Annotated in this window: 46 protein-coding genes (1 of these 46 running past the window's edge); 28 read left to right on the top strand and 18 right to left on the bottom strand. The window is 73.7% G+C overall.

Annotated elements, in window-relative coordinates:
* Positions 1-418, bottom strand: the beginning of a protein-coding gene (locus QYM41_RS08880) for a spore photoproduct lyase family protein (protein ID WP_368799386.1). The gene continues 650 nt to the left of window position 1, outside the view; 418 of the gene's 1,068 nt are visible here — the first part of the coding sequence; the start codon lies at positions 416-418; the stop codon falls past the left edge of the window.
* A 152-nt stretch (positions 419-570) separates the two neighbouring features.
* Between QYM41_RS08880 and QYM41_RS08875 the strand changes: the two genes are divergently transcribed.
* Complete coding sequence (locus tag QYM41_RS08875; RefSeq protein WP_368799385.1) at positions 571-2,070, top strand: FAD-dependent oxidoreductase; 1,500 nt, start codon at positions 571-573, stop codon at positions 2,068-2,070.
* Positions 2,071-2,143: 73 nt separating this feature from the next.
* Here the strand turns inward: QYM41_RS08875 and QYM41_RS08870 are convergent, their stop codons facing one another.
* A complete protein-coding gene (locus QYM41_RS08870) occupies positions 2,144-2,371 on the bottom strand; it encodes a hypothetical protein (protein ID WP_368799384.1) in 228 nt (75 codons plus the stop codon).
* A gap of 384 nt (positions 2,372-2,755) precedes the next feature.
* Between QYM41_RS08870 and QYM41_RS08865 the strand changes: the two genes are divergently transcribed.
* Positions 2,756-3,664 (top strand): PIG-L deacetylase family protein, encoded by a 909-nt coding sequence (locus QYM41_RS08865; protein ID WP_368799383.1) that lies wholly within the window; start codon positions 2,756-2,758, stop codon positions 3,662-3,664.
* 245 nt (positions 3,665-3,909) lie between these two features.
* Here QYM41_RS08865 and QYM41_RS08860 read toward each other — a convergent pair whose 3' ends face one another.
* A complete protein-coding gene (locus QYM41_RS08860) occupies positions 3,910-5,265 on the bottom strand; it encodes a glucose-6-phosphate dehydrogenase (protein WP_368799382.1) in 1,356 nt (451 codons plus the stop codon).
* A gap of 90 nt (positions 5,266-5,355) precedes the next feature.
* Here QYM41_RS08860 and QYM41_RS08855 point away from each other — a divergent pair, with 90 nt between their 5' ends.
* Positions 5,356-7,428, top strand: coding sequence for a glycoside hydrolase family 15 protein (locus QYM41_RS08855; protein WP_368799381.1), 2,073 nt, complete (start codon positions 5,356-5,358; stop codon positions 7,426-7,428).
* 10 nt (positions 7,429-7,438) lie between these two features.
* Complete coding sequence (locus tag QYM41_RS08850; protein ID WP_368799380.1) at positions 7,439-8,332, top strand: fructosamine kinase family protein; 894 nt, start codon at positions 7,439-7,441, stop codon at positions 8,330-8,332.
* Between the two features lie 103 nt (positions 8,333-8,435).
* Here QYM41_RS08850 and QYM41_RS08845 read toward each other — a convergent pair whose 3' ends face one another.
* Positions 8,436-9,281 (bottom strand): TspO-related membrane protein, encoded by an 846-nt coding sequence (locus tag QYM41_RS08845; RefSeq protein WP_368799379.1) that lies wholly within the window; start codon positions 9,279-9,281, stop codon positions 8,436-8,438.
* A gap of 325 nt (positions 9,282-9,606) precedes the next feature.
* Between QYM41_RS08845 and QYM41_RS08840 the strand changes: the two genes are divergently transcribed.
* The gene (locus tag QYM41_RS08840) at positions 9,607-10,890 is read left to right on the top strand and encodes a saccharopine dehydrogenase NADP-binding domain-containing protein (RefSeq protein ID WP_368799378.1); all 1,284 of its coding nucleotides are present in this window, start codon (positions 9,607-9,609) and stop codon (positions 10,888-10,890) included.
* Between the two features lie 198 nt (positions 10,891-11,088).
* On the opposite strand, the gene QYM41_RS08835 is transcribed toward QYM41_RS08840, so the two are convergent.
* Positions 11,089-12,264: a zinc-dependent alcohol dehydrogenase gene (locus tag QYM41_RS08835; protein WP_368799377.1), complete on the bottom strand. Its 1,176-nt coding sequence runs from the start codon at positions 12,262-12,264 to the stop codon at positions 11,089-11,091.
* A 69-nt stretch (positions 12,265-12,333) separates the two neighbouring features.
* Positions 12,334-13,197 (bottom strand): hypothetical protein, encoded by an 864-nt coding sequence (locus QYM41_RS08830; protein WP_368799376.1) that lies wholly within the window; start codon positions 13,195-13,197, stop codon positions 12,334-12,336.
* A gap of 204 nt (positions 13,198-13,401) precedes the next feature.
* Here QYM41_RS08830 and QYM41_RS08825 point away from each other — a divergent pair, with 204 nt between their 5' ends.
* The 6 genes from QYM41_RS08825 (at position 13,402) to QYM41_RS08800 (ending at position 22,434) form a co-directional block, all read left to right on the top strand.
* Positions 13,402-15,498, top strand: coding sequence for a primary-amine oxidase (locus QYM41_RS08825; protein ID WP_368799375.1), 2,097 nt, complete (start codon positions 13,402-13,404; stop codon positions 15,496-15,498).
* Between the two features lie 3 nt (positions 15,499-15,501).
* Positions 15,502-17,127, top strand: a complete 1,626-nt coding sequence (locus tag QYM41_RS08820) for an APC family permease (protein ID WP_368799374.1) — start codon at positions 15,502-15,504, stop codon at positions 17,125-17,127.
* 218 nt (positions 17,128-17,345) lie between these two features.
* The gene (locus QYM41_RS08815; protein ID WP_368799373.1) at positions 17,346-17,753 is read left to right on the top strand and encodes a hypothetical protein; all 408 of its coding nucleotides are present in this window, start codon (positions 17,346-17,348) and stop codon (positions 17,751-17,753) included.
* 79 nt (positions 17,754-17,832) lie between these two features.
* Entirely contained in the window at positions 17,833-18,813 is a 981-nt protein-coding gene (locus tag QYM41_RS08810; protein WP_368799372.1) for an AraC-like ligand-binding domain-containing protein, read from the top strand.
* A 237-nt stretch (positions 18,814-19,050) separates the two neighbouring features.
* Positions 19,051-19,713 carry a TetR/AcrR family transcriptional regulator gene (locus tag QYM41_RS08805; protein WP_368799371.1) on the top strand — a complete coding sequence of 221 codons (663 nt, stop codon included), beginning with the start codon at positions 19,051-19,053 and terminating at the stop codon, positions 19,711-19,713.
* A 162-nt stretch (positions 19,714-19,875) separates the two neighbouring features.
* On the top strand, positions 19,876-22,434 hold the full coding sequence (locus QYM41_RS08800; protein ID WP_368799370.1) for an MMPL family transporter: 2,559 nt from the start codon (positions 19,876-19,878) through the stop codon (positions 22,432-22,434).
* A gap of 103 nt (positions 22,435-22,537) precedes the next feature.
* Here the strand turns inward: QYM41_RS08800 and QYM41_RS08795 are convergent, their stop codons facing one another.
* The gene (locus QYM41_RS08795) at positions 22,538-24,322 is read right to left on the bottom strand and encodes an N-acetylglutaminylglutamine amidotransferase (RefSeq protein ID WP_368799369.1); all 1,785 of its coding nucleotides are present in this window, start codon (positions 24,320-24,322) and stop codon (positions 22,538-22,540) included.
* A gap of 100 nt (positions 24,323-24,422) precedes the next feature.
* Positions 24,423-25,088 carry a TetR/AcrR family transcriptional regulator gene (locus QYM41_RS08790; protein ID WP_368799368.1) on the bottom strand — a complete coding sequence of 222 codons (666 nt, stop codon included), beginning with the start codon at positions 25,086-25,088 and terminating at the stop codon, positions 24,423-24,425.
* Positions 25,089-25,231: 143 nt separating this feature from the next.
* On the opposite strand from QYM41_RS08790, the gene QYM41_RS08785 reads away from it, so the two are divergent.
* The 5 genes from QYM41_RS08785 to QYM41_RS08765 are packed head-to-tail and all read left to right on the top strand — an operon-like array spanning position 25,232 to position 32,389.
* On the top strand, positions 25,232-26,083 hold the full coding sequence (locus QYM41_RS08785) for an urea amidolyase associated protein UAAP1 (protein WP_368799367.1): 852 nt from the start codon (positions 25,232-25,234) through the stop codon (positions 26,081-26,083).
* 43 nt (positions 26,084-26,126) lie between these two features.
* Positions 26,127-26,816, top strand: coding sequence for an urea amidolyase associated protein UAAP2 (locus QYM41_RS08780; protein WP_368799366.1), 690 nt, complete (start codon positions 26,127-26,129; stop codon positions 26,814-26,816).
* 2 nt (positions 26,817-26,818) lie between these two features.
* Positions 26,819-30,568 carry an urea carboxylase gene (gene uca, locus QYM41_RS08775; RefSeq protein WP_368799365.1) on the top strand — a complete coding sequence of 1,250 codons (3,750 nt, stop codon included), beginning with the start codon at positions 26,819-26,821 and terminating at the stop codon, positions 30,566-30,568.
* 38 nt (positions 30,569-30,606) lie between these two features.
* Complete coding sequence (locus tag QYM41_RS08770) at positions 30,607-31,959, top strand: allophanate hydrolase (protein WP_368799364.1); 1,353 nt, start codon at positions 30,607-30,609, stop codon at positions 31,957-31,959.
* Positions 31,949-32,389: an allophanate hydrolase-related protein gene (locus QYM41_RS08765; protein ID WP_368799363.1), complete on the top strand. Its 441-nt coding sequence runs from the start codon at positions 31,949-31,951 to the stop codon at positions 32,387-32,389. Before QYM41_RS08770 ends, QYM41_RS08765 begins: the two co-directional genes overlap by 11 nt.
* A 350-nt stretch (positions 32,390-32,739) precedes the next feature.
* Here the strand turns inward: QYM41_RS08765 and QYM41_RS08760 are convergent, their stop codons facing one another.
* The 6 genes from QYM41_RS08760 to QYM41_RS08735 form a co-directional block, all read right to left on the bottom strand.
* Complete coding sequence (locus QYM41_RS08760) at positions 32,740-33,360, bottom strand: methylated-DNA--[protein]-cysteine S-methyltransferase (RefSeq protein WP_368799362.1); 621 nt, start codon at positions 33,358-33,360, stop codon at positions 32,740-32,742.
* A complete protein-coding gene (locus QYM41_RS08755) occupies positions 33,357-33,947 on the bottom strand; it encodes an RNA polymerase sigma factor (RefSeq protein ID WP_368799511.1) in 591 nt (196 codons plus the stop codon). The genes QYM41_RS08760 and QYM41_RS08755 overlap by 4 nt, the downstream gene beginning before the upstream one ends.
* 248 nt (positions 33,948-34,195) lie before the next feature.
* Complete coding sequence (locus QYM41_RS08750; RefSeq protein ID WP_368799361.1) at positions 34,196-35,758, bottom strand: high affinity choline transporter 1; 1,563 nt, start codon at positions 35,756-35,758, stop codon at positions 34,196-34,198.
* Positions 35,759-35,930: 172 nt separating this feature from the next.
* On the bottom strand, positions 35,931-37,436 hold the full coding sequence (locus QYM41_RS08745; RefSeq protein ID WP_368799360.1) for a tripartite tricarboxylate transporter permease: 1,506 nt from the start codon (positions 37,434-37,436) through the stop codon (positions 35,931-35,933).
* Position 37,437: 1 nt separating this feature from the next.
* Positions 37,438-38,010, bottom strand: coding sequence for a tripartite tricarboxylate transporter TctB family protein (locus QYM41_RS08740; protein WP_368799359.1), 573 nt, complete (start codon positions 38,008-38,010; stop codon positions 37,438-37,440).
* The gene (locus QYM41_RS08735; RefSeq protein WP_368799510.1) at positions 38,010-38,966 is read right to left on the bottom strand and encodes a tripartite tricarboxylate transporter substrate binding protein; all 957 of its coding nucleotides are present in this window, start codon (positions 38,964-38,966) and stop codon (positions 38,010-38,012) included. Before QYM41_RS08735 ends, QYM41_RS08740 begins: the two co-directional genes overlap by 1 nt.
* A gap of 307 nt (positions 38,967-39,273) precedes the next feature.
* Here QYM41_RS08735 and QYM41_RS08730 point away from each other — a divergent pair, with 307 nt between their 5' ends.
* The 3 genes from QYM41_RS08730 (at position 39,274) to QYM41_RS08720 (ending at position 42,292) form a co-directional block, all read left to right on the top strand.
* Positions 39,274-39,633, top strand: a complete 360-nt coding sequence (locus tag QYM41_RS08730; protein WP_368799358.1) for a universal stress protein — start codon at positions 39,274-39,276, stop codon at positions 39,631-39,633.
* 3 nt (positions 39,634-39,636) lie between these two features.
* Entirely contained in the window at positions 39,637-40,899 is a 1,263-nt protein-coding gene (locus QYM41_RS08725; protein ID WP_368799357.1) for an MFS transporter, read from the top strand.
* A 154-nt stretch (positions 40,900-41,053) separates the two neighbouring features.
* Entirely contained in the window at positions 41,054-42,292 is a 1,239-nt protein-coding gene (locus tag QYM41_RS08720; protein WP_368799356.1) for a heparan-alpha-glucosaminide N-acetyltransferase domain-containing protein, read from the top strand.
* A 187-nt stretch (positions 42,293-42,479) separates the two neighbouring features.
* On the opposite strand, the gene QYM41_RS08715 is transcribed toward QYM41_RS08720, so the two are convergent.
* The gene (locus QYM41_RS08715; RefSeq protein ID WP_368799355.1) at positions 42,480-44,036 is read right to left on the bottom strand and encodes a sensor histidine kinase; all 1,557 of its coding nucleotides are present in this window, start codon (positions 44,034-44,036) and stop codon (positions 42,480-42,482) included.
* Positions 44,036-44,785 (bottom strand): response regulator transcription factor, encoded by a 750-nt coding sequence (locus QYM41_RS08710; protein ID WP_368799354.1) that lies wholly within the window; start codon positions 44,783-44,785, stop codon positions 44,036-44,038. Before QYM41_RS08710 ends, QYM41_RS08715 begins: the two co-directional genes overlap by 1 nt.
* 230 nt (positions 44,786-45,015) lie before the next feature.
* Here QYM41_RS08710 and QYM41_RS08705 point away from each other — a divergent pair, with 230 nt between their 5' ends.
* Positions 45,016-45,447, top strand: a complete 432-nt coding sequence (locus tag QYM41_RS08705; protein ID WP_368799353.1) for a hypothetical protein — start codon at positions 45,016-45,018, stop codon at positions 45,445-45,447.
* A gap of 121 nt (positions 45,448-45,568) precedes the next feature.
* Here QYM41_RS08705 and QYM41_RS08700 read toward each other — a convergent pair whose 3' ends face one another.
* On the bottom strand, positions 45,569-46,786 hold the full coding sequence (locus QYM41_RS08700) for an MFS transporter (RefSeq protein ID WP_368799352.1): 1,218 nt from the start codon (positions 46,784-46,786) through the stop codon (positions 45,569-45,571).
* A 250-nt stretch (positions 46,787-47,036) separates the two neighbouring features.
* Positions 47,037-48,215: an acyl-CoA dehydrogenase family protein gene (locus QYM41_RS08695; RefSeq protein ID WP_368799351.1), complete on the bottom strand. Its 1,179-nt coding sequence runs from the start codon at positions 48,213-48,215 to the stop codon at positions 47,037-47,039.
* 211 nt (positions 48,216-48,426) lie between these two features.
* Between QYM41_RS08695 and QYM41_RS08690 the strand changes: the two genes are divergently transcribed.
* The 8 genes from QYM41_RS08690 (at position 48,427) to QYM41_RS08655 (ending at position 57,541) form a co-directional block, all read left to right on the top strand.
* Positions 48,427-49,230: an enoyl-CoA hydratase/isomerase family protein gene (locus tag QYM41_RS08690; protein ID WP_368799350.1), complete on the top strand. Its 804-nt coding sequence runs from the start codon at positions 48,427-48,429 to the stop codon at positions 49,228-49,230.
* Positions 49,231-49,259: 29 nt separating this feature from the next.
* On the top strand, positions 49,260-50,426 hold the full coding sequence (locus QYM41_RS08685; RefSeq protein ID WP_368799349.1) for a TAXI family TRAP transporter solute-binding subunit: 1,167 nt from the start codon (positions 49,260-49,262) through the stop codon (positions 50,424-50,426).
* Positions 50,416-52,434: a TRAP transporter permease gene (locus QYM41_RS08680; RefSeq protein WP_368799348.1), complete on the top strand. Its 2,019-nt coding sequence runs from the start codon at positions 50,416-50,418 to the stop codon at positions 52,432-52,434. Before QYM41_RS08685 ends, QYM41_RS08680 begins: the two co-directional genes overlap by 11 nt.
* A gap of 15 nt (positions 52,435-52,449) precedes the next feature.
* Positions 52,450-53,280, top strand: a complete 831-nt coding sequence (locus tag QYM41_RS08675) for an enoyl-CoA hydratase/isomerase family protein (RefSeq protein WP_368799347.1) — start codon at positions 52,450-52,452, stop codon at positions 53,278-53,280.
* Between the two features lie 189 nt (positions 53,281-53,469).
* Positions 53,470-54,351 (top strand): 3-hydroxyacyl-CoA dehydrogenase family protein, encoded by an 882-nt coding sequence (locus QYM41_RS08670; RefSeq protein ID WP_438612575.1) that lies wholly within the window; start codon positions 53,470-53,472, stop codon positions 54,349-54,351.
* A 48-nt stretch (positions 54,352-54,399) separates the two neighbouring features.
* Positions 54,400-55,614, top strand: a complete 1,215-nt coding sequence (locus tag QYM41_RS08665; RefSeq protein WP_368799345.1) for a CaiB/BaiF CoA transferase family protein — start codon at positions 54,400-54,402, stop codon at positions 55,612-55,614.
* Positions 55,611-56,087 carry an acyl-CoA thioesterase gene (locus QYM41_RS08660; protein WP_368799344.1) on the top strand — a complete coding sequence of 159 codons (477 nt, stop codon included), beginning with the start codon at positions 55,611-55,613 and terminating at the stop codon, positions 56,085-56,087. The genes QYM41_RS08665 and QYM41_RS08660 overlap by 4 nt, the downstream gene beginning before the upstream one ends.
* A complete protein-coding gene (locus QYM41_RS08655) occupies positions 56,084-57,541 on the top strand; it encodes an MFS transporter (protein WP_368799343.1) in 1,458 nt (485 codons plus the stop codon). Before QYM41_RS08660 ends, QYM41_RS08655 begins: the two co-directional genes overlap by 4 nt.
* Positions 57,542-57,671: the final 130 nt, after the last annotated feature.

Genomic DNA, 57,671 nt, shown 5'->3' with positions numbered 1-57,671 from the left:
GCTCCGGCTTGGTGCCCTGCCGGCGGATGTGCCGGTCCAGGTAGCCGGTGATCTGCTCGATGTTGGCGAAGACCGTCACCGGATTGCTGTAGCCCTTCCGGCGGGGCACATAGCAGTAGGCGCACGCCATGGCGCACCCGTTCGCCGTGGACGGCGCGATGAAGTCCGCCGACCGTCCGTTGGGCCGCGCCGCCAGCGACTTCTTCACCCCCAGGACCAGGGCCTCGCGCTTGATCCGCACCCACCGCCGCGCATTGGTCTCGTCCCCGTGCAGCTCCGGGATCTGCCAGTGGCTCGGAACCTCCACCAGGGTGGCGTCCGGCCACCGCTCGAGGACCTCGCGCCCGCGGGGCAGCTCGGCGGCGGCCGCCTCGTAGTAGATGCGGGTGATGTCGACCATGGACGGTTCGGGGGGCATGACGCCGAGTCTAGGAACCGCCTCCGACAGCCGGTTCGCAGGGTTCTCACCACCGATGGACAGTGGACTTCCCACCTGGGGGCCGCGAGGATGGCACCACGGCCCGATCCGGACGACCACTGCGGCAGCAGCGACCACGAGGGAGTTCATCCATGAGATCCGTATGGCTCGACACGTACGAGGTGCCGTCCACCGCGACGGACCGGTTCGACGCCGGGGCGCACTACGACACCGTGGTCGCGGGCGCCGGTCTGACCGGTCTGACCACCGCGGTGCTGCTCGCGCGCGCCGGCCAGCGGGTCGCCGTGCTCGAGGCCCGCTCCGTGGGCGCCGTGACCACCGGCAACACGACGGCGAAGCTGTCCCTGCTGCAGGGCAGCACGCTGTCCCAGATCCACCGGCACCAGTCGGACAAGGTGCTGCGCGCCTACGTGGACGGCAACCGTGCCGGCATGGACTGGCTGGTCCGCTTCCTCGAGGAGCGCGGCGTCCCGTTCCAGCGGCGCGCCGCGTACACCTACGCCACCACGTCCCAGGGCGCCACCACCCTGCGCAAGGAGCTCGAGGCCGCCCGCATCGCCGACCTGCACCTGAACTGGACCCGTGACACCGGGCTCCCGTACAGGGTCTCCGGCGCCATCACCCTGCCGGACCAGGTCCAGTTCCACCCCATGGAGGTGCTCGGCGCCCTCGCCGCAGAGCTGCGCGAGCTCGGAGGGACGCTCGTGGAGGGCGTCCGGATCACCGGCGCCGGCGTCCGCTCGCCCCTCACCGTGCGCACCTCCCACGGACCGGTGCGGGCGGACCGGCTCGTGCTCGCCACGGGCACCCCCGTCCTGGACCGCGGCGGCTACTTCGCGAAGCTGTCCCCGAACCGCTCCTACGCCCTGACCTACCGGGTCCCCGGGGCGCCGGGGACCATCCCCGAGGGCATGTACATCAGCGCGGACAGCCCCACCCGGACACTGCGCACCGTGCCGGTTGAGGGGGAGGAGCTGCTGCTCGTGGGCGGCAACGACCACGTGGTGGGGCGCTCGGCCTCCCCGCAGGCCGCCGTCGACGATCTCGAGGCATGGACGCAGCAGTGGTTCCCCGGCGCCGAGCGCACCCACGCGTGGGCGGCCCAGGACTACGAGTCGGTCAACCTCATCCCCTTCATCGGCACCCTCCCTCGCGGCGGTGGGAATATCTTCCTCGCCACCGGCTACAACAAGTGGGGGATGAGCAACGCCGTGGCCGCCGCCATCGCGCTGGAGGCCGAGATCACCGGCGGCAGCGTGCCGTGGGCCGAGACGCTGGGACGGCGCGTGACCACGCCGTCGGACGTCCTCACCGCCCTGCGCGTCAACGCCGGTGTGGGGTTCAACGCGCCCAAGGACTGGCTCAAGGCCGAGCTCCGCGAGCTGCCGGCCGGGACCCCCGCAGAGGGACAGGGCGTCGTCGGCCGCGAGCACGGCCGTCCGGTGGCCGTGTCCACGGTCGAGGGCACCACCTGCAAGGTCTCCGGCATGTGCACGCACCTCGGGGGCGTGCTGCGCTGGAACGACGCCGAGCGCTCGTGGGACTGCCCGCTGCACGGCTCCCGTTTCGCCGCGGACGGCTCCCTGCTCGAGGGCCCCGCCGTGCGGGATCTGCCGCGAGCCGGGCACTGACCGTTCCCTGACACGACGGCGGTCCGCCTCCCCGATGGAGGCGGACCGCCGTCGTGCTGAAGGGGTGCGGCGACTACTTCTTCTTGCCGCCGGTGGTCTCCTCGAGCTTCAGGGCGACGCCGAGGGCGAAGAAGGTCGGGGCCCACTCGCCCACGAACAGACCCCAGCGGTCGGCCTGGGCCTTGTCCTTCGTCTTGCCGAAGTCGACGGCCCAGGAGGCGAAGGACAGACCGATGGACACGAAGCCCGCCGCGTAGGCGTGCTCGCTGCGGATGCCGAACTCCTGGAGGGTGCTGAGCATGGGATACCTCTTTCGGGTCGTTGATGCGTCTGCGGTGCTGGGAGTCCCAGTCTCACACGAACCCATGAAACAGAAAAGCAGGCTGATCAAAAAACCAGGGAGTTCGCAGACGGGACTCCGCGGACGGGGGCGCGGAGTCCCCAGCGGGGGACGCCTGCCGGCGCCGGCAGGCGCTGCGCGCCCGGATGTGGGCGGATGTGGGGTCGTCCGAACCGCCATTAGCGGATGCAAAAAGCTGTTTCCTCATGCAAACTGATCCATACCCGTTCCGTCGGTGGACACCACCGCGGACGGGAGGACGTCGAACCGGTCGGGGGGCCGGTGGCGTCCTCGACCCGGGGCGAAGGAGCCTCCGGGCCGGGCCGATCATCTCTGGGGGGAAACATGCTGCCATCCGTCGTGGGTGCTCTGCTGAGCACCGTCGTCCTCGTCTACGTCCTGTCGAACGCCGCCTACACGCGCCACAAGCGGTTCATCGTCGGCGCCAGGACGCTGCGCCGGGCCATCGTCGTCGTCTACTCGGTCCTGCTGGTGCTGAACCTCTGGTGCGCCACCATCATGCCCGTGACCCTGGTCTGCGACGCGATCGCGGTGGCCACCCTGCTCGCCACCGGCGTCTTCGGCTTCGTCATCGCCGAGCGGCGGATCCCCGCCACCACCGTGGTCGAGCGCCGGAGGGTGCTGGCCGTGGGGGCCCACCCGGACGACCTCGAGCTCGCCTGCGGGGCGACGCTGGCCAAGCTCGTGGACACCGGCCACGAGGTCCGCGGCCTGGTGATGAGCTCCGGGGAGGTCGGCGGCAACGCGGGTCTGCGCCCGGCCGAGGCCCAGCGCGGCGCCTCGTTCCTGGGGCTGACGGGCCTGCGGGTGCACGACTTCCCGGACACGAAGCTCGAGACCGTCAGCAACGACATGGTCCGGGCCATCGAGGCCGCGATCCGGGAGTTCGACCCGGACGTGATCTTCACCCACTCCGCCCACGACCAGCACCAGGACCACTACGCGGTGCACCAGGCCACCCTGCGCGCGGCCAGGGCCCACCACTCGATCCTGTGCTTCGAGTCCCCGTCGGTGACCCGCGACTTCGACCCGTCCGTGTTCGTGGACATCGACGGCTACGTGGACGTCAAGGTCGAGGCCGTGCTCTCCCACCGGGACCAGGCCGGCAAGCCCTACATGACCCCGGGACGGGTCCGCGGCATGGCCGCCTTCCGCGGGGCGCAGGCCAAGAACACCAACGCGGAGGCCTTCGAACCGGTCCGCCTGCTCGGCTCCGCGATCGGCGACCTCTAGCCCCGGGTCGCCGGGCCTCCCCGGCGACCCGGGACGGAGACCTCGACGGGAACGACGACGACGGCGCGGGGGCGCCGGTCCCGGTCCGGCCGGTGTCCCCGCTCGGTGTCCCTGCTCGGAGACCCCGCTCGGTGTCCCTGCTCAGGGAACCTGCCCGGTGTCCCTGCTCAGCGGGCCCATCCGGTGTCCCCGCTCGGTGTCCCTGCCCAGCGGGCCCGTCCGGAGTCCCCGCCCGGTGTCCCCGCTCAGACGGGGCCGGAGCTGCCGGCCGGGTACTCGAGGAGCGGGACCCGGCCGTCCTCGAAGGCGGCCAGGACCTCGGTGACGATGCGCCACCCCTGCTCCGCCGCGTCCCCGCGGACGCCGAAGGTGTGGTCGCCCTCGAGGATGCCCCGCAGCACGCTGCCGTAGGCCGTCAGCCCGGGCCGGGCCATCCCGGACGAGAGCGTCACCCGGGTCATCCCACGGGAGTCGAAGGGTCCGCCCACGTTCAGCTCGAGGCTCAGCTGCTCCTCCTCGAGGCCCATGCGCAGGACGTCCGGCGCCACGTCCCCCGACCGGGGCAGCTGCTCGTAGTCGTGGGGCGGCCGGCGGAACGTGATGGCGATCTCCTGGCGGGGGTTGCCCACCGCCTTGCCCGAGCGCAGGGTGACCGGCACCCCGTTCCAGCGCCACGTGTCGACCTCGAGGACCACCTGCGCGAACGTCTCCGTCCCGCGCTCCGGGTCCACCCCCTCCTCGGCCGCGTAGTCGGGGAGCTCCCGGCCGTCCACGCTGCCCGCGGTGTAGCGGCCCCGGGTCGCGGCCCCCGCCACGTCGCCCTGCCAGAGCTTCGCCGCCCGCAGCACGTGGCTGGTCAGCGTGGGGATCTCCACCTGGTCGAACGAGGAGGGCGGTTCCATCATGACCAGAGCCATGACCTGCAGCAGGTGGGACTGGATCATGTCCCGCAGCGCCCCCGTGGCGTCGTAGAACCCCGCACGGCCCTCCAGGCCCAGGGTCTCGTCGAAGACGATCTCCACGGACTCCACGTGCTCCCGGCTCATGAGCGGCTCCAGCAGCCGGTTGGCGAAGCGCAGCCCCACGAAGTTGAGCACCGCCGGCATGCCCAGGAAGTGGTCCACCCGGAAGGTCCGCTCCTCCGGGACGAGCCGGCCCACGAGCCGGTTCAGCTCCCGGGCGGTCTCCGAGTCGGAGCCGATCGGCTTCTCCAGGGCCAGCACCAGGTCCTCCGGCAGCTCCAGGCCGGCCATGACCTCGCACGCCTGCGCGGTCACCGCCGGGGGCAGGGCGAAGTACAGGCAGGCGGGGCCCTCCACGTCGTCGAGCAGGCGCTCCAGGTCCCCGGCGTCGGTGACGTCGCACTGAACGTAGCGGGCGCTCTCCCGCGCGTGCGCGGCGGCCGGTCCGGCCGCGTCGACCGCGTCGAAGGCCTCCGCCACGACGCGCTCCCAGCCCTCCGCGGGCTCCTGCGAGACGCCGACCACGTCGATCCGCAGCTCCGGCTCGGTGCTCAGGAGCGTGCCCAGCCCCGGCAGGAGCAGACGGGACGTGAGGTCGCCGGTGGCGCCGAGGATGATCAGGGTCCTGATGCTCGTCATGTCAGCACGGTACCCCGGCACCGGAGCGCCGTGCCTCCCCCGCCCCGGGCCCGGAGCCCCCTCGGCGGCCGCGGCTGGTTCAATGGGTGGATGAACGACGACGCGACCCGGCACCCGTCCACCCCCCTGGAGGACTACGCGCTGCTGTCCGACCTGCACACCGGGCCCCTCGTGTCCCGGGACGGCAGCGTGGACTGGCTGTGCTTCCCCCGGTTCGACTCGCCGTCCGTCTTCGCGGCGCTGCTGGGCACGCCCGAGGACGGGCGCTGGAAGCTGTCCGCCGTCGACGGTGAGGTCGTCTCCCGCCGCTACCTGCCCCGCACCTTCGTGCTCGAGACCACGTGGCGCACTCCCACCGGCACGGTCGTGGTGACCGACTTCCTGCCCCCGGTGGCCGCCCGGGACGACCACCCCGACCATGCGGACCTCGTCCGGCGGGTCGAGTGCGTCTCGGGCACGGTCGAGGTGGAGCACGACCTGCGGATCCGCTTCGACTACGGGCGCGCCCTGCCCTGGACGCGGCGGGTCGACATCGACGGCGAGGGCACCTGCGGGCACCTCTCGATCGCGGGTCCGGACGCGCTGCTCCTCACGGGTCCGATGCTGCACCCCGAGGACTTCCCCCGGGTCGGCCCGCTCGAGGAGAGCGGTCCGGAGGAGCAGCGGGACACCGAGGAGCAGCCGGACACCGAGGAGGAGGGCGCCGTGGCCGGCCGGCTCGGCGGCCGCTTCCCCCTCTCGGCGGGGGAGTCCCACGACTGGGTGCTGACCTGGCACGAGTCCCACCACCCGCTGCCCACCCCCGTGGACCCCGCCGCCGCCCTGGACCGGGCCGTGTCCTTCTGGACCGAGTGGTCCTCCCACGTGAGCACGCACAAGCGCCACGAGCAGGCGGTCCTGCGCTCGCTGCTGGTGCTCCGGGCCCTCACCCACCGCGGCACCGGAGGGATCGTCGCGGCCCCCACCACCTCGCTGCCCGAGGAGTTCGGAGGCAGCCGCAACTGGGACTACCGCTACACCTGGCTCCGGGACGCCGCCCTGACCATCGAGGTGCTCGTCGCCCACGACTTCACCGACGGCGCCCTGCTCTGGCGCAACTGGCTGCTGCGGGCCGTGGCCGGGGACCCCGACCAGATCCAGATCATGTACGGCCTGGCCGGGGAGCGCCGGCTGCCCGAGACCGAGCTGGAGCACCTCGGCGGATACGAGGACTCGACCCCCGTGCGCATCGGCAACGGCGCCGTGGGCCAGTACCAGGCGGATGTCGTGGGAGAGGTCATGCTCGCGCTCGCCGCCCTCCGGGACGCCGGAGTGGAGGAGGACCGCTGGTCCTGGGGGCTGCAGAAGAACCTGCTGCGCTTCTGCGAGCGCAACTTCGACCTGGCCGGCCACGGGATCTGGGAGATGCGCGGGCCCTCCGCGTTCTTCGTGCACGGGCGCGCCATGATGTGGGCCGCCTTCGACCAGGGCGTGCGCGCCGTGGAGGAGCACGGGCTCTCCGGGCCGGTGGAGCGCTGGCGGGCGCTGCGGGACCGGCTGTGCGCCGAGATCCTGGAGCACGGCTTCGACACGGAGCTGAACACGTTCACGCAGACCTACGACAACACCGAGGTGGACGCCTCGCTCCTGCAGCTGCCGCACACGGGGTTCGTGGCCTACGACGACCCGCGGATGCTCGGCACGGTGGCGCGGATCGAGCGCGACCTGCGGGGCTCCCACGGGCTGGTGCACCGCTACCGGACCGCCTCCGGCCTGGACGGCCTCGAGGGCGACGAGTACCCGTTCCTCATCTGCACGTTCTGGCTCGTGGAGCAGTACGCCCGCAGCGGCCGGGCGGACGACGCCGGCGAGCTCCTGGAGCAGCTCGTCGGCTACGCCAACGACCTCGGCCTCTACGCGGAGGAGTACGACCCCGTCAGCGGGCGGCTCGCCGGGAACTTCCCGCAGGCCTTCAGCCACCTGGGGTTCATCCGCGCGGTGGACGCCGTGGTGCGGGCACGGGCCCGGACCGAGGCCCAGCCCCAGACTCAGACTCAGACTCAGGCCCAGGCCCAGGCCCAGGCCCGGACTCAGACCCAGGCCCAGGCCCGGACTCAGACCCAGGCTCGGACCGAGGCCGACGCCGGGGCCGCGGCCGGCGACGCCGCGGGTGCCGGGGAGTAGGGCCGGCGGCATGGGCACCGGTCACCGGGCGGCGCAGCCGCCGCACGCTCTCCCGCACGAGCTCACCGACGGCCTCGGGGTGGCGCGGGCCACCCCGCTCGGCGGCGGCGACACCGCCTCGGCCTACCGCCTGGAGACGGCGCGGGGGCCGCTGTTCCTGAAGACGATGGCGGACCCGCCCCCCGGGATGATGGCGGCGGAGGTCGCCGGCCTGCACGCCCTGCGCGAGCACGCCCCGAAGGTCCTCGGGGTGCCGGAGGTCGTGCGCTGGACGGAGGACGGCATCGTCCTCGAGTGGATCGACGAGGCCCCGGGCGGGCGTCCGCCCGGGACCGAGGAGGAGTGCGGGCGCGGGCTCGCGGCACTGCACCGTGCGCAGGGCGACGCGTTCGGCGGCCTGGACCCGGCGCTGCCCGGCAGGATCGGGTCCTTCGCGGTCGATCTGTCCCCCACCGGGGACTGGGCCGCGTTCCTGCTCGAGCGGCGGATCCGCCCGCTCCTGCGGGAGGCGGTCGGGGCCGGCCGGATCGACCCCCGCGCAGCGGACCTGCTCAAGGAGCTGGCCCCGCGGGCACAGGAGCTCGCCGGGCCGCCGGAGCCGCCCACCCTGGTGCACGGCGACCTGTGGGCCGGGAACCGGCTCGTGGACGCGGACGGGCGGAACTGGCTGATCGACCCGTCGGCGTATTGGGGCCACCGCGAGGTCGACATCGGCATGATGCTGCTGTTCGGCGGCTTCGGGGAGGAGTGCCTGACCGCCTACGACGCCGAGCACCCGCTCGCGCCCGGCTGGCAGGCACGGGTGCCGTGGTACCAGCTGCCGCCGCTGCTGGTGCACGCGGTGCGCTTCGGCGGCGGCTACGGGGACGCGGCCGTGCGGGCGCTCCGGCAGCTGCGCGGCTGATCCGCCGTACTGTCCTGCTGCGTCGTCCGGCGTGCCGTCCCGCCGCGCCGACCTGCCGCACTGTACCGCCGGGGTGGGCGGCGGCGGGGGAGGGCAGGGACCCTCAGTGCCGCTCGTCCACCAGCGGGACGGCGCGCCGGCGGAAGTGCGCCGTGGCCAGCACCACGAGGATCGCGGCCGCGGCCGCCCCCCAGGCCACGAGCATGGACCGCGGCTCGTCGGTGGCCCGGCCGATCGCGATCCAGGACAGCCCCCATGCGGACGCCGCGGCCACGGCCCAGCGGCCTCCGACCCGCCGCTGGATCGCGGCCACGACCACGGCGAGCACGAGCACGACGGCGACGCCGATCCACTCGGCACCCCGGCCCTCCTGCGGCACGCCGGAGGACACGAGGGCGGCCGCGATATTGGCCGCCGTCGCCACGGACACCCAGCCCAGGTAGAGGCCGAAGGTGCCGTCCACCACCACCAGGTCGAGCAGGCCGCGCCGGCCCTGGACCCGCGTCAGGCGGTCCACCAGCAGGCCCAGGACCAGGACCAGCGCGACGATGACCCCCACGCTGGCCCAGATCCAGCCCTGCTGCGTGACCAGCAGCCAGCCGGCGTTGAGGAGCATGGAGGCCGCCGCGAGCCAGCCCGTGGCCCGCGCGCGGCGGTCCGTGGCCCGGGAGGGCAGCCACTGCCAGACGGTGTAGGCGAACAGCCCCAGGTAGATCACCGACCAGATCGAGAACGCCGGACCGGCCGGTGCGAGCAGGGTGGCGTCCGCGGAGAGGCTGCCCCCGGCGGACTCCTCCACCCGGGTGCCGAAGACGCCGATCCCCACGAGGGTGCCCAGCAGGCACGCGATCTCGCTGACGGTGACCGCGACCTGCCGGACGCGGTCCGCCCGGGTGGGCCGCGGGTCGGTGCGGCGGACGCCTGCGGGGGAGGCCGGGGAGGCGGTCACGGCGGAGCCTTTCTCGAGGGATGCGGATTCCCGGTGCCGGCTGGGCGCGTGCGGCAGGTCGGGGCGTGTCGTCGGCGCGGAACGGACGGTGCGGGTCGGCGGTGCGGGACGGACGGTGCGGGACGTCGGCGCGGCCCGAATGGTGCAGGTCGGCGGTGCGGGACGGATGGTGCAGGTCGGCGGTGCGGGTCGTCGGAGTGGTCGGGGAACGCGGTTCCCCGACCACCACGGTAGGCCCCGCAGCTGAACGCCACCAGGGACGAAGCACCGACCGGGCCCCCCTTGCGCCCGGCCGGCGGCCGGGCCGTTCCCCTAGAGTGGCCGGATGGAACCCCAGCAGAACTCCCGGCCCGTCGTGGGCCTGCTCGGCGCCACCGGCATCACCGGGCGGGTGGCGCTCGCCCATCTCCTGGCGCGGGCACCCGAGGCGGGGGCGGACGTCGTCGTCGGTGCCCGGGACCCCGAGCGCGTGCGTGCCCTGTGCGCCGAACGGGGGCTCCCCGTCCCCGAGATCCTGCACGCGGACATCGCCGACCCCGCCTCCCTGCGCGCGTTCGTCCGCCGCCTCGACGTCCTGGTCGACCTCGCGGGCCCCTACACGCGGCTGGCTCCCCCGGTGCTCACCGCGTGCGTCACGGAGGGCACCCACTACGTCGACGTGACGGGCGAGTCCCAGCTCGTGCACCGCACCGACCGTGACCTGCACGGGGCGGCGCGGGACGCCGGGATCGCGCTCGTGCACACGGCGGGCTTCGAGGCCCTGCCCGCCGACGTCCTCGTCGACGCCGCCCGCCGGCACGCCGCTGCCCGGGGCGAGACCCTGCGCACCGCGGACCTGGTGACCTCCGTGCGCACCCCGCCGGGGACCGGCTTCTCGGAGTCGGTCTCGGGCGGGACCGTGCAGAGCCTCGTCGAGGTGCTGCGGGACCCCGATCCCGCCCGCACCGGTGACGTCGCCGCCCGACTGCCGGACCCCGCGCCGGGCTGCGGGACCGCCGCGGACCCCGACGCCGTCCGGGCTGCCAGCCCCCTGCGCCTGCGTGCCCGGACCGCCGACGGCCAGGTGCTCGCGGCCATGAGCCCGCTCGCGGCGATCAACCCGCCGGTGGTGCACCGCACCCAGGCCCTCAGCCCCGTGCCGGGGGCCGCCACCCACCCCCTGGCCTTCCGCGAGGCCATGGCCGTGGGCCGCTCGGGCGGGCTGCGCGGCGCCGGCCGCTTCGCCGCCGCGGAGGCGGTGGCCGTTGTCCAGGCGCTCGCCGGTCTCGCCACCGGTCTGCCGCACCCGGTGCGCACGCGCCTCGCCGAGGCCCTGGCGCGCGTCCTGCCGCAGGCCGGGACGGGGCCGGTCGGCGACGTGCACACCGGCTGGTCGTGGACGACCCGCGGCGCGTTCACCACGCACCAGGGGAGCGCCTTCCCCGCCGTGCTGGAGGCGGAGGGCAACCCCGGCTACGGCACCACCCCGTGGCTGACCTCGGAGCTCGCCCTGCGCATGGCGGTGCACGGCGTCCCGGACGCCGCCCTCGGCTCGTCCACCCCCGCCCTCGCCCTGGACGGCGATCTCGCCGCCCTGCTCCCGGCGCGGGTGCGGATCACGGTCGGCTGAGCGCGGCGGGCGGAGCGCACCGGGCGGAGCCCGGGGGAGGAGCCCGGGGGAGGAGGCTGGCGGACGGCGCCCGGCGGGTCCAGCGCGGCACACGCAGTGCGGTGGACCGGCCGGGACCTGCCGCGGCGGGACCGGGCGTGCGCCGGCCCCCGGTCCGCACGAGGACCGGGGGCCGGCGCACGCCCGCTGCGGGCGGCGCTACGGCTTGAGCACCACCTTGATGCAGCCGTCCTCCTTCTTCTGGAACTTCTCGTACATCTCCGGCGCCTGCGCGAGCGGCACCTGGTGGGTCGCGAGGTCGAGCACGCCCAGCGGGTCGGAGGGGTCGTCGACGAGCGGCAGCAGGTCGTCGATCCAGCGCTTGACGTTGCACTGGCCCATGCGCAGCTGGATCTGCTTGTCGAACATCGTCAGCAGCGGCAGCGGGCTCTTGGTGCCGCCGTACACGCCGCTGAGCGAGATCGTGCCGCCGCGGCGGACGGCGTCGATGGCGGTGTAGACGGCGTCGAGCCGGTCGGTGCCGACCGTCTCCATGGCCTTGCGGGCCAGCGGGGACGGCAGCAGCCCGACCGCCTGGTGGGCCATGCCCGCCACCGGGGAGCCGTGCGCCTCCATCCCCACCGCGTCCACCACCGCGTCGGGGCCGCGGCCGTCCGTGAGGTCCTTCAGCCGCTCGGCCACCTCGCCCGCGGAGTCCAGCGTCTCGATGCCGTGGCGCTCGGCCATGGCCCGGCGCTCGGCCACGGGGTCCACCGCGAGCACGCGGTAGCCCAGGTGCCGGCCGATCCGGGCCGACATCTGGCCGATCGGGCCCAGCCCCAGCACGGCCAGCGAGCCGCCCTCCGGGGGAGCGGCGTACTGCACGGCCTGCCACGCGGTGGGCACCACGTCGGAGAGGTACAGGTACCGCTCGTCCTCACCGGTCTCGGGGACCTTGATGGGCCCGTAGTCGGCGTGCGGCACCCGCAGGTACTCCGCCTGACCGCCCGGCACCGAACCGTACATGCGGGAGTAGCCGTAGATGGCGCACCCGCTGTTGTACTCGCGCACCTGAGTGGTCTCGCACTGCGACTGCAGCCCCTGGTTGCACAGGAAGCAGTGCCCGCAGGAGATGTTGAAGGGGATGACCACCCGGTCCCCGGCCTTGATGTGGGTGACGGCCGAGCCGACCTCCTCGACGATGCCCATCGGCTCGTGCCCCACGACGTCGCCCTTGTCCATGAACGGGCCCAGCACCTCGTACAGGTGCAGATCCGAGCCGCAGATGCCGCTCGAGGTGATCCGGACGATCGCGTCCGTGGGCTCCTGGATCTGCGGATCCGGGACCTCCTCGACGCTCACCGAGCGCTTTCCCTGCCATGTCAGAGCCTTCATCGATCCTCCTCCTCGGGCCGCCCTCCGAACCGGATGGACAGCCTGCTGATTTGTTCGGTCGGGCCCAGCCTACTCGGCGCCCTCCCGGCCCGCATAGGGGCCGGTCCCGGAGCCGGCCGCCGGCCCGTTCCCGAGCTCGGCCGCAGGTCCGGGCCCGGGTCCGCCGGCGGGTCCGTCCACGGGCCGGGGGTCGGGCCGGGGGTCGGGCCGGTCCGCAGGTCCGTCCGCCGGCGCGGAGCCGGCCGCTGCCTCGCCCCGCAGGAAGAACGCCCCCACCGAGCCGGCCAGGGTGGCGAAGACGGCCACCGAGTAGAGCGCCAGCACCACCTCCAGCACGCGGGGGAAGCCGCCCTGCGCCCCGAGCTCCCGGCCCGTGACGGTGGACATCGCCGCGTCGGAGAGCGCCGGACCGTACTCCTCGTAGTGCCCGAGGACGTAGAGCAGCTGGCTCGAGACCAGCACGACGACGCCGGTGACCGCCGCGAGCCAGCCGATCCGGCTGGACAGCAGCTTCCCCGCCGAGCGCGAGCCGCGGACCCCGGCCGAGAGCACGCTCCCCGCCCGCGTCAGCCGGGCGATCCGGAGCAGCCGGGCGGCCTGCAGCGCGCGGACGAAGCGCAGGAAGGGCAGCAGCAGGAACAGCACCTGCCACCAGTTGCGCCTCCAGAACCGGGCGGAGAACCGGGCGATGTACGCCCGGAGCAGGAACTCGCCGACGAACACGGCCCAGAACAGCCAGCCGGCCACGTTGAGCAGGGCCACCAGCCCGGGGTCCTCGGCGAGCAGCTGGCCCAGCACCACGAACAGGAACAGGACGCCCAGCACGCCCATCGGCCGGTCGAGCCGGCGTGCGAGCCCCTCCGCCAGGCCGAGCTGCTCCTCGTCGTCGACCGGGCGCCGGTCCGCGTGCCGGGCGCTGTCCTCCCGCTCCACTGCTGTCCTCTCCGTCGTGCCGGCCGTTCCCAGGGCCCACGGTAGGCCACGCCGCCCGGAGCCCCGTTCCCTTGACCGCCTGCGCACGCCCGTTGACGGCGCGTGCAGTCAACGTCCGGAGCCCGCCCCCAGGACTGTGCCCGCGCTCACACTGATCGTGTTCCCACCCGGGGTCGCACCCGTTCCCGCCGAAGGAGTACCACCGTGCAGCAGACCGCTCTCACCACCTCGCCCTCCGAGCTCGGGGTCACCCACCCGCTCGACATGCTGACCGCCGCCGAGATCTCCGCCGCCCGCGCGGTGCTGGAGCAGGCCGGCCTCCTGCGCCCGTCCACCCGGTTCCCCCGGGTGATGCCCGTGGAGCCCCCGAAGTCCGTCGTCCTGGCGCACACGGACGGCGACGACTTCGACCGGTCGCTCGACATCACGCTGCTGGACACCGACACCGCCGAGACGCGGCGGGTGCTCGTCTCCGTGACCGCCGGTGCGGTCCTCTCGGTCGAGACCCTGCGGACGGGAGAGCACCCCTACGGGCAGGCGCAGTACATGTTCGAGGAGTACGACCGTGCCGCCGAGATCGTCATGGCCGACCCGCGCTGGCAGGAGGCCATGGCCCGCCGGGGGATCGAGGACACCACGCACACCTTCGTGGCCCCGCTGGCGCCCGGCTTCTTCCCGCGGGAGGACGAGACGGGCAAGCGGGTCATGCGCTCCCTGACCTTCCACCGCCGGTTCGAGGGCGACAACCCCTGGGGCCACCCCGTCGAGGGGCTCATCGCGCACATCGACCTCACGGCCGGGGAGGTCGTCCGGATCGAGGACGAGGGCGACGTCCCCGTGCCCATGGCGGACGCCAACTACACCCCCGAGCACGTGGGCCCGGCCCGGACCACCCTCAAGCCCCTCGACATCGTCCAGCCGGAGGGCCCGTCCTTCCAGGTCGACGGCACCCACGTCACCTGGGAGAACTGGAAGCTGCGCATCGGCTTCAACGCCCAGGAGGGCCTGGTGCTCAACCAGGTCACCTTCCGCGACGACACCGGGGAGCAGCCCGAGGACCGCTCGGTGCTCTACCGCGGTTCCGTGCCGGAGATGGTCGTGCCCTACGGGGACACCACGAACACCCGTTTCTGGATCAGCTACTTCGACGCCGGGGAGTACCTGCTGGGCAAGAACGCCAACTCCCTGAAACTGGGCTGCGACTGCCTGGGGGTCATCAAGTACTTCGACGCGTTCGTGGCCGACGACGAGGGCCACCCGATGGAGATCCCGCACGCGGTGTGCGTGCACGAGGAGGACTACGGCGTGCTCTGGAAGCACACCGAGTTCGGGGAGGCCCCGCAAGTGCGCCGCTCCCGCCGGCTGGTGATCAGCTACTTCGCGACCATCGGCAACTACGAGTACGGCTTCTTCTGGTACTTCTACCTCGACGGCTCCATCCAGGTGGAGGCCAAGGCCACCGGCATCGTCTTCGCCGGCGCGTGCGAGCCGGGGCAGCCGAACCGGCACTCCCACGAGATCGCCCCGGGGATCCAGGCGCCGGTGCACCAGCACATCTTCTGCGCCCGTCTCGACGTCGCCGTCGACGGCATGGAGAACTCCGTGCAGGAGGAGAACCTGGTGCGCATCCCCATGGGCGAGGACAACCCGTACGGCAACGCCTTCACGTGGTCCCGCACCGACGTGACCCGCGAGTCCGAGGGCGTCCGGGACGCGAACACCGAGACCGGGCGCAAGTGGTTCGTCACCAACCCCAACCGCCGCAACCACGTGGGCGAGCCCACCGCCTACCACTTGATCCCCATGCCGGGCCCGCGCCTGCTGGCCGCCGAGGGCTCCTCGGTGTGGCACCGGGCCCAGTTCGCCACCCACCACCTGTGGGTGACCCCCTTCGACGAGGACGAGCGCTTCCCGGCGGGCGTGTACCCCAATCAGCACGCGGGCGGGGGCCTCGGCGAGTGGGTGCAGCAGGACCGCCCGCTGGAGAACACCGACGTGGTGCTGTGGCACACCTTCGGGCCCACCCACATCCCGCGCACCGAGGACTGGCCGGTGATGCCCGTGGACTACTACGGCTTCTGGCTCAAGCCCTACGGCTTCCTGGACCGCAACCCGGCGCTGGACCTGCCGGACTGGTCCACCGCCGGCGGCACGTGCTGCGGCACCGAGGTGGGCCACGCCGATCCGGTGCCCGCCACGGAGGGCGCCCACGCCATCACGGGCCACGACCACGGCGGCGTCCACCCGGGCCGGGACCACGGCAGCGCCCGCCCCGCCCACGACTGCGGCTGCGAGGGCTGAACCGTGAGCACCGATGTGAACCGCAGCGACCGGGCCGCCGAGCACGGCCACCTCACCGAGAGCACGGGCCTGGAGCGCCGGACGCTGACCGTCCCGTCGCTGGTCTTCCTCATCATCGCGGCCTCCGCGCCGCTCACCGTCCTCGCCGGCGGCGTCCCGTCCACCTTCGCCGTGACCGGCCTGCTCGGGGTGCCCCTCGGCTTCCTCGTCCTCGGGGTGATCCTCGCCCTGTTCGCCGTGGGCTACGGGGCGATGTCCTCGCGGATCACCAACGCCGGCGCCTTCTACGCCTACGTGGCCGACGGGCTCGGCGCCCGGCAGGGCATCGGGGCCTCCTGGCTCGCCCTCATCAGCTACAACGCGATGCAGATCGGGCTCTACGGGATCTTCGGCTTCGTCCTGTCCTCCTTCCTGGAGGCGCGCCTCGGCCTCGCGGTGCCGTGGTGGGCGGCGGCCCTCGCCGGGCTCGTCCTCGTGGGGCTGCTGGGGGTCAGCCGGGTGGACCTCTCCGCGAAGGTCATCGCGGTCCTGGTCACCCTCGAGTTCCTCGTGGTGATCGTGGTCGACGTGGTCTCCCTGGGGGTGGCGCCGGAGGGCATCACCGCCCAGCCCCTGATGCCCTCCGAGTTCTTCACCTACGGGATCGGCGCCGTGCTGTCCTTCGGCATCGCCGCGTTCATGGGCTTCGAGTCCGCCGCGATCTACAGCGAGGAGGCCAAGGACCCCGCGCGCGCCGTCCCGCGGGCCACGTTCACCGCGGTGGCGATCATCTCGGTGTTCTACGCCGTCTCCGCGTGGGCCCTGGCCGTGGGCGTCGGCCCGGGCGGGATCGTGGCCGCCTCCCAGCAGTACGGTCCGGACCTCGTGTTCGTGTTCCTGGGCGAGCACGGCGGGGTGCTGCTCGCCGACATCGCCCAGGTCCTGTTCATCACCAGCCTGCTGGCCGCGCTCATCGCCTTCCACAACGCGGTGGCCCGGTACTTCTTCTCGCTGGGCCGCGAGAGCGTGCTCCCGCGGTGGCTGGGCGCCGTCGGGCGGCGCAACCACGCCCCGGTGGCCGGCTCGCTCACGCAGAGCGCGCTCGCCGTGGTGCTCGTGACGGTCTTCGCGATCGCCGGGCAGGGCTCCGAGCTCGGCCCGCTCTTCCCCGTGCTGACCCTGTTCACGTGGCTGGTCAACGCGGGGGCGTTCGGGCTGATCTTCCTGCTGGCCATCACCTCGCTGGCGGTCATCGGGCACTTCCGGCGGGACCCGGGCGGGCAGTCCGCCTGGGTGCGCTGGATCGCCCCCGGGCTGTCCGCGGTGGGGCTGGGGGCGGTCTTCCTCCTGGTCCTGGTGAACTTCGACGTGCTCATCGGCGCCGAGGGGCCCAGCCTCCTGGCCGTGGTCATGCCGGCGATCATCCTGGGCGCCGGGCTCGCCGGCCTGCTCTGGGGCGAGTACCTCCGCCGCCGCCGGCCCGAGGTCTTCGCCGGGGTCGGCTCGGGCCGCGCCGTGGAGGGCGGCGGGTCCGTGGCGCCGCCGGCCGCTCCGGGGGAGCGTGGGGCGCCCGCGTCGTCCGAAGGGGCCGGGGCGCGCGAAGCGTCCGGGGCGTCCGAGGCGGCCGGCGTGGCCGGGGACGCACGGTGACCGTCCTGGAGCCGGCGGGCGGGATGCCGGACACGATCGGGGAGGTGCGCCGGTCGCTCCGTCCGCCGCGGCCGCCGGCCCGGCCCGGGGACACCGCGACACCCCGGCCCGGGGGCACCGCGACACCCCGTCGCGGGCAGTCCGGTGGCCTCCGCGGGGCCTCGGCCCGACCGGACGGAGCGCCCGGGCAGGCGCGCCCCGGCGTCGACCCCCTCCGGGTGCTGCTCGTGCTGGGCGTGACCGCCTCCGTCGCCCTGCACGCGCAGATGGCCCTCACCGGCGCCCACGGCCCCGGCTGGTCGCTGCTCATGGGGGTCATGGCGCTGCTGTGCCTGTCCTGCCTGGCCGGGCTCGTCCGGGCCGGCGATCCCGCCGGCCCGGTGCGGATGACCATGGGCATGGCCCTCGCGATGGCGCTCGGCCACGTGCTGCTCCTCCCGCTGCTGGCCGGAGCGCCCGGGGCGCACGGCGCCCACGCCGCCCACGGGGGAGAGGCCACGGTGGCCGCCGCCGGGGCGGGCCACGGCGGCATGCTCCTCGTGGTGGGGGTCGAGCTCATCGTGGCGACCCTCGCCGTCGGCTGGGTGCGACGACACAAACAGCGAATTACCTACCAGGCGGTCTAATATGGCGATCCAGACGTGATGTCGGTCACGGTGCGGACCCCTGCGGTCCGCACCGTGCAGGACAGGGAGGGATCGAGCGATGGCGCTGACGCCGGCCGGGCCGGGACGGACCGCCACGAGCCCTGAGCTCGTGGAGTCCATCCGGGACTGGTCGCGCCTGACCTCCCGCTCCTTCGTGCCGCTGAACTGCACCACCGCGGCCGCCCGGACCTTCCGGGCGGGGCTCGTGGGCCGGGAGGCGGGGAACCTGCACGTCTCGCACCTGCGGTTCTCGCCGCACGCGGTCGAGCGCGTCCCGTCCGGGCCCGGGGACACCGGCGGCGGGCGCTTCAAGGTGAACCTGCAGCTGGAGGGGCGCTGCGTGGTCGAACAGGACGGCCGGCGCAGCGTCCTGGGCCCCGGGGACCTCACCCTCTACGACACCTCCGAGCCCTACCGCCTGGAGTTCCCCGAGGACTCCCGGCTGCTGGTGCTGATGTTCGACCACCGCGTCCTGGACCTCCCGCCGGCCGCCGTCGCGCAGCTCCGGGCCTGCCGGCTCGGCCCCGAGGGCGCCGTGCACAACATGGTGGCGTCCTTCCTCGCCTCGATGGCCGAGCACATGGATGCCCTGACCGGCATGAACGGCCAGCGGCTGGGCAACTCCGCCCTCGACCTGCTCACCACCTCCTTCAACCTCGAGCTCGACGACCAGGTGGCGGCCTCCGCCCACGAGAAGGACCGGCTGCGGGCCCGGGTGCACGACTGGGTCGAGGCCAATCTCGGCCGGCCGGACCTCGACCCCACCACGATCGCCCGGGCGCACTACATCTCCGTGCGGCGGCTGCACCAGATCTTCCAGGACGAGGGCACCACCGTCTCGACCTGGGTCCGCACGCGCCGGCTCGAGCGGTGCCGGCGCGCCCTCGAGGACCCCATGAGCGCCGGGGTCCCCGTGGCGCGGATCGCCGCCCGGTGGGGCTTCCCCGACGCCGCCCACTTCTCCCGCGTGTTCAAGGCCGCCTATGGCGTCTCGCCGTCCGCGGCCCGCGCACGGGCGCTGGCGAACCCGCCCGGCTGAGCTGCGCGACCCGACCGCGCTGCCCGCCGCGCCCGGCCCGCCGCGCCCGTCCACGGCACCCCTCCGCGCCCGGCCCGCCGCGCCCGTCCACGGCATCCCTCCGCCTCGCCTCCCGCCTCGCCCGCCTGACCTGGGCGCAGGACGCCCCTGCTGCTGACCGGGGCGCGCTCTGAGGTAACCGACTGCACGGTGTGCAATGTTGCACTTAGTGCACTGTTGCACCTAGTGTCACGGGATGTGACGACTCTGCCCGCCGAACCGCATCAGGACCGCCCCCCGGAGGACCGGCGGGAGGCCGTGAAGTACCACAACCGCCGCGCCATCATCGACGCCGCCGCGGCCCTCGCCGCGGAGCGGGGAGTGGGCCGCTTCACCGTCAACGACCTCGCCGAACGGGCCGGGGTCTCCCGGCGTACGATCTTCAACCACTTCGCCTCCGCGGACGACGCCGTCTACGCGCGCTTCACCGAGCTGCTCGGGGTGTTCGTCGACAACTTCGCGCGCGTGGTGGAGGCCACCCCGCCGCCCGTGCACCCGAGTCCCGGGGCCGTCCTCGAGCAGCTGGCCGACGTCATCGAGCGCACCGAGCTCGTGCCCGCCATGTGCCACATCGCCCATCTCATGGGCGCCAGCGAGGGCAGTCCCACCACCGCGGTGTGGGCGCACGAGGTGTTCCAGACCCTCACCGCCCGGCTGGTGTCCGAGATCACCCACCGTGTCCCGGGCGCGTCCCCCTTCACGGTGGACCTGCTCGCGAGCCTGCTGCTGCACGGCCTGGCCGTGGCCTTCGAGCGGTGGGCCGAGGAGACCGGCGCGGTCGACACCCCCGACAGCCGGATGACCTGGCACCGGCTGCTGCGCACCGCCGTGGACCGCCTGCGCCACGGGTTCGCCGACTGACCCGCACGCGCGGCCCGCGCTCCCGGCACGGCGGCCCGCGCTCGACCCACCCCCGGCAACGACGCGCCCAGCACGACGCTCCTGACGCGGCGTTCCGGACACGACCCGCCCGGCACGACGCTCCTGACGCGGCGTCCCGGGCACGAACGACAGAGAAGAGACATGGCACATCTGCTGTACCGACTCGGGCGCTTCGCCGCCCGCCGCGCCTGGACCGTGGTCGCGGCCTGGGCGGCGGTCCTGCTCCTCGCCGGCGGCGCCTTCGCGGCCTTCGGCGGTCAGCTGACCAACGCGATCACCGTTCCCGGCACCGAGACCCAGCGGCTCGCCGACCAGCTCCGGGACGAGCTGCCCGACGCCGGCCACGGCACCGGCCGGATCGTGTTCCGGACCGAGAGCGGCGAGCCGTTCACGGCCGACCAGCGCGAGCGGATCGGCGAGGCGCTCGCCGCCGCGGAGGCCTCCCCGGGCGTCGACGCCGTCCTGGACCCCTTCGCCGCGCAGGACGAGCGCGAGGAGCAGGAGCAGCAGCTCGCGGATGCCCGCGAGCAGGCGGCCGACGGCCGCGACCGGCTCGCCGTCGCCGAGGAGACGCTCGACGAGAACCAGCAGAGGCTCGACGACGCCCGGGAGCAGGCCGAGCGGGCCGACGCCCCCGACCGGGTCCTGGACGAGCTCGACGCCCGCCAGGAGGCCCTCGACGACGGCCGCGCCGAGCTCGAGCGCAACCGCGAGCAGCTGGCCGCCGGGCTGCCCGAGCTCGAGCGCGGCGAGCGCATGCTCGCCCTGGCCGCGGAGACCCGCACGGTCTCCGCGGACGGGACCACGGCCATGGCCGTGGTGACCTTCACCGCCGAGCAGGAGGCCGTCAGCGCCGAGGAGAAGGAGGCCCTGCAGGCCGCCGTGGACGGCACGCCGATCGAGGGCGTGCAGACCGAGTACTCCCTGGAGATCGCCCAGGACATCTCCCAGGTCATCGGTCCCGCCGAGGTCATCGGCGTGGTCGTCGCCGGCATCGTGCTGCTGGTCATGCTCGGCACCCTCGTGGCCGCCGGGCTGCCCCTGCTGATGGCGCTCACCGGGGTGTCCGTCGGCGCCCTGGGCGTGCTGTCCTTCTCCGGGGTGCTGGACATGATGTCGGTGACCCCGATGCTGGGCGTCATGCTCGGCCTGGCCGTGGGCATCGACTACTCGCTGTTCCTCCTCCACCGCCATCGCCAGCAGCTGCTGGCCGGCACGGAGCTGCACGAGTCCATCGGCCTGGCCACCGGGACCTCCGGCAACGCCGTGGTCTTCGCGGGGCTGACCGTCATCATCGCCCTGGCCGCGCTCAACGTCACCGGCATCCCCTTCCTGGGCGTCATGGGCACCGCGGCGGCGGTCTGCGTGGCCGTGGCCGTGCTGATCGCCGTGACCCTCACCCCGGCGCTGCTCTCCCTGCTGGGCGAACGGCTGCTCCCCGCCCGTGCCCGGACCCGGGCGGCCCGCCGGCCGGCCCACCTCGGGGAGCCCCGGCCCGGCGTGGCCACCCGTCACCCGGTGCTGACCCTCGTGATCGGCGTGCTCGCGCTCGTCGTCGTCGCCCTGCCCGCCGCCTCGATGCGCCTGGGCCTGCCCGACGCCTCGTCCGAGCCCGAGGACTCCACCCAGTACCGCACCTACCAGCTGCTCGACGAGAAGTTCGGCGCCGGCGCCAACGGCCCCCTGCTCGTGGTCGCCGACCTGCCGGAGGGCACGGACGCCTCCGAGGCCGCCGAGCTGCAGCTCACCGTGGGCGAGGAGCTCATGGCGCACGACGACGTCGTCTCCGTGGTCCCGGCCGGGCTCTCGGAGGACCGCCGGACCGCCGCGTTCCAGGTGGTGCCCGTGGACGGACCCGCCGCCGAGTCCACCGAGCAGCTCGTCGACGACCTGCGCGCCCTGTCCCCGGCCCTGGAGGACGAGTACGGGGTGGGTATCGGCGTCACCGGCCAGACCGGCGGCAACATCGACGTGTCCCAGCTGCTGGCGGACGCCCTGCCGCTGTACCTCACCGTGGTGATCGGGCTGTCCCTGGTGCTGCTGGTGCTCGTCTTCCGCTCCGTCCTCGTGCCGGTCGTGGCGACCGCCGGGTTCATGCTCTCCCTCTTCGCCGCCCTGGGCGCCGTGGTGGCGATCTACCAGTGGGGCTGGCTGGGGGGACTCCTGGGCGTGCACGCGCCCGGCCCGGTGCTCAGCTTCCTGCCCACGCTCCTCGTGGGCGTGCTGTTCGGCCTGGCCATGGACTACCAGCTGTTCCTGGTCTCGGGGATGCGCGAGGCCTATGTGCACGGTCGCTCCGCGCGGGCCGCCGTGCAGGAGGGCCTCCGGGCCGGCCGGGCCGTGGTCACCGCCGCGGCGATCATCATGATCTCCGTGTTCGCCGGGTTCGTCTTCTCCCACATGGCGATGATCCGGCCCCTGGGCTTCGGCCTCGCCTTCGGCGTGCTCGTCGACGCCTTCGTGGTGCGCATGATGCTCATCCCCGCCGTCATGCACCTGCTCGGGGACAGGGCCTGGTGGCTGCCCCGCGGGCTGGACCGGATCCTGCCGAACGTGGACGTGGAGGGCGAATCCCTGCGCCGCGAGCGCACGCCCGCGCCGGCCGACCCGGCCGCCGCGGCCGGTCCGAGCGGCTGGGGGGACGCCGCGCCGGACCCGGAGGCCGAGCACGAGCTGGTCGGCGCCGGCCGGCGCGACTGACCCGGCGCGGCTGACCCGGCGCCGGGACACCCCGGTGACAGCGGCGCGCCCCTCCCCGCAACGGGGAGGGGCGCGCCGTCGTCGTGGTGCCGGCGTGGTGGCCTCAGGAGATGCCGTTCTCCTGCAGCCACATCTCCAGCAGGCCCAGCTGCCACAGCACGTTGGAGCGCAGCGGCGTGTGGTGCCGGTTCGGGTCCGCCAGCAGGGTCTCCACGACCTCCGAGTTGTAGAGCCCGCGCTGCACCGCCGCCGGGTCGGTCAGGGCCGCCTCGACCCGGTCCAGGGTCCCGCCCTCGAGGGTGCGGATCGCCGGGACGGGGAAGTAGCCCTTCTTCCGGTCGATCACCTCGTCCGGGACGATGCCGCGGGCCGCGCGCTTGAGCACGCCCTTGCCGCCGTCGGCGAGCTTGAGCTCCGGCGGGATGCGCCCGGCGAACTCGACGAGCTCGTGGTCGAGGAACGGCACCCGGGCCTCCAGGCCCCAGGCCATGGTCATGTTGTCGACGCGCTTCACGGGGTCGTCCACGAGCATGACCGTGGAGTCGGTGCGCAGGGCGGCGTCCACGGCGGTCTCCGCGCCGGGGCGGCCGAAGTGGCGCTCGATGAACGCCGTGGGCGCGTCGTGGGTGGCCATCCAGTCGGGGGAGAGGACCTTCGCGAGCCGGGACCACGGGCGGTCGAAGAAGGACTCGGAGTACGTCTGCCGGGCGTCGTCGCGCGCGACGTCGGCCAGCGGCGGGTACCAGTGGTAGCCGCCGAGCACCTCGTCGGCGCCCTGACCGGACTGCACCACCTTGACGTGCTTCGAGACCTCCTCGCTGAGCAGGTAGAACGCCACGCAGTCGTGGCTGATCATGGGCTCGCTCATCGCGGCGACGGTCCGGTCGATCGCCGGGACCAGGCGGGCGTCGTCGATCGCGATCTGGTGGTGCTCGGTGCCGAAGCGGCGGGCCACGAGGGACGAGAACTCGAACTCGTCCCCGGACTCCTCGCCCCGGGACTCGAAGCCGATGCTGAAGGTCTGCAGGTCCTCCTGCCCGCTCTCCGCGAGCAGGGCGACGACGAGGCTCGAGTCGATCCCGCCGGACAGCAGCACGCCCACCGGCACGTCCGCCACCATGCGCCGCTTCACGGCGGTGCGCAGCTTCTCCACGAGCCCGTCCTGCCAGTCCTGCTCGGACCATCCCGAACGGTCCTCGTCGCGGGTGAACTGCGGGTTCCAGTACTCGTGGTCCGAGGCCGAGCCGTCGGGCTCGACCGTGCGCACGGTGGCCGGCGGCAGCTTCCGCACGCCCTTGAGGATCGTGCGCGGTGCCGGGACCACCGAGTGGAAGGTGAGGTAGTAGGACAGGGCGGTGCGGTCGATCGAGGTGTCGACGTCCCCGGCCGCCAGCAGCGACTGCACCGTGGACGCGAACCGCAGCCGCGCGCCGGTGTGGTCCACGTAGAGCGGCTTGATGCCCAGCCGGTCCCGGGCCAGGACCGTTCGCCCGCTCGTGTGCTCGGTGATCGCGAACGCGAACATCCCGTGGAAGTGGTAGACGCACTCCCGGCCCCAGCGGTGGTAGGCCTTCAGGGCCACCTCGGTGTCCGAGGTGGAGAAGAACTCGTAGCCCATCCCGCGCAGCTCCTCGCGCAGCTGCCGGTAGTTGTAGATCATGCCGTTGAACACGATCGACAGCCCCAGCCGGGAGTCGACCATCGGCTGACCGCCGGACGGGCTCAGGTCCACGATCTTCAGCCGGCAGTGGCCCATGGCCACCGGGCCCTGGGCCCAGGCGCCGGATCCGTCCGGGCCTCGCCCGGCCTGGGCGCACGTCATGCGGTGGATCGTGCCCGGGTCCGCGGCGGCGCCGTCGAACCGGACCTCACCGGCGATGCCGCACATCAGCGCTCACCTCCGCTCCGGGGCGCAGGGCTGGTCGGGACCGGAGATCCGTGGCGCGAGAGCATCCTCCCATGCTACGGGTTCGGTCCCCGGCGGCCGGTCACTCCGGCGGGGCGAGGTGCTCCAGCAGCTCCAGGGCCAGGGTGCGGGTCCGCTCCGTCACCCGGTCGCCCGCTCCCGCCAGCCGCAGCGCCGCGTCCGCGATTCGGGCCGGCGCGTCCTCGGGCAGCCGGGGCTCCGCCCGCTGCCGCTGGAGGATGACGTTCTCCACGAGGCCCATCACCACGGCGGCCTCGAAGGCCGTGGCGGGGTGGCCGCTCGCGCGTTCCAGCAGCGTCCCGTAGATCCGCTCGAGCGCGTCCCGGTTCTCGTGGAACTCCTCGAAGCCCGTCCCGCGCAGCTCCGGCGAGAAGTACAGCGCCCCGAGGTTCTGGGGGTCCTCGACGAGCAGGCGGGTGTCCGCGAAGCACAGGGCCCAGAGCGTCACGTGGCCCGGGGCGTCCGCCTCGAGCAGCCGCTCGGCGAGCCGGCGGGAGGGCAGCACGGTGCCGAGCACCAGGCGCAGCAGGACGTCCTCCTTGGAACGGAACCAGTGGTAGACGCTGGCCTGCTGCAGGCCGGCGGCCTCGGCGACGGCCCGGGTGCTCGTGCGGGCGAAGCCGTGGCGCACGAACAGGTCCCCGGCGGCGTGGAGGATGTCCTGCTCGGCGCCGCGCCCCGTGGGGGAGGTGGTGCTCTTGCGGGGGCGTCCTCGGCTCTTCGTCACGGCTCCGAACCTACCAAGCCCGGGGAGCGCTGCCGCGGGGCGGAGTTACACAGCCGAAACGGACGCCGAACCCGCGCGAAATCCGGGCCTGATTGCATATCTGTCAAGCGACAGAAAAGACTTTCGTCCCGAAGGAGCCGGCCATGACCGACACCCAGACCACGTCCTCGACGGGGACCACCGCCGGAGCCCGCGCCCACGCCCGGGCCCAGGAGGGCACCGCGGTCGAGTGCGCGCCCACCGTCCCGGCCACGACCAGCACCGCGGCCCCGGCGCGGGTGGCCCCGCAGGACCTCGTGTGGGCCGAGCGCGTGGCCGGCGGCAACTACACGCACAAGGTCCTGGACCGCGGGACCGCCGTCCGTCTCACCGATGTGCGGGGTGACGCTTGCGCGTCGGTGCTGCTCTACAACGCCTTCGAGACCTTCGAGCGGCTCAACGTGGCCGACACCATGAAGATCCAGTGGCAGGTCCGCACCGGCGCGGGCCAGGTCCTGCTCTCCGACCAGGGCCGGGCGATGGCCACGGTGGTCGAGGACGGCTCGGGCCGCCACGACGCCCTCTACGGCGCCAGCTCCCGGGCGCGCAACGAGGAGCGCTACGGGGACGGTCAGCCGCAGGGACCCAGCCCCGCCGGGCGCGAGCTGCTGGTCCTCGCCGGCGCCAAGCACGGTCTTTCCCGCCGGGACGTCCCGCCCTGCGTCTCCTTCTTCCAGGGCGTCGAGATCACCCCCTCCGGGCACCCGGTCTTCACGGGCTCCGCCGGGGCGGGCGCCGCCCTGACGCTCGTCACCGAGATGCCGTGCGTGCTGCTGATCGCCAACGCCGCCCACCCGCTGGACCCGCGCGAGGAGTACGTCAGCACACCGCTCGACGTGGTCGCCTGGCGCGCCCGGCCCACCACGCCCGAGGCCCCCGCCTGGAACTCCGCCCCCGAGCGCCGCCGCGCCTACCAGAACACCGCCGAGTACCTCCGCGCCCGCGGCCTGGCCTGAGCCCCGCGCGACGAGAACAGCGACGAGAACGAGGAACCCCGCCATGACTGCTCCCACCACCACCACCGCCCCGGCCACCGGAACCCCCACGTCCCGGTTCGGCCCCGAGCTGCGCCGCGAGACCGTGGCCCCGCTCGCCCCCTGGTCCGCCGTCCTGAGGGCCGGCCAGGTGCTGACCATCGTGGACGTGGACGGCAACCAGGCCGTCGACTTCCTGGTCTACGACGCCGTGGACACCGCCCGGGCCTACAGTGCCCAGGCCACCCTGCAGGGCCAGGACAGCGTCTACCTGAGCGCCGGGTCGGTGCTGCGCAGCAGCGAGCACGACCCGCTCATGACCGTCGTCGGCACGGACGTGGAGCGCCACGACACCCTCGGCGGCGCCTGCTCCAAGGAGTCCAACACCCTGCGCTACGGCCACCACACCTGGTCCCAGCACGGGTGCGCCGACAACTTCCTGGCCGAGCTCTCCCGGTACGGCATGGGCAAGCGGGACCAGGTCTCCAACGTCAACTGGTTTATGAACGTCCCGGTGGACCCCGACGGTGCGCTCGGGATCGTGGACGGGATCTCCGCCCCGGGGCTGTCGGTGAGCCTGCGAGCGGAGCGGGACGTGCTCGTGGTCGTCTCGAACTGCCCGCAGATCAACAACCCGTGCAACGGCTTCGACCCCTCCCGCGCCGAGATGATCGTCTCCGCCGGCACGGCGGCCGCGGCCGGGCAGGAGGCGTGAGCATGAGCGCCTTCGACACCGTCCTCGTGGCCAACCGCGGCGAGATCGCCGTGCGCATCATCCGCTCCGTCCAGGCCCTCGGGCTGCGGGCCGTGGCCGTGTACTCCGACGCCGACCGCGGCGCCCTCCACGTCGCGGCCGCCGACGAGGCCGTGCACCTCGGGGCCTCGCCCGCCGCGCAGAGCTACCTGGACATCGGCAGGATCATCACCGCGGCCCGGCGCACCGGGGCCGGGGCGATCCACCCCGGCTACGGCTTCCTCTCCGAGAACACCGACTTCGCCGAGGCCTGCGAGGCGGCCGGCATCGCCTTCGTGGGCCCCACCGGTGAGCAGCTGCGGATCTTCGGGTCCAAGCACACCGCGCGCGAGGCCGCCGTGGCCGCCGAGGTGCCCCTGCTCGCCGGCACGGGGCTGCTCGACTCGCTCGAGGACGCCCTCGCGCAGGCCGAGCGGATCGGCTGGCCGGTGATGCTCAAGGCCACCGCCGGCGGCGGCGGGATCGGCATGCAGGAGTGCCGCGACGCCGGGGAGCTGCGCGGGGCGTGGGAGTCCGTCCGGCGCGTGGCCGGGGCGAACTTCTCCTCCGCCGGGGTCTTCCTGGAACGCCTCGTGGACCGGGCCCGGCACGTCGAGGTGCAGGTCTTCGGCGACGGCCGCGGCGACGTCCTCGTGGTCGGTGACCGCGACTGCACCCTCCAGCGCCGCCACCAGAAGGTGGTCGAGGAGGCCCCGGCCCCCGACCTGTCCCCCTCCGTGCGCGCCACGATCCACGACGCCGCCCGGCGGCTCTGCGCGTCCGTGGCCTACCGCTCCGCCGGGACCGTCGAGTTCATCTACGACCCCGTGCGCCAGGAGGCCGCCTTCCTGGAGGTCAACACCCGCCTGCAGGTCGAGCACCCGGTCACCGAGGCCGTCTACGGCGTCGACCTCGTGGCGTGGATGCTGCGCCTGGCCGGCGGCGACGACACCATGATGGGCACCGGGCTCACCGCCCGCGGCGCCGCCGTGGAGGCCCGGGTGTACGCGGAGAACACCGACCTGGACAACCTGCCCAGCGCGGGCACCGTCACCGGGCTGGTGGTCCCCGACGGGATCCGGGTGGACTCCTGGATCGAGGTCGGCACCGAGGTCAGCGCCTTCTACGACCCCCTGCTGAGCAAGTTCGTCGCCCACGGCGCGGACCGGGAGCAGGCGTGGGAGCGGCTGGGAGCCGCGCTCGAGCAGGCCCGCGTGCACGGCGTGGCCACCAACCTGGGCGTGCTGCGGGCGATCCCGCAGCTGCCCGCGGTGCGGGAGGTGCGGCACTCCACCGCCACGCTGGAGGGCGTGCGCAGCGCCCAGCCGCGCCTCGAGGTGCTTCGGTCCGGGCTGCTCACCACCGTCCAGGACCGGCCGGGACGGATCGGGTACTGGCCGGTGGGCATCCCGCCGTCGGGCCCCATGGACGAGCTGTCCTTCCGGCTGGGCAACGAGGCGCTGGGCAACCCCGAGCGCGCCGCGGGCCTCGAGGTCACGGCGGCCGGGCCGACCCTGCGCTTCCACACGCCCGCCCGGGTCATGGTCACCGGCGCCCCCGTCGAGGTCCTGGTGAACCGGGAGCCCGTGGCGCAGTGGGCCGTGCTCGAGCTGGCCGCCGGGGACGTCCTGGCGATCGGCCGCGCCGAGCAGGGCATGCGCGCCTACCTGCTCGTGGAGGGCGGGCTGGACGTCCCGCTGGTGCTGGGCTCCGCCGCGACCTTCGTGCAGGGCGAGATCGGCGGCGCCGCCGGCCGTGCCCTCGCCCCCGGCGACGTCCTGGGGATCAACACCCCGGCCGTGCCGCACGAGGTCGCCGACGTCCCGCCGGCCGAGCGACCGCACGTCGGCACCTTCTGGGAGGTGGGCGTCCTGGAGGGCCCGCACGCCGCCCCCGAATTCTTCACCGTGGCCGACATGGAGGATTTCTACGCCGCCGACTGGGAGGTGCACTTCAACTCCGACCGCACCGGCGTGCGCCTGGTGGGCCCCAAGCCCCGCTGGGCCCGCCGTGACGGCGGCGAGGCCGGGCTGCACCCCTCCAACATCCACGACACCCCCTACGCCGTGGGCGCGGTGGACTACACCGGCGACATGCCCATCCTGCTGGGCCCGGACGGGCCCAGCCTGGGCGGGTTCACGTGCCCGGCCACGGTGGCCGAGGGACAGAAGTGGAAGCTGGGCCAACTGCGCGCCGGGGACCGGGTGCGCTTCGTGCCCATCACCCAGGCCCAGGCCGCGGAGCTCCGCCGTGACCCGCGGGCCCGGGTGGCCCCGGGCCGGGACGCCGTGGTCGACGGCGGCGTGGTGACCTCCGTGCCCGCGACCCCGGACCGGCCCGCCCTGACCGTGCGGCGCAGCGGCGACTCCAACGTGCTGGTCGAGTACGGCGAGATGACGCTGGACATCGCCTCCCGGATGCGGATCGAGGCGCTGCGCCGGGCCCTGCAGCAGCAGGTCGACGACGGGGCGCTGAGCGGCGTCCTGGAGCTGACCCCGGGCATCCGGTCCCTGCAGGTCCACCTCGACCCGGACCGGCTCGGTCTGGACGAGGTGCTCGAGCGCGTGCTCGTCCTCGACGCCGGGCTGCCGCCCACGCACGACCTGCGGCTGCCCAGCCGCACCGTGCACCTGCCGCTGTCCTGGGACGACCCCGCCACCCGGGAGGCCATCCGGCGCTACGAGAAGGGCGTGCGCGACGACGCCCCGTGGTGCCCCTGGAACATCGAGTTCATCCGCCGGATCAACGGCCTGGACTCCGTCGAGGACGTCCGCTCCGTGCTCTTCGAAGCGGAGTACCTGGTCCTGGGGCTGGGCGACGTCTACCTGGGCGCCCCGGTGGCCACCCCGGTGGACCCCCGGCACCGGCTGGTCACCACCAAGTACAACCCGGCCCGGACCTGGACCCCGCAGAACGCCGTGGGCATCGGCGGGGCGTACCTGTGCGTCTACGGCATGGAGGGCCCCGGCGGCTACCAGTTCGTGGGCCGGACCACCCAGGTGTGGTCCACCCACCGGCAGCGCGGTCCCTACGAGGAGGGCACCCCGTGGCTGCTCCGGTTCTTCGACCGGATCAAGTGGTACCCGGTGTCCTCCGAGGAGCTCGCGGAGATGCGCGCGGACATGGCCGCGGGCCGGCTCCCCCTGCGGATCGAGGAGGGCGAGTTCTCCATGGCCGAGTACCAGGCCTTCCTCGCCGAGCACCGGGAGGACATCGACGCCTTCGAGGCCCGCCGCACGGCGGCCTTCGACGACGAGCGCCGGGCGTGGGAGGAGGCGGGCGAGTTCGAGCGGGTCGCCGCCCTCGCGGAGGTGACCCCGGAGGCCGACGTCGCCGTGGAGATCCCCGACGGCTGCGAGGGCGTCGAGGCGCAGTTCGCCGCCAACGTCTTCCGCGTGGACGTCCGGGTGGGCGAGGCCGTCCGGGAGGGCCAGACCCTGATGGCGGTCGAGGCCATGAAGATGGAGGCCCCCGTGACGGCCCCCGCGGACGGGGTGGTGCACTGCGTCGTGGTCGAACCCGGGGCGCACGTGGGTCCCGGCGCCGTCCTGGCCGTCATCCGCACGGCCGCCGCTGCACCGGACGCCCCTGCACCGGGCACCGCTGCACAGACCGCCGCGGCACTTGCCGGCACCGCACACACCGACACGGCGTCCGCCGGCACCGCACGCACCGACACGGCACCTGCCGGCACCGCACCCACCGTGCCGGTGCCGGCCGCCGAGACCGTCTGAGCGGCGTCCCGGATCCCACCAGCACGAGGAGAGCACGCATGACCACGACAGCAGAGACCGCAGCCCCGCCGGCCCCGGCGGGGTGCCCGGACCCGGGCGCGCCCGAGAGCGCCGCCCACGAGCTCGTGGCGCGGCGCTACCGCCTGATCGAGGAGGCGGACCGGCCGGAGGTCTGGATCGGCCTGCGCCCCCAGCGGGACGTGGCCGAGGACGTCGCCCGGGCACTCGCCGCCCGGGCCGCCGGCGCGCACCTGCCGCTGGCCGGGACCCTGTTCGCGGTGAAGAACAACATCGACGTGGCCGGTCTGCCGACCACCGCGGCGTGCCCCGCCTTCGGCCACGAGCCGGAGCGCGACGCCGTCGTCGTCCGCCGGCTCAAGGAGGCGGGCGCGGTGGTGCTGGGCAGCACCAACCTCGACCAGTTCGCCACCGGCCTGGTCGGCACCCGCAGCCCGTACGGCGCGGTCCGGCACGCGGAGGACCCCGCCCGGATCTCCGGCGGGTCCTCCAGCGGCTCGGGGGTGGCCGTGGCCCTCGGCGTCGCGGACTTCGCCCTGGGCACCGACACCGCCGGGTCCGGACGGGTGCCGGCCGCCCTGCACGGTCTGTACGGGGTCAAGCCCACCAAGGGCACCGTGCCCTCCACCGGGGTGGTGCCCGCGTGCCGGAGCCAGGACGTGGTGACCACCATGGCCCGCGATCTGTGCCTCGCCCGGCTCGCGGCGGACGTCATGGCCGGGACCGACGAGGGCGACCCCCGCTCCCGCCCGGCCGCCGCGACCCGTCCGGCCCGGCTGGACCGCGTCGTCGGGTTCGCCGCGCCGGAGCAGCTCGGGGAGCTCGCCCCCGGCTGGGCCGAGGCCTACGCCGCCGCCGTCCGGCAGCTCGCGGAGCGGGGCTTCCGGACCGTGCCGGTGGACATCGAACCATTCCTGGCGGCCGCGGCCCTGCTCTACGACGGCGCGTTCGTCGCCGAGCGCTGGACGGCCGTGGGCGCGTTCGTGGACGCCCACCCGCAGGACGTGGACCCCACGGTGGGGCGGATCGTCCGCGCCGCGGCGCGGATCCCCGCCCACCGGGTCTTCGCCGACCAGGACCTCCTCGACCGCTGCGCCCGGCGAGCCCGGGAGGTGTTCGGCTCGCTCGACGCCCTGGTGCTGCCCACCACCACGTTCCACCCCACCCTCGCGGAGGTCGCGGCCGATCCCGTGGGCACCAACAGTCGCATGGGCCGCTTCACCAACTTCGTGAACCTGCTCGACCTCTGCGCGCTCGCCGTCCCGGCCGGACGGGTGGACGGCCTCCCCTTCGGCGTGCAGCTGGTGGGGGACACCTTCCAGGACGACCGGCTCGTGGACGTGGCCCGGGAGGGAGGCTTCGATGAGCGCTGAGCCCTGCACCCCGCCGTCCACCCCGGGCGCGGCTGCCGGCGCCGCGGAGGTCCTGCTCGTGGTCGCCGGGGCGCACCTGCGCGGACAGCCGCTGAACCCGCAGCTGCTCGCGCTGGACGCCCGTTTCGTGGAGGCCACCCGCACGGCCGCCGCCTACCGGATGGTCGCCCTGGACACCGTGCCCGCCAAGCCGGGGGTGGTGCGCGTCCCGGACCGCGGCGCGGCCCTCGCCGTGGAGGTCTGGGCGCTGGACGCCGCTGCGTTCGGCACGTTCGTCGCCGGGCTGCCCGCGCCCATGGCCATCGGGCGGGTCGAGCTCGCCGACGGGCGGGAGCTGCCCGGTTTCCTGGTGGAGCCCTTCGCCCTGGAGGGCGCCGAGGACATCACCGGCCACGGCGGCTGGGCCGCCTACCGGGAGGCCGTGTCCTGACCGTGCGGAACCCGGTCCGCCTGGGTCGTCCCGCCCGTCCCGGCGTGCGGGGTCCTGCCCGGCGGGGCATCGCACCGACCGCCGGCAGCTCCTGGAGGCCGCCTGCGCGCGCACCCGCCTGCACGGGGTGGTGCGCACGTTCTCCGACCGGTGGGACGTGCTGCTGACGCCCACGTCCCAGGTGCTGCCGCTGCCGTGCGAGAACCGCTGATCCCGCCCCCTCGCGGATATGCCGATGCTGACATATGTCGAGTAGATGTGCTCGGTGAGCCGGGTCGGTCACCGGGCACCCGGCCCTCTCGGTCACCGGGTGTCCGGCCGTGCTGGTGCGCCGTCCCGCCCGGCTGCCCTCAGGCGGCCGCCTCCAGATCGAGCAGCGCCGTCTTGGCCTCCAGGCCGCCGACGTACCCGCCCAGTCCGCCGTCGCTGCGCAGCACGCGATGGCACGGGACGACCACCGGCAACGGGTTCGTGGCACAGGCCGTGCCCACAGCCCGGACGGCCTGCGGTCGCCCGACCGATCGGGCCACCGCACCGTAGCTCTGCGTGGTGCCGTAGCCGATCCCGGGCAGGTGCTCCTGGACCAGCCTCCGGAAACCGTGCGAGAGCGAGCGGTCCAGGGGCAGGTCGAACCGGGTGCGGGCCCCGGCGAAGTACTCCTCGAGCTGCTGCACGGCCGGTGCCAGACGGTCCGGGGCCTGCAGCACCCGGGGGCTGACCCGGCGGGCCAGGTCCGCGAGGACCTGCTCGTGGTCCTCGCGGGCGTAGGCCACCCGGACCAGGCCCTGCTCCGTGGCCGCCAGCAGCAGCACACCCACCGGGGTGCCGACCGTGGTGTACGCGACGTCGAGGATTCCGGCGCCCGCGGCTTCGACCTCCAGGCGACGGTGCAGACGCCGCAGCACCGTCTCCGGCACCGGGACGCCGGCGCGGAGGCTGCTCAGGGGCGAGTGGTGCGGTGTCGTGGTCATCGGTCCTCTCCTGTCCGGTCGTGCCCCGGGCGGACCCCGGAGGTGGGCTCGGCGTGGGAATCTGCGTGGATCTGCGGGCGGGGCCCGGTGCTCCAGCGGGTCCCGTCGGGGTGCTCCGCGAGGGTCCTGCGGAGCGCGGCCAGGCCGTCGGCGGCGGCGCGGCGGGCGGCCTCCGGGGTGCCGCCCAGCAGGTCGGCGATCTGCCGGTAGGGCAGCCCGCCGAGATGGCGGTAGGCGAGCACACGGCGTTGCTTGGGCGGCAGCGCCGCCACGGCCGCCCACAGCGGGGAGTCGTGCTCGTGCGGGGCGTCCTGGTGCGCGGGCGGTTCCGGCACCGACGCCACGGGCACCGCCGCCCGGGACCGGGCCCGGACCACGTCGACCGCCTTGCGGTGGGCGATCGTGACCAGCCACGCCTGGACGTTCGCGGTGGCCGGCAGCTCCGGATACGCCCGCAGGGCGGCCAGGAACGTCTCCGACCACGCGTCCTCGGCGTCCGCGGAGGAGCTCAGCACGGCCCGGCAGACCCGCCACACCACGGGGCCGTGCCGGGTCACCAGCGTCTCGAAAGGCTCTTTCGTCTCCATCACCCCGTAGACGGCGGCGCCGGTGGGAACGTGAGGTCGGTGCGGGGACATGATTCCCATCCTGGGGCACGGGGCACGGGGCCGCAGGACCACGGGGCACAGGGCACAGGGTGCAGGGAACGGAGCGCAGGACCGCGGGACACAGGGAGCCGGACACAGGGACCGGGGCGCAGGCAGGAACAGCGGCACGGCGGGGCCGGGGGTGCGGTCCTCGCACCCCCGGCCCCGCCGTGCCGCCGTTCCGGGTCTCAGACCCCAGCCGGGACCTGCGGGTCGGCCGGCTGGGCAGCGGCCGGAGCCGTGCGCACGCGGGGTGTGAACCCGGAGGGGGTCTGCTCGCGGTAGAGGCGGTACAGCTCGAGCCGCTGCGTGTCCGTCTCGGTCTGCGGGCGCGCCGTCGTCAGGCCGACCAGGACGTAGGTGAGCCAGCCCAGGGCGCCGGCCAGGAGCGTGGCCCAGCCGTCGAAGGCGCTGGTGACCACGGTGTTCTCGATGTGGAGGAGATCGTTGGGGGCGCCGTAGATCGTGGGCGTCAGCACGAGGAGCACCAGCCGGCTGGTCAGGCCGACCACCGCCGCGGCCAGGGCGGCCCGGGCGCCGGGGCGCCGCCAGAAGGTGCCGAGGATGAACGAGGCCGACAGGCTCGCGAGCATGAGGTCGAAGGCCAGTGTCAGCAGGATCCCGGTCTGGCTGACCCGCACGGCCAGCAGGATCCCGATGAGCACCACCGGCAGCATGGCCAGGCGCGTCCAGCGCAGGAGGGGGTCGTGGGCTCCGGTGATCTCGGTGCGGCGGACGTTGAAGACGTTGCGCACGGTCACCGCGGAGGTGGCCAGGATGGCTCCCGAGGCCGTGGAGAAGGATGCGGCCACGATCCCGGACAGCACCAGGACCGCCAGCAGCGGGGGAGCGTACTCGCCCAGCAGCGTGTAGAGGATCGGCCCGTTCTCCGCCGAGAGCCCCAGGACGGAGGACGCGGTCAGCGCCACGAGGGCGAAGACCGTGCCGATGACCGCGGTGGTGCCGGCGGCCACGAAGCACGAGCGCTGGGCCACGGCGGGGCTCTTCGCCCCGAAGATCCGCTGCATGAAGTCGATCGCCACGAGGTCGCCGATGCCGAGGGCCACCAAGGTGGCCCAGTTGATCGGCGCCCCGGCCTCCGCCGAGGTCAGCTGCTCGAGGTCGAACGGGCCCATCCCCTCCGGGATCACGATGCCGTAGGTCAGTCCGACCCACACGATGAGCGCCACGGCCGCGACCACGGTGATCACGGTCTGCAGCACCGCCGTGTAGGCGTCCGAGAACAGCCCGCCGGCCAGGGTGTAGCTGAGCACCAGGGCGCTGGCCACGACCACGCCGATCGAGTACGGGACGTTCGCGAAGTACTCCAGCAGGAAGCCGCACGCCACCAGATTGCCGGCCAGCAGGAAGGTGAAGGCGAAGATCATGATCACCGAGGCGAGCGTCTCGGTGGTGCGCCCGTAGCGGATCCGGAAGAAGTCGCCGAGGGTGAACAGGCGCATCCGGTTCATGGGCTTGGCGAGGAACAGCCCGGCGAGCAGGAGGCACACGGCCAGGCCGATGGCCAGGGAGGCCCCGGCCCAGAAGCCGTACCCGGAGGTGAGGTCCGTGTTGCCCACGGTGGCGTTCGAGTCCACGGCCGCCGCGGTGAGGGACACCGCGACCAGGGGCATCCCCAGCTGTCGCCCGGCCACGAGATAGTTGGTGCTGTCGCCGTCCACCTTGCGCGCCACGAGTACGCCGATGATGAGCACCGCCAGCACGGTGATGCCGACCCCGAGAATGATCATGTGCTTCTCCCCGCCTGGGCTCCGCCCGAGCGGAGTTCCTGTCATCTGACAGGTAAAGCATGTCCGGGAGGTGCGGCGCGGTGGTTTCTCCTCCGTAACGTCTGTGTTTAACCGCAGCGCCCCGCCCCGGGGACTCCCGGGGCGGGGCGCTGCAGGCGGAGCAGGAGCGGGACTACACGTCCCGGCGGGCGCGGTGGACGATCTTGTTGCGCACCGTCACGGCCAGCACGATGAACAGCAGGCCGTAGAGCACCAGCGGGATGGGACCGGTGACGAAGATCGAGTAGTCGCCGTTGGAGGACAGCAGGGCGTCGCGCATGCTGGTCTCGGCCAGCGGGCCGAGCACCATGCCGATCAGCAGCGGGGCCACCGGCACGTCGTGGCGGCGCATGATGAAGCCCAGCACGCCCAGTCCGAGCAGCAGCAGCAGGTCGAAGACCGCCCCCGAGGTGGCGTAGATGCCGAGCCCGCAGAACACCATGATCCCCGCGTAGAGGTACTGGCTGGGGATCAGCAGCAGCTTCGCCCACAGCTGGGCGAAGGGCAGGTTGATGACCAGCAGCACGACCATCGCGATGAAGAAGCTGGCCAGCAGCGCCCACACGAGCTCCGGCGCCCGGTCGAACAGCAGCGGGCCGGGCTGGAGGCCGTACTGCTGGAAGGCGGCGAGCATGATCGCCGCGGTCGCCGAGACCGGCAGGCCCAGGGCCAGCAGCGCACCCATCGCGGTGCCGGTGGTGGCGTTGCCGGCGGCCTCGGGGGCGGCCAGGCCGCGGATCGCGCCCTTGCCGAACATCGGGTTGGGGCGGCGGCGGTCGATGCGGCGCTCGAGGTCGTAGGACATGAAGGTCGGCACCTCGGCGCCGCCCACCGGGATCACGCCGAAGGGCAGCCCGATCGCCGTGCCGCGCGCCCACGCCGGGGCGGCCTCCTTGAGCTCCGCCCGGGAGAGGAACGGGCGCCCGGTGACCTTCATCTGGTGGGCGGCCGGGTTGCGGCGGATCCGGGAGGCCACGTGCAGGACCTCGCCGAGGGCCAGGACCGCGACGGAGACGGTCACCAGGGAGACGCCGTCGAACAGGTTGGGGGAGCCGTACGTGAAGCGCTCCGAGCCGGAGATCGCGTCGATGCCCACGGTGGCGACGCCCAGGCCCAGGACCAGGGAGGCCAGGCCCTTGACCGCGGAGTCGGAGACCACCGAGGACGTGGCCACGAAGGCGAACAGCGCCAGGGCGAAGTACTCGGCCGGACCGAAGTTCGCGGAGAAGTCGGCGAGCCGGGGCGCGAGGAAGACCACGACCACGGAGGCGACCATGCCGCCGATGAACGCGCCGATCGCCGCGGTGGCCAGCGCCTGCGGGGCCCGGCCGTCCTTGGCCATCTTGTGGCCCTCGAACGTGGAGGCGATCGCCGACCCCTGCCCCGGGGTGTTCATCAGGATCGCCATGGTCGAGTCGCCGAACAGGCCGCCGAAGTACACGCCGGCGAAGAGGATGAACGCCGCGGTGGGGTCCAGGGCGAAGGTCATCGGCAGCAGCAGGGCCACGGCCATGGAGGAGCCGAGTCCGGGCAGCACGCCCACGGCGGTGCCGAGGAGGCAGCCCACCACGACCCACAGCAGGTTCATGGGGGTCAGCGCGCCGGCGAACCCGTCCATCAACAGATTGAGTGCGTCCATGTCAGAATCCGCCTCCCAGGATGCCGGACGGGAGGGTGAGCCCCAGGCCGACGGTGAATGCCAGGTAGATCGCGCTGCTCACGAGCAGGGCGAGCGAGATGTCGAAGAGGGGCCGGCGGCTGCCGAAGCCGCGGGCCACGGCCCAGAACAGCAGGGCGGCGGCCAGGATCCAGCCCAGCACCTCGAGCGTCAGGGCGAAGGCCAGGAACCCGCCCGCGGACCAGGCCACCGCGGACCAGTCCGAGTGGGTCCGCCAGGTGCGCGCCGAGAGCTCCTCGGGGTGCTCCGGGGTGCGCAGGTAGTGCAGCACCAGCAGGGCCGCCAGGACGTAGCCGGCCACGGTCAGGATCAGCGGGTAGAACGTGGGGCCGGGGAAGTCGGTGCCCTCCGGGATCTCCATGGTCAGGACGCCGATCAGCAGATAGGTGCTGAAGGCGGCCACCACCGCGGGCACCACGAGGCCGCTGCGGCCGCTCCACCAGGAGGTGGTGGTCTCCGGCTGCTCCCACGGAGGTTGGACGTCGGTCCGGTGCTCCCCGGCGGTGCCGGTGTGCGAGGACGTGGGGGTGCTCATCAGGAAATCTCCTCTACCAGCATGGCGATGCGCTCCTGCTCCGAGGCCAGGAACTCGTCGAACTCGTCGCCCGCGAGGTACACCTCGGTCCACTTGTTGCGCTCGACGGCCTTCTGCCACTCCGGGGTGGCGACGGTCTCCTCGAGCAGGGTCCGCAGCTCGGCGAACTCCTCGTCGGTGATGCCGGGCGGGGCCAGGACGGCCCGCCAGTTGGCCAGGTCCACCGGGAAGCCCTGCTCCGTGAGGGTCGGGATCTCGACGCCCTCCAGCCGCTCCGGGGCGGCCATGCCCAGTGCCCTCAGCCGGCCGGCCTCGATCTGGTCGGCCACGTCCATGTACCCGGAGGTGGCCGCGTCCGCGGTGCCCGTGATCAGGGCCTGCGTGGCCTCGCCGCCGCCGGACTTCGGGATGTAGGTGGTCTCGGACGGCTCGATGCCGGCCTCGAGCGCGAGCTCGGTCATCACGAGCTGGTCGAAGGTGCCGCCGCCGGTCCAGGCGACCTCGGCGGGCTTCGCCCGCCAGGCCTCCACGAGCTCGTCCATCGTCTCGTAGGGCGAGTCGGCGGGGACCACGACGACGTCGTACTCCTCGACCACCCGGGCGATCGGGCGCACGTCGTCGTGCGTGACGGCCGAGTCGAGCTGCGCGACGCCGGCGACGAGGCCCGCGCCCGTGACCATCAGGGTGTTGGCCTGCCCCTCCATGGTGGAGAGCTGGCCGAGGCCGATGGTGCCGGCCGCGCCCGGGATGTTCACCACCTGGGTGTTGTTGACCAGGCTGTTGGCGCGCATGGCCTGCTGCTGCTCCCGCATGAACGTGTCCCACCCGCCGCCGGCGCCCGCCGGGGCGATCAGGGTGAGGTTCGAGCGGATGTCCGAGCCGGCCGTGGCCGACTGGAAGGAGAAGAAGGCGGCCACGCCGATCACGGCGGCGGCGATCACGCCGTAGACCGTCATGGCGACCGGGTGCCGGCGCCGGGTGCCCGGCTGGGCCTGATCTGGTGGTGAGCTCACGGGGATCCACTTTCCTGGGTCGTGGGGTGCGGGTGCATGGCTCTGTCGGAGCCGCTCACTCGACGGTAAGTGACCCGGATCACGCGGGGGCCGTTGATCCGGCTTTCGTGCGTAGTGATCGTTGTGCTGGTTCTGCGCATTCTGCTCACGCGGAAAGAGACGGTCCTCACACGTTCGGCCGTAGGGTGGACCTCGTTTTGTACTCCCCTGTCCCATCACCCGTTGTCCCCACCCCACTGCGGAGGCTCCCATGACCGTCGTCGTTGCCCGTACCAGCACCCCCGAGGGCGAGGCCGCGCTCGCGGCCGCGGTCGAGGAGGCCGGACGCCGCCAGGAGGACCTGCTGGTCTTCAACCTGGGAGGCGCCCAGATCGACCCCGAGGCGAACGAGCTGGACGGCGTTCCCGTCAGCTTCCGCACCCCCGACACCCGCAACCGGGACGCCGTGGGCGAGCTCCTCGACACCGCGGAGCAGGTCGACGCCTCCGCCGTGGTGATCGGCGTGAAGCACCGCAGCCCCGTGGGCAAGCTGCTGCTCGGCAGTGCGGCCCAGCAGATCCTGCTCGAGGCCAACGCGCCGGTGATCGCGGTCAAGCCCCGGCGCTCCTGAGGCATGGCCGCGCCCGCCCCGGGGCCCCGCTCCGGGGCCTGGCTGTGGTTCCTCGTGGCCGGGGCCCTGCTCACGCAGACCGCCCTGAACCTGGTGCGCCCGGTCACCACCTACAAGCTGCTGTCCCTGGACGCCGACTCCGTGACGGTCGGCCTCGTCACGGCCGCCTACGCCGTGATCCCGCTCGTCACGGCCATGTGGCTGGGCCGGATGACCGACCGGGTGCGGGAGCTGCGGACCATGGTGGTCGTCGGCGCCCTGGTCCTCGCCCTGGGGGCGGTGGCCCTGGCCCTCGCCCCCAGCGTGGCGCTCGTGGCCGTGGCGAGCGCCCTGCTCGGCATGGGGCACCTGGTGTTCACCATCGCCGGGCAGTCGGCGGTCGCCCGCTTCTCCCCGCCGGACCAGCTGGACAAGGGCTTCGGCTGGTTCACCGCGGCCTTCTCCGCCGGGCAGCTGATGGGCCCGCTGCTGGTCGGCGTGCTCCTGGGCTCGGGCAGCGACGTCGACTCGCCGGAGCGCATCGCCGACATCACGCTGTCCCTGTGGATCGGGGCCGGGCTGTCCCTGCTCGTGGCGCCCCTGATGCTCCTGCGCCCCCGTGCGGCCGGGTCCGCGGGCAGGCCCGCCCGGGACGACGACGCCGGGGCGGCGGAGCGGGCCGCTCCCGTCACCGGTGAGCTCGAGGCGGTCCCGGGGGCGCCGCGCGCGTCCATGGCGCGGATCCTCCGGGTGCCCGGTGTCCCGTCCCACATGCTGGCGTCCCTGGCCCTGCTGGCGATGCTCGACATCCTCACCGCCTTCCTGCCGCTGGTGGGCGAGCGGGCCGGGGTCTCCCCGGCGTGGATCGGCGTCCTGCTGGCCGTGCGCGGCGGCGCGTCGATCCTCTCCCGCGTCCTGCTCCCCTGGCTGGCCCACCGGATGTCCCGGCGGGCCCTCCTGCTGGTCAGCCTCTACGGCGCCGGGTGCACCCTGGCCGTGCCGCCCGCCGTGATCACGGTGCCGTGGTTCGCCGCCCTGCTGCTCTTCGTGGGCGGCTTCTGCCTGGGACTGGGCCAGCCGATCACCATGACCCTGGTGTCCACCGCCGTCCCGTCCGCGTGGCGGGGCTCGGCGCTGGCCGTGCGGCTCGTGGGCAACCGGGCGGGGCAGGTGGCCATGCCGCTGCTCGCCGGCCTGGTGGCCGCGCCGCTCGGCCCGGCCGGGGCGATCTGGTTCACGTGCGCGGTGCTGCTGGTCAGCGGGCTGGAGAAGACCGTGCGGCGCTGACCGGGCGGACCCGGAGCGCGCCACAGTGCGGGCACAGCAACGCCACAACGGCGGCACAATCCGGCCTGGTCAGCTGGAGGACGAGAAGGACCGCAGGGTCCGGGCCGGCGGGCAGGGAGCCCGGCGGCACGTCCGAGAGAAGGAACCCGCCGCCATGGTCGACGTCCACCGTCCCGCCCCGCCCGCACGACCGGCCGAGGAGAGCCCGGCGCTGCCGCTGGTTCGGCGGCGCCGGCTGGTGGGGGTCGACGCCGCCCGGGGCCTCGCCCTGGTCGGGATGATGTCGATCCACATCCTGCCCGCCTGGAACCCCGAGACCTACGAGCCCACCCTCCAGTGGGAGCTGTTCGCGGGCCGCGCCGCCGCCCTGTTCGCCCTCCTGGCCGGGGTGGGCCTGGCCTTCTCCTCCGGCGGGCGCACCCCGCACCGGGGCCGGACGCTGACCGCCGACCGGGCGGGGCTGCTGGTCCGGGCCGTGCTGATCACGGTGCTCGGGCTGCTGATCAACCAGGTCATGCCGGCCGACCCGCCCGCGTACGACATCCTCGTCTACTACGGCATGTTCTTCCTGCTGGCGATCCCCTTCCTGCACCTGCCCGCACGGGCGCTGTTCGGCCTCGCGGCCGCCGCCGCCGTGCTGGGTCCCGTGCTGATGCAGGCGCTGCGCGGGGCGCTGCCCGCGCTCGAGGTGGAGAACCCGACCGTCGCCGACGTGCTCGCCGACCCGGGGACCGTGCTGTCCCAGGTGCTGCTCACCGGCACATACCCGGCGGTCCCGTACCTGGCCTACCTGCTCGCCGGGATGGCGATCGGCCGGCTGAACCTGCGGTCCGCGCGGGTGCAGGTGCGGCTGCTGTGGGTGGGGCTCGCCGTGGCCGTGGGCGCCTGGCTGGTGTACTGGGTGCTGATCCTGCAGGCCGGGGGCTACGACCAGCTGATGAGCTCCACCCCGGGGCTGAGCGAGGACCGGATCGACGAGATCATCGTCTGGGGACCGGACCCGGTGCTGCCCGACACCTCCTGGTGGTGGCTGCTGGTCCCCGGCCCGCACACGAACACCCCGGTGGCCGTCCTGCAGGACCTGGGCTCCGGCACGGCCGTGCTGGGTCTCCTCCTGCTCGTGGCGCGCCGGGCCGGTGCCTGGCTGCTGCCGCTGAGCGCGATGGGGACGATGACCCTGACGCTCTACTCGGCGCACCTGCTGGCCCTGGCGGCCATGCTCCACTACGAGGTGCCGCTGCTGTGGTTCCTCATCCACGTGGTGGTCGCGGCGCTCTTCGCGGTGGCCTGGCACCGCTCCTTCGGACGGGGTCCGCTGGAGCGGGTCGTGGCCCTGGCCGCCGGCGCCGGCCGCGGCCTGGTGCTCGGCACCGGCCCGGCACGGCGCTCCTGATCCGGCCGCCCGGCCACCCGGCCGCCCGGCTGCCCGGCCGCCCGGCTGCCCGGCCGCCCGGCTGCCCGGCCGCCCGGCTGCCCGGCCGCAGCCGGCCGAGCAGCACGTGGCCACCGTCCGGGCGGGTCGCGCGGGGGCCCGGGTCCGGACCGGGCCGCCAGGGGGCCCGGCGGAGACGGTCCCGTGCTCAGGCGGTGCCCAGGGGGAGGCGGACGGTGAAGAGCGTGCGGCCCGGCCGGGACTCCACGCCCACCGTGCCGCCGTGTGCCTGCACCACCGAGCGCACGATCGACAGTCCCAGCCCGGTGCTGCCCTCCCGGGTCTGCCGGGAGCCGTCCAGGCGGCTGAAGCGCTCGAAGAGCCGGGCCTGGAACTCGGCCGGGATCCCCGGGCCGGCGTCGAGCACGGAGGCCTCCGCCCAGCCGTCGGCGGTGGCCCGCACAGCGGCGGTCACCGCGGTGCCGGGCGGGGTGTGCTTGCGGGCGTTGGAGAGCAGATTGGCCAGCACCTGGTGGAGCTGTCCCACGTCCGCGCGCACCGGCACGGGCTCCTCCGGCACGTCCAGGGCCCAGTCGTGGTCGGGGCCCGCCGCCGAGGCGTCGGTCAGGGCCTCGAGCACCAGCTCGCCGAGGTCCGCGTCCCGCAGCTGAGGCGGGCGGCCCTCGTCCAGCCGGGCCAGCAGCAGCAGGTCCTCCACGAGGGCGGTCATCCGCAGCGTCTGCTGCTCGACCCGGGCCAGCGAGGCGCGGCCGGGACCGGTCAGGGGCTCGGTGAGCTGGAGCATGTCCGTGTAGCCGCGCACGGCCGCCAGCGGGGTGCGCAGCTCGTGCGAGGCGTCGGCCACGAACCGGCGCAGCCGCGTCTCGGAGGACTGGCGGGCGGCCAGGGCGGAGTCCACGTTCCGGAGCAGGGAGTTCAGGGCGTGGCCGACCTCCCCGACCTCGGTGCCGGGCCGGGCCAGCTCGGCGGGCACGTGCTGGCCGGCCAGCGAGACCTCCCCGGAGGCCAGCGGGAGGCGTGCGACCCGGGAGGCCGCGGCCGAGACCTGTTCCAGCGGCTTCAGGGCACGGCGCACGACGACGGTCCCGGCCACCGCCGTGGTCAGCAGCGCGAGCAGGCTGCCCACCGTCATGGTGGTCACCAGCTCCGCCACGGTGTCGTCGACCGACGCCGTCGGCAGCCCGGTCACCAGCACCCGCTCCCCGCCCCGGGTGTCCCGGGAGACGGACTCGACCCGGTACTCGCCCACGGACAGGGCCACGTCCGTGAGCCGGCCCTGCTCCGTGCCCGTGGAGCGGCGGCGGTCCCCGAAGCCCCGCTCGTCCGGGCTCTCGGCGGCGAAGACCCCCGCGTCCTGCAGGGCCGCGACGTCCGCCTCGGGCAGGGGTGCGGGTTCCCCGGACCCGGTGCGGTAGGACGCCGTGACGATCTCGTCGTCCTCCAGCACGGCCACCAGGACGCCCACCGGCTGGCCGGGGGCGTCGAGGGGGTCCCGCTCCAGGGCGGGGTCCCCCCGCGTGAAGGTCAGGGCCCGCCCGGTGGCCTGGCGCAGCGAGCCGTCGAGCCGCTCGACGAGGTCCTGGCGGGTGAGCTCCACGATCGTGGCGCCCAGCACGAGCAGCACCACCGCCAGGAGTGCGAGCACCCCGGCGATGAGCCGGGTGGCCAGCGGCAGGCGCCGCCCGGGCGGCGGGTCCGGCCGCGGGTCCGGCGGGCGGTGCCCGGGCAGGGGGTCGTGCGGCATCAGGGCGCGGGTTTGATGACGTACCCGGCCCCGCGCACGGTGTGGATCATCGGGGCCCGTCCGGCGTCGATCCGCTTGCGGAGGTAGGAGATGTAGAGCTCCACGATGTTCGCCTGGCCCGAGAAGTCGTAGTGCCACACGTTGTCGAGGATCTGCGCCTTGGACAGCACCCGGCGCGGGTTCTCCATCAGGTAGCGCAGCAGCTCGAACTGGGTGGCGGTCAGCTCGACCGGCTCACCGGCCCGGGTGACCTCGCGGCTGTCGACGTTGAGCACCAGGTCCCCGACCACCAGGGTGGCGCTGTCCTGGGCCGCGACCCCGGAGCGCTGCACGAGCCGGTGCAGCCGGATGAGCACCTCCTCGATGGAGAAGGGCTTGGTCACGTAGTCGTCCCCGCCCGAGGCCAGGCCCTCGATCCGGTCGGCCACGCTGTCCTTGGCCGTGAGGAACAGCACCGGCACCTCGGGGTAGGACCGGCGGATCCGGGCCAGGATCTCCAGCCCGTCCAGCCCCGGGAGCATCCGGTCCAGGACCAGCACGTCCGGGGCGAACTCGCGGGCCTGGGCGACCGCGTCGTAGCCCTCGTGGGAGATCCGGGCCTCCCACCCGCACATGCCCGTGCCCATGGCCACGAGGTCGGCCAGCGCCGGCTCGTCGTCCACCACGAGCACCCGGATCGGGGAACCGTCCGGGTGGGTCAGCCGGGGCAGGACCTCGGTGAGGACGGAGAAGCTGGAGGAGTAGGACATGGGAGCTCCCGGTGCGGGCGGACGTGACACCGTCACTGTCCTCCACCAGATTAGGCGCAGGTCCTGTGGAAGCTGTGCGGGGCCTGTGCGACGGTCCCGGAGACACAGCCGATGCGGGTGTGCCGGCACAGCTGGGGCACAGGCTGCGGCCGGACGCTGGAACCACTCGACGCCCTCCGGCGCCCACGGAGCTCGCGAGCCAGTCATCCACCGGACGTTCAGGAGCGGACATGCGCACCATCACCATCACCATCACCGACGCCGTCGAGGCCGCCGCCCGCGCCCAGTACGAGCGCGCCGCCCACCCCGGAGCACCCCGCTGGGAGGACTGTGCCGAGATCGAGCGCGCCGCCTACCGGATCGCGGTGCGGCCCCACGTCGAGGCGGCCGCCCCGTTCATCGCCGCGCAGTCCCTGCGGGACGCCGCCGCCGCCTTCGCCGCCACGCGCCCGTCCGAGGCCGCCCGGCGCAGCCTCGAGCACCCGGTCGTGGAGCTGCAGGCCATGGCCTATCGGCACACCGCCGCCCAGCGCCCCGTCGCGGTGCCGCCGTCGTCGCCGGCCCCGGGCGCTGTTCCCGTCCCGGTCACCGCTCCCGCCCCGCGGCGGATGCGCGGCCTGCTCGGGGCGCTCCGGCCGGCGCGGAGCTCCGAGGCCCTGTAGGCGCCCGGACCGCGGCCGGGCGCGGTGGCAGGCAACGGCGTCCGGGAGTGCCGTCCGGCCGCGGGCCGCGAGGACCGGGAGCGGCCCGGCGGCACCTCCGCCACCGGGCCGCGGGAGGGCGCTACTCGGCCGCGGCCTCCGCGTGGCGGTGCCGCTGTGCGGCGTAGCCGAGGATGAGCAGGCCGGCCACGGCCAGGCCCACGCCCACCCAGGCGGGGGAGCGGTAGCCCCAGCCGGCGGAGATCACGATCCCGCCGAGGAAGGCGCCCATGGCGTTGGCCAGGTTGAAGGCCGCGTGGTTCATGGCGGCCGTCAGGGACGGGGCGTCCTTCGCCTCGCGCAGCAGGCGCACCTGGAGGGAGGTCGTGAAGATGGAGCCCATGATGCCGATCCACAGCACGCCCAGGACGGCCGCCGCGGGGACGTGGACGAACAGGGCGAAGAACGCCAGGGCCACGCCCGAGACGGCGCCGGCGCCGAGGGCGGTGCGCTCCACCGAGCGGTCGATGAGCGGTCCGGCCAGCAGCGAGCCGAGGGTCATGCCCACGCCGAAGACGGCCAGCACCCACGGCACGGTGCCGATGTCCAGGCCGGTGAGCTCGGTGAGGGTCGGGGAGATGTAGGTGTAGACCGCGAACATGCCGCCGAAGCCGACCGCGCCCGCCACCAGGGTCAGGGCCACCTGCGGGCGCGCCAGGGCGCGGATCTCCTGGCCCGCGGAGGCCATGCCCTCGTTGCGGGTGCGGGGCACCCACAGGGCCAGCGCCCCGATGGTCAGGGCGCCCAGGACCACCACCAGCAGATAGGCCGAGCGCCAGCCGAGGGCCCCGCCCAGGGCGGCCGCGAACGGCACGCCCACGATGTTGGCGATGGTGAGGCCCAGCATCACCCGGGCCACCGCGGTGCCGCGCCGCTCCCGGGCCACCAGGGAGGAGGCCACCACCGCGGCGACCCCGAAGTAGGCGCCGTGGGGCAGGCCGGAGAGGAAGCGCGCCACGTACAGCCACCCGAGGGCCGGTGCGGCCGCCGAGAGCCCGTTGCCCAGCACGAACGTGAGCATCAGGGCCAGCAGCAGGGTCTTGCGCTCCACCCGGGCGGCGAGGGACGTGATGAGCGGCGCGCCGACCACCACGCCGAGGGCGTAGAGCGAGATGGACTGGCCCACGGCGGGGATCGAGGCGCCGAAGTCCTCGGCGATGAACGGCAGCAGGCCCATCGAGGCGAACTCCGTGGTGCCCACGCCGAAGCCGCCGAGGGCCAGGGCGAAGATGGCGAGGCGGGTGCCGACGGGGCCGGGGGCGTCGACCACCTGGAGCAGGGCGGTGCGGGGTGCGGACACGGCGGGTCCTTCCGGTGTGGGCGCAGGGACGGGGAACGAGCACGTCGTCGAGCCCGAGCAGAAGAAAAAGGGGTGGTTCTCGATGCTACGCGGGTTCGTCCGCGTCTCCCATGGCCGCCGGTGTGATCTTGGTCAGGTCCCGCGGCGCCGGCGGCCGGCCCTGCGGCCGTCCGCCTCACGCCCGAGGGCCCGTCCGGCCACGCGGTGGCGTGGCCGGACGGGCCCTCGGGTGCCGGGCGGCAGCCCCTGCTCAGCGGAAGGCGGAGTGCCCGGTCAGGTGCTGGCCCAGGATGAGGGTGTGCACCTCGTCGGTGCCCTCGTAGGTGCGCACCGACTCCAGGTTGTTGGCGTGGCGCAGCGGTGAGTGGTCGAGGGTGACCCCGTTGCCGCCGAGCATCGTGCGCGCCTGGCGGCACACCTCGATGGCGACCCGGCAGTTGTTGAGCTTGCCCACCGAGATCATGTGGTTCTCCAGCCGGCCCTCGTCCTTGAGCCGCCCGATGCGCAGCGCCAGCAGCTGCCCCTTCTGGATCTCGAGAGCCATGTCCACGAGCTTCTCCTGGGAGAGCTGGTAGGCCGCGAGCGGCTTGTCGAACTGGATGCGCTCCTGCGAGTAGGCCAGCGCGGCGTCGAAGCTGTCCCGGGCGGCACCGAGGGCGCCCCACACGATGCCGTAGCGGGCCTCGTTGAGGCACGAGAAGGGTCCCCGAAGACCGGGGTGGTGCGGCAGGAGGGCGTCGTCGGGCAGCCGGACGTCCTCGAGGGTGATGTCGCACTGGATGGAGGCGCGCATGGACAGCTTCGGCTCGATCGGGGTGGCGGTGAACCCGGGGGTGTCGGTGGGCACGAGGAAGCCGCGGACGCGCTCCTGCCCGCTCTCGTCGGCGGCCTTGGCCCAGATCACGGCCACGTGGGCGATGGAGGCGAGCCCGATCCAGCGCTTGGCGCCGTTGAGGACCCACGCGTCGCCGTCGCGCACGGCGGTGGTGGCCATGGTCGAGGGGTCGGAGCCGGCGGTGGGCTCGGTGAGACCGAAGCAGCCGATGATCTCGCCGGCGGCCATGCCGGGCAGCCAGCGCTGCTTCTGCTCCTCGGAGCCGTGCTTGGCGATCGCGGACATCGCCAGCGAGCCCTGCACGGAGACGAACGTGCGCAGCCCGGAGTCCCCGGCCTCGAGCTCCTGCATCGCGATGCCGTACTGGACCGCGGACTTCCCGGCGCACCCGTAGCCCTGCAGGTGCATGCCGAGCAGGCCGAGCCGGGCCATCTCGGGCACGAGCTCCTGGGGGAACACGGCGTCGGCGTACCAGCCGGCGATGTTCGGCCGGATCCTCCGGTCCACGAACTCGCGCACCGCGTCCCGGGTCTCGATCTCCTCGGCGCTGAGGTCGGCGTCGAGATGGAGCAGGTCGGTCGCGGCGGCGTTCATGGGTCCTCCTGGGAGTCGGGATGCGGGGATGCCTTCGACGAGGATGACGCATTCGTGATCCACGCAACACCGATCGCCGAACAATTGATCTATAGGTATCACTGAACATCACATTAGGTATTTGAGGTTTCACAGTGGGTCGTGGAAATGTGATCTGCACGACATCAGCCCGACATCCGCTGATCCCGTTCCCTGATCCCCGGAGGACCCTGTGACCTGTTCGTCCCCCACCGCCGTCGACGCCCCGCCCCGGGTGCGCGTCGAGCGCACCGGCGCCGTGGCCGTGGTGACGCTCGACGATGAGCGGCGCCGCAACGTGCTCGGCCAGGAGCTGCGCACCGAGCTGCGGTCCGCCCTGGCGGAGCTCGCGACCGACCCCGGGACCCGGGCCGTGGTGCTCACCGGAGCGGGAGGCTGCTTCAGCGGCGGCGGGGACCTCGCCGCCATGCCGCCCGCCGGTCCCGCCGAGGCCCAGGCCCGGATGGAGGCCCTGTCCGGGCTCGTGCAGGAGCTCGCGGCGCTGGAGAAGCCGGTCGTGGCCGCGGTGGACGGCCCCGTGGCCGGGGCGGCCGCCGGCCTGGTGTGCTGCTGCGACGTGGTGGTGGCCGGGGAGAGCGCGCGGTTCCTGTTCCCCTTCACCCGCCTGGGCCTGGTCCCGGACGGGGGCTTGCTGCACGCGCTGGTCCAGCGCACCGGCGCGGGTCGCGCCCGGCGGATCCTGCTCGAGGCCGACCCCGTGGACGCCGTCGCGGCACGGGAGGCCGGTCTGGTGGACCACCTCGTCCCGGACGCGGAGGTGCTCCCCGCCGCGCTCGCCCGCGCCGGGGAGCTGGCCGGGCGGGCCCCGCTGGCCGTCGCCGCGGTCAAGCGGGGGATCCGCGAGGCCTCCGGCTCGCTCGAGGACGCCCTGGCGTTCGAGCGGGCGCAGCAGCCGGTCCTGTTCGGGACCTCCGACTTCCTCGAGGGCAAGCAGTCGTTCTTCGACCGCCGGAACCCCTCCTTCTCCGGGCGCTGAGCGCCATCACCGCACGTCGAAAGGCCATCATGAGGACAACGACAACACGGCTCGCCGCCCTGGGCGCCGCCGCGCTGCTGGCCCTGACCGGTTGCGCCGGGGCCGAGGGGAGCGAGCCGGTGGGCCCCGACGGGCTCCCGCAGCAGCTGGTGTGGTCCACCTACAACGTGGGCACCGGCACCTACAACGATCTCGCCGCCATCGCCAACACCCTCACCAACGAGGAGGGCGTCCAGGTGCGGCTGATGACCGCCGACACCGGCATCGGCCGGCTGGCCCCCCTCGTCAACGGCACCGTGGACTACGCCCGGACCGGGGACGAGTACTACTACGCCTTCGAGGGCGACTACGAGTACGCCAGCGAGGTGTGGGGACCGCAGGACATCAGGATGGTGTGGGCGCCGCCCGGCAACTACGGGATGCTCGTGCGCGAGGACAGCGGCATCGACTCCTTCGCCGATCTCGAGGGCAAGCGGGTCCCCAGGCTGACCGCCAACACCTCGATCAACAACAAGATGGAGGGCTTCCTCAACTACGGCGGTCTCACCTGGGACGACGTCGAGCAGGTCCCGATCTCCTACGGCGAGCAGATCGCCGGCCTCGAAGCGGGCCAGATCGACGCCCTCTACCAGAACGTGGTCGGCTCCAACATCGACGAGCTGGCCTCCGGCACGGACGTGAAGTGGCTGTCCTTCGACGACCCCGACCCGGCCCGCTACGAGACCTGGGAGGAGCTCATGCCCATGGTCACGGTCGGCGAGATCACCGACGGCGCCGGGATGGAGAAGGGCGAGACCGCCCGCGTCCTCGAGTACACGATCCCGCTCACCACGATGGGCTCCCGGGACGCGGACGAGGTCTACCACCTCGTGAAGGCGATGGTCGAGAACTACGAGCACTACGAGGGCACCACCCCGGACACGAAGCAGTTCTCCTTCGACGCCGTCCTGAAGGAGCCGCTGGTGGTCCCGTTCCACGAGGGCACCGTGCGCTACTTCGAGGAGCGCGGCGTCTGGAGCGAGGAGCTCGAGCAGAAGAACAACGAGCTCATCGAGCGCGGCGAGCGCATGCGGGAGGCCTGGCCCGGCGTCGTCGAGTCCTCCTCCGAGGAGGAGCTCGAGCGGAACTGGACGGAATGGAAGAAGAACGAGCTGGACGGCCAGGAGAACGGCGAGGGGAACGACGATGAGAACTGACACCCGGGTGACCCCCTTCTGGCGCACGGTCGTGATCGTGCTGACGGTGCTGGGCGTGCTGCTGGCCATGAACCAGGTGTTCTTCTGGAACGTGGGCGGGCTGTCCCTGCTGACCAACTCCTACCTCTACCTGATCCTGGCGGCCTTCCTGCCGGTCGTGTTCATCGTCAACCCGCTGCGCAAGGTCCCGCTGACCCAGCAGGTGGCGGACCAGCAGGACGAGGACCGGACCGGCGCCACCGCGGCCGGTGCCGGCCGGGAGCGCCGGGTCCAGGGACTGGACGTGCTGCTCATGGTCGTCTCCGCGGCGGTGTGCGTGTACTTCGCGCTCAACGGGACGCGGATCAAGAACTACGGCTGGGAGTTCATGGCGCCCACCGCCGCCACGGTCGCCGCCTTCGTGCTGTGGCTCGTGGTGCTCGAGGCCCTGCGCCGCACCGGCGGGCTGACCGTGACGGTCATCGCGCTGCTGTTCTCCCTGTACCCGCTGGTCGCCGAGGACCTGCCGATCGCCGTCCTGCAGGGCGTCACCTACGACCTGCCGACGCTGGCGCAGGTGCACATCATGGGGGCCGAGGGCGTGCTGGGCCTGCCCATCCAGACCGCGGCCACCATCCTGATCGGCTTCCTGGTCTTCGGGGTGGCCCTGCAGCATACCGGCGGCGCGGACTTCTTCCACAACCTGTCCATGTCGATCTTCGGCCGGTACCGCGGCGGCGCGGCGAAGGTGTCCGTGGCCAGCAGCGCCGCGATGGGCATGATGAGCGGCAGCGCGGTCTCCAACGTGCTGACCACCGGGCCCATGACCATCCCGGCCATGAAGCGCTCCGGGTTCAGCTCCACCTACGCGGGCGGCATCGAGGCCACGGCCTCCTCCGGCGGGTCCATCACCCCGCCGATCATGGGCACCGCCGCGTTCCTCATGGTCTCCTTCGTGGGCGTGCCCTACACGGAGATCCTGGTGGCCGCGACCATCCCCGCGGTCCTCTACTTCCTCGGCATCTACCTGCAGGTGGACGGCTACGCCGCCCGCAACGGGCTGAAGGGCGTGCCCGCGAACCTGCTGCCCCGGACCCTCGCCACGATCGTGCAGGGCTGGCCCTACGTGCTGGCCCTGGGCCTGCTGACCGGGCTGCTGTTCCTCACGGACTCCGAGACCCAGGTGCCGTACTGGGTGATCCTGGTGCTGCTGATCGTGGCCGTCCTGCGCCCCGGCCAGCGCTTCGGGCCGCGGGAGTTCACCGACTTCCTCGTGGAGTGCGGCCGGACGCTGAGCAACATCATCGGCATCATCGCCGGCGTGGGCCTGATCGTCGGCGGCCTCACCGCCACGGGCGTGAGCCTGTCCCTGGCCCGCGAGCTGGTCTCGCTGGTGGGCGACAACGTGGTCCTGATCCTCATCGCCGGGGCCGTCACCTGCTTCATCCTGGGCATGGGCATGACGATCTCCGCGGCCTACGTGTTCCTGGCGATCGTCATGGTCCCGGCGGTCATCGACCTGGGGGTCAACCCGCTCGCGGCGCACCTGTTCGTCATCTACTGGGCGTCCGTCTCCTACATCACCCCGCCGGTGGGCCTCGCCGCCTTCGCCGCGGCGGGCCTGGCCAAGGCGCCCGCCATGGCCACGAGCGTGGCGGCCATGAAGCTCGGCGCGGTGAAGTACATCGTCCCGTTCGGCTTCGCCCTCAACCCCGCCCTGGTCGCCCAGGACTCGCCCGGCCGGATCCTGCTGGCCTTCGCCCTGAGCATCGTGGGGGTCTACGCCCTGGCCTCGGCCATCGAGGGCTGGACGGTCGGCTTCGACCGCCGGATGCCCGTCCTGTTCCGGGTCGCGGCCGCGGCCGGCGGGTTCCTGCTGTTCCTGCCCACGCCGCTCACCGCGGTCCTCGGCCTGGCCCTCGTGGCCGGCAGCGTGCTCCTGACCTTCCTGACCGTGAAGGCGGAGCCCAGGGGCGACGACGACGCCCCGGCCGCCACCGCCCCCGAGCCCGCCACCGCCACCGTCTGACCGGAAGGACCCGCCATGACAGAGACCACCACCGACACCGACACCGGCGCCGGGACCCGTCTCGACACCGGGACGGACACCGTCCTCGCCGAACTGCGCGGCAGTGTCGCGGTCCTCACCGTGAACCGGCCCGAGGTCCGCAACGCCCTGAACGCCGGGGTGCTGGACGGCATCGAGACCGCGCTCGACACCCTGGAGCGGCGGGAGGACGTCGGCGCCGTCGTCCTCACGGGCGCGGGGGAGAAGGCCTTCGTGGCCGGCGCCGACATCTCCCAGCTGATCGGCTACACGCTGCGGGACGGCCTGCGCGCCCGGATGCAGCGCCTCTACGACCGGATCCAGGACCTCGAGCTGCCCACCATCGCCGCGGTCAACGGCTTCGCCCTGGGCGGCGGCAACGAGCTGGCGATGTCCTGCGACATCCGCGTGGCGGCGGCCGGCGCCCGGTTCGGGCTGCCCGAGACCAACCTCGGCATCCTGCCCGGCGCCGGCGGCACCCAGCGGCTGTCCCGCCTCGTGGGGCTCGGCCGGGCGCAGGAGATGATCCTCACCGGCCGGATCATCGACGCCGAGGAGGCGCTGAGGATCGGTCTGGTGACCAGCGTGGTCCCCGCCGAGGAGCTGATGGACACCGCCCTGGCCACCGCCGGGACGATCCTCGCCAAGGGCCCCCTGGCCGTGCGGCTGGCCAAGCTCGTGGTGCGCAACGGCGCCGAGACGGACCAGCGCACCGGCCTGCTGCTGGAGCGGCTGGCCCAGTCCCTGCTCTACGCCGCGGACGAGAAGGCCGAGGGCGCGAACGCCTTCCTGGAGAAGCGCCCCGCCCGCTTCCGCGACGAGCCCTGACCTGACGGGCCCTGTCCCGCCGGGCACTGACCCGACGGGCCCTGATCCGGCGGACCCCACCCGACGAGCCCCGACTGGCCGGGCCCCGAACCCCGGCCGGGGGCACCCGTGCCACCGACCGTCGCACCCCTGCCCGACGCACCCCTGCCCGCTGCCGTGCGCAGCACCACCGTCATCGAGGAGCACATCATGAACCCCCAGCCGAGCATCGACGCCGTCCACGACGTCCTGGTCGTGGGATCCGGCGCCATGGGCACCCAGATCGGGGCGGTCTTCGCCCTCGCCGGCTACGCCGTCACCACCAGCGACCTCGACCCGGACGCCCTCGAGCGGTCCCGGTCCGAGGTGCACCGCCGCCTCGGCAGGCTCGCCGAGAAGGGCACCAGGACCCGGGAGGAGGTGGACGGCGCCCTCGCCCGGATGACGTACACGACCGACTCGCTCGAGGCCGCGCGCTCCGCCGACTTCGTGCTCGAGGCCGCCGTGGAGCGCCTCGACATCAAGCGCCGGCTGTTCGCCGACCTCGACGAGGCCGCGCCCGAGCACGCCGTCCTCGCGACCAACTCCTCGACCATTCCCTCGTCCCTGCTCATGGACGCGACCGGCCGGCCCGACCGCGTGTGCAACATGCACTTCTTCAACCCGGCGCTGGTCATGGCCTGCGTCGAGGTGGTGCGCAACCCGCAGACCTCGCACGCCACCGTGGAGACCACCGTGGAGCTCGCCCGCCGGCTCGGCAAGCAGCCCGTGCGGCTCCAGCACGAGGTCCCCGGCTTCGTGGCCAACCGCCTCCTCGGCGCCCTGCGGGACGAGGCGCTGCGGCTCGAGGCCGACGGCGTCGCGAGCTTCGAGGACATCGACGTGGCCGCACGGACGGCTCTGGGGCACCCGATGGGACCCTTCGAGCTCATGGACCTGGTCGGCATCGACGTGTCCTACCTGATCCGCATGGCCGAGCACGAGCAGAGCGGGGACCCCGCGGACCTCCCGCACCCCTCCGTGGAGGCGCTCTACGAACAGGGCCGGTACGGCCGCAAGACCGGCCGCGGCTGGTACGAGTACGCCGGCTGAGCCCCGAGGGCGAGCACCGGACGAGAAGCGACGACGAGGAGCAACGACATGAACCAGTTCGAGGACGCGCGCGCCCTGCAGGAGATCTTCGGCCGCCCCGGCACGGGACCGCTGGCCGGGGTGGTGGTGGCGGACCTCAGCCGCGTGCTCGCCGGCCCCTACTGCACCATGCTGCTGGCGGACATGGGCGCCACCGTCATCAAGGTGGAGAGCACCACGGGGGACGACGCCCGCGCCTGGGTCCCGCCCCACCGGGACGGCGAGAGCACGTTCTTCCTCTCGGTGAACCGCAACAAGCACTCGATCGTCCTGGACTTCTCCGACCCCGAGCAGCTCGAGGTCGTGGAGCGGATCATCGCCCGGGCGGACATCCTGGTGGAGAACTTCAAGCCCGGAGGCCTGGCGCGCTACGGCCTCGACTACGAGAGCGTCAGCGCCTGGCGGCCCGACCTCGTCTACGCCTCGATCACCGGCTTCGGCACCGCCGGCGGCGCCGACCTGCCCGGCTACGACCTCCTGGCCCAGGCCCTCTCCGGGATGATGAGCCTCACCGGCAGCCAGCACGGCGAGCCGTACCGGGCCGGCGTGGCCCTCTTCGACGTCATCACCGGCCTGCACGCGGCCACCGGCATCCTGGGCGCGTTCCACGAGCGGCAGTCCTCCGGCACGGGCCAGCACGTGGAGCTGAACCTGCTGACCTCGGCCCTGTCCGGGCTGGTGAACCAGTCCGCCGCGTACGTGGCCGGGGGCAGCGTGCCCACCCGCATGGGCAACGAGCACCCGAGCCTCTACCCCTACGAGCCGTTCCCCACCCGGGACAAGGACATGGTCATCGCCGTGGGCAACAACGGGCAGTTCGCCCGGCTGTGCCGGTGCCTCGGGGCGCCCGAGCTCGCCGAGGACGAGCGGTTCGCCACGGTGTCCGCGCGCAACGCCCACCGGGTGGAGCTGCGCCGGCTGATGATCGAGCGGCTCGCCGCGCGGGACGCCGAGGACTGGTTCGAGCGGCTCAAGGCGGTGCAGGTGCCCTGCGCCCCGATCCTCGGGGTGGACGAGGGCGTCCGGTTCGCCGAGGGCCTCGGCCTGGACCCGGTGGTCCTGGCCGGGACCGGGGACCGGGAGATCCCCACGGTCCGCCATCCCGTGGACTTCAGCCGCACGCCGGTCGACTACACGCAGGCCCCGCCCCGGCTGGACGGCGACCGGGAGCGTGTCCTGGCCTGGCTCGAGCGCGGCGAGCCCGCGGTCCGGCAGGCGTCATGAGCACGGTCAGCACCGCCGGCGCCGTCCACACCACCGTGCTGCCGGTGCGCTGGTCCGACCAGGACCTCAACCGGCACGTGAACAACGCCCGCGTGGTCACCCTCGTCGAGGAGGCACGGCTCTCGGCGATCGCCGCGTGGCTGGGGGAGGACGGCGTCCCGGACCCCGCCCACCCGCGCGTGGTGGTCTCCCTGACGCTCGACTACCTGCGCCCCATCGACCACGGACCCGAGCTCACGGCCCGCGTGCGGGTGCCCCGGGTGGGGCGGTCCTCCTACACGGTGGCCTACGAGCTGGTCCAGCACGGGCAGGTCGCGGCCCGTGCCCGCACGGTGCTCGTGCAGATGGACCCGGCCACCGGCCGCTCCACACCGCTGCCGGACCGGGTGCGGGCGGTCCTCGAGGGCGTCGTCGTCCCGGACCCGGACCCGGACCCGGACGCGGCCGCGGGCCCCGTGACCGTGCGTGCATGACCGCGTTCCGCAGGGGCCGGCCCGGGCTGCGGGCGCGGCGGATCGCCTACCCCGCGCTGCTGGCCACCACGGCGATGGGCACGATGTCCTCGAACGTGATCAACGCGCCGCTGTACGTCATCCAGACGGACCTCGCCATGACGGCCCAGCAGTCGGTGCTGGCCGTGAGCGCCTTCACGGTGGCGATGGCCACGGCCGTCCCGCTCGCCGGCTGGCTCGGCGAGCGGCTCGGCGTCAAGGCCTTCCTGCTCTCGGCGCTGGGCGTCATGGTCCTCGCCGAGCTCACGGCGGCCGCGGCCACGGGCCTGGAGGCCCTCGTGCTCGCCCGCGCGGTGCAGGGCGCGGCGTGCAGTGCGATCCCGCCCTGCGTGCAGGCCGCCCTGGTCACCACCTGGCCGGAGCGGACCGCCCAGACGATGGGGGCCTGGGCCTCGGCCATCGGCGTGGGGCAGGCCGTGGGCCCGCCCTTCGGCGGGGTCCTCACCGAGGCGCTGGGCTGGCGCTGGGTCTTCGTGGTGCACGCCGGGACGGTGCTCGTGCTCATCCTCCTGCTGACCGCGTTCATGCCCCGGATCGGGCGGCGGCGCCCGCCCCTGCACATGTCCGCGATGGTCTGGCTGCTGCTCGGCGGGGGCTCGACGGCCGTCGCCGTGGTGCTGGCCGGGCAGTCCGGGCCCTGGTCCTGGGCGGCGGGCAGCGCGGTCTGCGCCGTGCTCGGCTGGTGGCTGTTCCTCCGGCTGTCCCGGCGGCGGCACCGCCGCGCCGCCGGGGACCCGCGGGCGCCCCGGCCCCTGCTGGATCCGGCCCTGCTGCGGGACCCCGCCTATCTCACGGCCGCCGCCGGCTCCGGGCTGGCCATGGGCTCCATGGCGGTGGCCATCGTGGCGATGCCGCTGTTCCTCGGGTCGGACCTGGAGCTGGGGCCCGCCGGGATCGGCGGCGTGGTCCTCACCCTGGCGCTCGCCATGACGGCGGCGGGACCCGTCGCGGCGCGGGTGGGGCGCCGGCACGGCAGCGGGATCCAGCTGAGCCGCGGGGTGCTGACCCTCGTGGTCGCCGCCCCGGTGGTCACGCTGGCCATGGTCTCCTCCGGGCTGGGCGTGGCCCGGTGGGTGATCGTCTGCCTGGTGGTGCTGGGGCTCGTGCTCGCCGGGACCGGCATCGCCTTCGCCCAGAGCGCGGCGGCCACCGAGCTCGTGCTCTCGCCCGCCGGGGGCTCGGGGACCGCGATCGGCATCCACAACATGATCCGCTTCCTCTCGATGGCCGTGGGCTACTCCGTTGTCTCCCTGGCGTGGGCCACCGGGGCCTCGATCCTCGTCTTCCCCGCGGTCGCCCTGACCGCGCTGGGGCTGCTCGCCATCCTGCGGGCCACCCGCCGGCAATCCCCGGCGGCACCGGGAACACCGACCACCGCGGGTCCTGGGACCCGCCGACGAAAGGACCGACCATGACCACCACCTCGAGCACGCCCTCCACCGGGACGGCCACCGCCCTGCGCGCGGGCACCGCGACCTCCGACTACTTCCGGCTCGACGACGAGCTCGGTCCGGAGGAGGTCGCGGTCCGTGACCGGGTCCGGGC

The sequence above is a fragment of the Kocuria oxytropis genome, assembly GCF_040981195.1.
Lineage (GTDB): Bacteria > Actinomycetota > Actinomycetes > Actinomycetales > Micrococcaceae > Kocuria > Kocuria oxytropis.
Note: the sequence above shows the minus strand (reverse complement) of the source record. Positions and strands in the feature narration are given on the sequence as shown.

Bases quoted from the DNA above. Each gene is read 5' to 3' on its own strand.
- QYM41_RS08770 (WP_368799364.1), top strand. From the start codon at position 30,607: ATGACCACGACAGCAGAGACCGCAGCCCCGCCGGCCCCGGCGGGGTGC.
- QYM41_RS08810 (WP_368799372.1), top strand. From the start codon at position 17,833: ATGGCGCTGACGCCGGCCGGGCCGGGACGGACCGCCACGAGCCCTGAG.
- QYM41_RS08855 (WP_368799381.1), top strand. From the start codon at position 5,356: ATGAACGACGACGCGACCCGGCACCCGTCCACCCCCCTGGAGGACTAC.
- QYM41_RS08780 (WP_368799366.1), top strand. From the start codon at position 26,127: ATGACTGCTCCCACCACCACCACCGCCCCGGCCACCGGAACCCCCACG.
- QYM41_RS08680 (WP_368799348.1), top strand. From the start codon at position 50,416: ATGAGAACTGACACCCGGGTGACCCCCTTCTGGCGCACGGTCGTGATC.
- QYM41_RS08760 (WP_368799362.1), bottom strand. From the start codon at position 33,360: ATGACCACGACACCGCACCACTCGCCCCTGAGCAGCCTCCGCGCCGGC.
- QYM41_RS08745 (WP_368799360.1), bottom strand. From the start codon at position 37,436: ATGGACGCACTCAATCTGTTGATGGACGGGTTCGCCGGCGCGCTGACC.
- QYM41_RS08665 (WP_368799345.1), top strand. From the start codon at position 54,400: ATGAACCAGTTCGAGGACGCGCGCGCCCTGCAGGAGATCTTCGGCCGC.
- QYM41_RS08865 (WP_368799383.1), top strand. From the start codon at position 2,756: ATGCTGCCATCCGTCGTGGGTGCTCTGCTGAGCACCGTCGTCCTCGTC.
- QYM41_RS08755 (WP_368799511.1), bottom strand. From the start codon at position 33,947: ATGGAGACGAAAGAGCCTTTCGAGACGCTGGTGACCCGGCACGGCCCC.
- QYM41_RS08705 (WP_368799353.1), top strand. From the start codon at position 45,016: ATGCGCACCATCACCATCACCATCACCGACGCCGTCGAGGCCGCCGCC.
- QYM41_RS08660 (WP_368799344.1), top strand. From the start codon at position 55,611: ATGAGCACGGTCAGCACCGCCGGCGCCGTCCACACCACCGTGCTGCCG.
- QYM41_RS08850 (WP_368799380.1), top strand. From the start codon at position 7,439: ATGGGCACCGGTCACCGGGCGGCGCAGCCGCCGCACGCTCTCCCGCAC.
- QYM41_RS08870 (WP_368799384.1), bottom strand. From the start codon at position 2,371: ATGCTCAGCACCCTCCAGGAGTTCGGCATCCGCAGCGAGCACGCCTAC.
- QYM41_RS08765 (WP_368799363.1), top strand. From the start codon at position 31,949: ATGAGCGCTGAGCCCTGCACCCCGCCGTCCACCCCGGGCGCGGCTGCC.
- QYM41_RS08875 (WP_368799385.1), top strand. From the start codon at position 571: ATGAGATCCGTATGGCTCGACACGTACGAGGTGCCGTCCACCGCGACG.
- QYM41_RS08670 (WP_438612575.1), top strand. From the start codon at position 53,470: ATGAACCCCCAGCCGAGCATCGACGCCGTCCACGACGTCCTGGTCGTG.
- QYM41_RS08685 (WP_368799349.1), top strand. From the start codon at position 49,260: ATGAGGACAACGACAACACGGCTCGCCGCCCTGGGCGCCGCCGCGCTG.
- QYM41_RS08695 (WP_368799351.1), bottom strand. From the start codon at position 48,215: ATGAACGCCGCCGCGACCGACCTGCTCCATCTCGACGCCGACCTCAGC.
- QYM41_RS08675 (WP_368799347.1), top strand. From the start codon at position 52,450: ATGACAGAGACCACCACCGACACCGACACCGGCGCCGGGACCCGTCTC.
- QYM41_RS08835 (WP_368799377.1), bottom strand. From the start codon at position 12,264: ATGAAGGCTCTGACATGGCAGGGAAAGCGCTCGGTGAGCGTCGAGGAG.
- QYM41_RS08655 (WP_368799343.1), top strand. From the start codon at position 56,084: ATGACCGCGTTCCGCAGGGGCCGGCCCGGGCTGCGGGCGCGGCGGATC.
- QYM41_RS08750 (WP_368799361.1), bottom strand. From the start codon at position 35,758: ATGATCATTCTCGGGGTCGGCATCACCGTGCTGGCGGTGCTCATCATC.
- uca (WP_368799365.1), top strand. From the start codon at position 26,819: ATGAGCGCCTTCGACACCGTCCTCGTGGCCAACCGCGGCGAGATCGCC.
- QYM41_RS08730 (WP_368799358.1), top strand. From the start codon at position 39,274: ATGACCGTCGTCGTTGCCCGTACCAGCACCCCCGAGGGCGAGGCCGCG.
- QYM41_RS08715 (WP_368799355.1), bottom strand. From the start codon at position 44,036: ATGCCGCACGACCCCCTGCCCGGGCACCGCCCGCCGGACCCGCGGCCG.
- QYM41_RS08795 (WP_368799369.1), bottom strand. From the start codon at position 24,322: ATGTGCGGCATCGCCGGTGAGGTCCGGTTCGACGGCGCCGCCGCGGAC.
- QYM41_RS08710 (WP_368799354.1), bottom strand. From the start codon at position 44,785: ATGTCCTACTCCTCCAGCTTCTCCGTCCTCACCGAGGTCCTGCCCCGG.
- QYM41_RS08740 (WP_368799359.1), bottom strand. From the start codon at position 38,010: ATGAGCACCCCCACGTCCTCGCACACCGGCACCGCCGGGGAGCACCGG.
- QYM41_RS08725 (WP_368799357.1), top strand. From the start codon at position 39,637: ATGGCCGCGCCCGCCCCGGGGCCCCGCTCCGGGGCCTGGCTGTGGTTC.
- QYM41_RS08860 (WP_368799382.1), bottom strand. From the start codon at position 5,265: ATGACGAGCATCAGGACCCTGATCATCCTCGGCGCCACCGGCGACCTC.
- QYM41_RS08800 (WP_368799370.1), top strand. From the start codon at position 19,876: ATGGCACATCTGCTGTACCGACTCGGGCGCTTCGCCGCCCGCCGCGCC.
- QYM41_RS08785 (WP_368799367.1), top strand. From the start codon at position 25,232: ATGACCGACACCCAGACCACGTCCTCGACGGGGACCACCGCCGGAGCC.
- QYM41_RS08840 (WP_368799378.1), top strand. From the start codon at position 9,607: ATGGAACCCCAGCAGAACTCCCGGCCCGTCGTGGGCCTGCTCGGCGCC.
- QYM41_RS08720 (WP_368799356.1), top strand. From the start codon at position 41,054: ATGGTCGACGTCCACCGTCCCGCCCCGCCCGCACGACCGGCCGAGGAG.
- QYM41_RS08735 (WP_368799510.1), bottom strand. From the start codon at position 38,966: ATGACGGTCTACGGCGTGATCGCCGCCGCCGTGATCGGCGTGGCCGCC.